At 53.4% G+C, this 57,213-nt stretch carries 53 protein-coding genes, 8 tRNA genes and 1 pseudogene (1 of these 62 only partly in view); 20 read left to right on the forward strand and 42 right to left on the reverse strand.

Going from position 1 to position 57,213, the window contains the following annotated elements; genetic code table 11:
* Positions 1-266: 266 nt before the first annotated feature.
* Positions 267-719 (forward strand): annotated as a pseudogene (locus F3J37_RS08495) (integrase core domain-containing protein); the annotation flags it as partial.
* Between the two features lie 229 nt (positions 720-948).
* Here the strand turns inward: F3J37_RS08495 and F3J37_RS08500 are convergent.
* Together F3J37_RS08500 and F3J37_RS08505 are read right to left on the reverse strand one after the other, a co-directional pair.
* Positions 949-1,644 carry a winged helix-turn-helix domain-containing protein gene (locus tag F3J37_RS08500; protein ID WP_240154085.1) on the reverse strand — a complete coding sequence of 232 codons (696 nt, stop codon included), beginning with the start codon at positions 1,642-1,644 and terminating at the stop codon, positions 949-951.
* A 27-nt stretch (positions 1,645-1,671) separates the two neighbouring features.
* Positions 1,672-2,544, reverse strand: coding sequence for a phosphorothioated DNA-binding restriction endonuclease (locus F3J37_RS08505; protein WP_166932989.1), 873 nt, complete (start codon positions 2,542-2,544; stop codon positions 1,672-1,674).
* 399 nt (positions 2,545-2,943) lie between these two features.
* Between F3J37_RS08505 and F3J37_RS08510 the strand changes: the two genes are divergently transcribed.
* Positions 2,944-3,570, forward strand: a complete 627-nt coding sequence (locus F3J37_RS08510) for a response regulator (RefSeq protein ID WP_166932991.1) — start codon at positions 2,944-2,946, stop codon at positions 3,568-3,570.
* A gap of 13 nt (positions 3,571-3,583) precedes the next feature.
* On the opposite strand, the gene F3J37_RS08515 is transcribed toward F3J37_RS08510, so the two are convergent.
* Positions 3,584-7,192, reverse strand: a complete 3,609-nt coding sequence (locus F3J37_RS08515) for an ATP-binding protein (protein ID WP_166932993.1) — start codon at positions 7,190-7,192, stop codon at positions 3,584-3,586.
* A 7-nt stretch (positions 7,193-7,199) separates the two neighbouring features.
* Positions 7,200-7,823: a response regulator gene (locus F3J37_RS08520; RefSeq protein WP_034828290.1), complete on the reverse strand. Its 624-nt coding sequence runs from the start codon at positions 7,821-7,823 to the stop codon at positions 7,200-7,202.
* Positions 7,824-8,560: 737 nt separating this feature from the next.
* Here F3J37_RS08520 and F3J37_RS08525 point away from each other — a divergent pair.
* Positions 8,561-11,260: a cation-transporting P-type ATPase gene (locus F3J37_RS08525; protein ID WP_166932995.1), complete on the forward strand. Its 2,700-nt coding sequence runs from the start codon at positions 8,561-8,563 to the stop codon at positions 11,258-11,260.
* A gap of 1 nt (position 11,261) precedes the next feature.
* On the opposite strand, the gene F3J37_RS08530 is transcribed toward F3J37_RS08525, so the two are convergent.
* Both F3J37_RS08530 and F3J37_RS08535 read right to left on the reverse strand, forming a co-directional pair.
* The gene (locus F3J37_RS08530) at positions 11,262-12,263 is read right to left on the reverse strand and encodes an AI-2E family transporter (RefSeq protein WP_034828294.1); all 1,002 of its coding nucleotides are present in this window, start codon (positions 12,261-12,263) and stop codon (positions 11,262-11,264) included.
* A gap of 63 nt (positions 12,264-12,326) precedes the next feature.
* Positions 12,327-13,430, reverse strand: coding sequence for an AI-2E family transporter (locus F3J37_RS08535; RefSeq protein ID WP_166932997.1), 1,104 nt, complete (start codon positions 13,428-13,430; stop codon positions 12,327-12,329).
* A 182-nt stretch (positions 13,431-13,612) separates the two neighbouring features.
* On the opposite strand from F3J37_RS08535, the gene F3J37_RS08540 reads away from it, so the two are divergent.
* The gene (locus F3J37_RS08540; RefSeq protein WP_058960815.1) at positions 13,613-13,852 is read left to right on the forward strand and encodes a DUF1272 domain-containing protein; all 240 of its coding nucleotides are present in this window, start codon (positions 13,613-13,615) and stop codon (positions 13,850-13,852) included.
* Here the strand turns inward: F3J37_RS08540 and F3J37_RS08545 are convergent.
* A complete protein-coding gene (locus tag F3J37_RS08545) occupies positions 13,825-14,316 on the reverse strand; it encodes a 2-thiouracil desulfurase family protein (protein WP_166932999.1) in 492 nt (163 codons plus the stop codon). The genes F3J37_RS08540 and F3J37_RS08545 overlap by 28 nt on opposite strands.
* Before the next feature lie 214 nt (positions 14,317-14,530).
* On the opposite strand from F3J37_RS08545, the gene F3J37_RS08550 reads away from it, so the two are divergent.
* The 3 genes from F3J37_RS08550 (at position 14,531) to F3J37_RS08560 (ending at position 16,531) form a co-directional block, all read left to right on the forward strand.
* Positions 14,531-15,019: a hypothetical protein gene (locus F3J37_RS08550; RefSeq protein WP_166933001.1), complete on the forward strand. Its 489-nt coding sequence runs from the start codon at positions 14,531-14,533 to the stop codon at positions 15,017-15,019.
* A gap of 102 nt (positions 15,020-15,121) precedes the next feature.
* Entirely contained in the window at positions 15,122-15,595 is a 474-nt protein-coding gene (locus tag F3J37_RS08555; RefSeq protein ID WP_034828301.1) for an RcnB family protein, read from the forward strand.
* A 108-nt stretch (positions 15,596-15,703) separates the two neighbouring features.
* Positions 15,704-16,531 (forward strand): Cof-type HAD-IIB family hydrolase, encoded by an 828-nt coding sequence (locus F3J37_RS08560; RefSeq protein ID WP_097117446.1) that lies wholly within the window; start codon positions 15,704-15,706, stop codon positions 16,529-16,531.
* Between the two features lie 159 nt (positions 16,532-16,690).
* On the opposite strand, the gene F3J37_RS08565 is transcribed toward F3J37_RS08560, so the two are convergent.
* Positions 16,691-17,836 carry an iron-containing alcohol dehydrogenase gene (locus F3J37_RS08565; RefSeq protein ID WP_166933003.1) on the reverse strand — a complete coding sequence of 382 codons (1,146 nt, stop codon included), beginning with the start codon at positions 17,834-17,836 and terminating at the stop codon, positions 16,691-16,693.
* 292 nt (positions 17,837-18,128) lie between these two features.
* On the opposite strand from F3J37_RS08565, the gene gntT reads away from it, so the two are divergent.
* Positions 18,129-19,445 (forward strand): gluconate transporter, encoded by a 1,317-nt coding sequence (gntT, locus tag F3J37_RS08570; protein WP_166933005.1) that lies wholly within the window; start codon positions 18,129-18,131, stop codon positions 19,443-19,445.
* 47 nt (positions 19,446-19,492) lie between these two features.
* On the opposite strand, the gene F3J37_RS08575 is transcribed toward gntT, so the two are convergent.
* Positions 19,493-20,575 (reverse strand): malate/lactate/ureidoglycolate dehydrogenase, encoded by a 1,083-nt coding sequence (locus F3J37_RS08575; RefSeq protein ID WP_058960811.1) that lies wholly within the window; start codon positions 20,573-20,575, stop codon positions 19,493-19,495.
* Positions 20,576-20,683: 108 nt separating this feature from the next.
* Positions 20,684-20,929, reverse strand: a complete 246-nt coding sequence (locus F3J37_RS08580) for a hypothetical protein (protein ID WP_008103719.1) — start codon at positions 20,927-20,929, stop codon at positions 20,684-20,686.
* Between the two features lie 259 nt (positions 20,930-21,188).
* Here F3J37_RS08580 and F3J37_RS28625 point away from each other — a divergent pair, with 259 nt between their 5' ends.
* The 4 genes from F3J37_RS28625 to F3J37_RS08595 all read left to right on the forward strand — a co-directional run bounded on the left by F3J37_RS28625 (position 21,189) and on the right by F3J37_RS08595 (position 23,595).
* The gene (locus F3J37_RS28625) at positions 21,189-21,272 is read left to right on the forward strand and encodes a small membrane protein YohP (protein WP_017346848.1); all 84 of its coding nucleotides are present in this window, start codon (positions 21,189-21,191) and stop codon (positions 21,270-21,272) included.
* Between the two features lie 601 nt (positions 21,273-21,873).
* On the forward strand, positions 21,874-22,446 hold the full coding sequence (gene pagP, locus F3J37_RS08585; protein ID WP_034829022.1) for a lipid IV(A) palmitoyltransferase PagP: 573 nt from the start codon (positions 21,874-21,876) through the stop codon (positions 22,444-22,446).
* A 150-nt stretch (positions 22,447-22,596) separates the two neighbouring features.
* Entirely contained in the window at positions 22,597-22,806 is a 210-nt protein-coding gene (cspE, locus tag F3J37_RS08590) for a transcription antiterminator/RNA stability regulator CspE (protein WP_034829024.1), read from the forward strand.
* A 357-nt stretch (positions 22,807-23,163) separates the two neighbouring features.
* Positions 23,164-23,595, forward strand: coding sequence for a GNAT family N-acetyltransferase (locus F3J37_RS08595; RefSeq protein ID WP_034829026.1), 432 nt, complete (start codon positions 23,164-23,166; stop codon positions 23,593-23,595).
* On the opposite strand, the gene F3J37_RS08600 is transcribed toward F3J37_RS08595, so the two are convergent.
* Positions 23,573-24,928, reverse strand: coding sequence for an aminotransferase-like domain-containing protein (locus tag F3J37_RS08600; RefSeq protein ID WP_058960809.1), 1,356 nt, complete (start codon positions 24,926-24,928; stop codon positions 23,573-23,575). The genes F3J37_RS08595 and F3J37_RS08600 overlap by 23 nt on opposite strands.
* Before the next feature lie 135 nt (positions 24,929-25,063).
* Between F3J37_RS08600 and F3J37_RS08605 the strand changes: the two genes are divergently transcribed.
* From F3J37_RS08605 to tatE, 6 genes are all read left to right on the forward strand, one after another.
* Complete coding sequence (locus F3J37_RS08605; protein ID WP_045816520.1) at positions 25,064-26,023, forward strand: ABC transporter substrate-binding protein; 960 nt, start codon at positions 25,064-25,066, stop codon at positions 26,021-26,023.
* A 2-nt stretch (positions 26,024-26,025) separates the two neighbouring features.
* Positions 26,026-26,820, forward strand: coding sequence for a deaminated glutathione amidase (locus F3J37_RS08610; protein ID WP_034829032.1), 795 nt, complete (start codon positions 26,026-26,028; stop codon positions 26,818-26,820).
* Positions 26,821-26,841: 21 nt separating this feature from the next.
* Positions 26,842-27,729 carry an ABC transporter substrate-binding protein gene (locus tag F3J37_RS08615; protein WP_097117441.1) on the forward strand — a complete coding sequence of 296 codons (888 nt, stop codon included), beginning with the start codon at positions 26,842-26,844 and terminating at the stop codon, positions 27,727-27,729.
* On the forward strand, positions 27,726-28,676 hold the full coding sequence (locus F3J37_RS08620) for an amino acid ABC transporter permease (protein ID WP_166933007.1): 951 nt from the start codon (positions 27,726-27,728) through the stop codon (positions 28,674-28,676). Before F3J37_RS08615 ends, F3J37_RS08620 begins: the two co-directional genes overlap by 4 nt.
* Positions 28,673-29,443: an amino acid ABC transporter ATP-binding protein gene (locus F3J37_RS08625; RefSeq protein ID WP_166933009.1), complete on the forward strand. Its 771-nt coding sequence runs from the start codon at positions 28,673-28,675 to the stop codon at positions 29,441-29,443. The genes F3J37_RS08620 and F3J37_RS08625 overlap by 4 nt, the downstream gene beginning before the upstream one ends.
* A 106-nt stretch (positions 29,444-29,549) precedes the next feature.
* Entirely contained in the window at positions 29,550-29,753 is a 204-nt protein-coding gene (tatE, locus tag F3J37_RS08630; RefSeq protein WP_034829040.1) for a twin-arginine translocase subunit TatE, read from the forward strand.
* Between the two features lie 132 nt (positions 29,754-29,885).
* On the opposite strand, the gene lipA is transcribed toward tatE, so the two are convergent.
* The 13 genes from lipA to leuS all read right to left on the reverse strand — a co-directional run bounded on the left by lipA (position 29,886) and on the right by leuS (position 43,420).
* Entirely contained in the window at positions 29,886-30,851 is a 966-nt protein-coding gene (lipA, locus tag F3J37_RS08635; RefSeq protein ID WP_034829042.1) for a lipoyl synthase, read from the reverse strand.
* A gap of 176 nt (positions 30,852-31,027) precedes the next feature.
* A complete protein-coding gene (lipB, locus tag F3J37_RS08640) occupies positions 31,028-31,678 on the reverse strand; it encodes a lipoyl(octanoyl) transferase LipB (RefSeq protein WP_160867877.1) in 651 nt (216 codons plus the stop codon).
* A 69-nt stretch (positions 31,679-31,747) separates the two neighbouring features.
* Positions 31,748-32,011, reverse strand: coding sequence for a DUF493 family protein YbeD (gene ybeD, locus F3J37_RS08645; RefSeq protein WP_034829045.1), 264 nt, complete (start codon positions 32,009-32,011; stop codon positions 31,748-31,750).
* Positions 32,012-32,170: 159 nt separating this feature from the next.
* On the reverse strand, positions 32,171-33,382 hold the full coding sequence (dacA, locus tag F3J37_RS08650) for a D-alanyl-D-alanine carboxypeptidase DacA (RefSeq protein ID WP_034829047.1): 1,212 nt from the start codon (positions 33,380-33,382) through the stop codon (positions 32,171-32,173).
* Positions 33,383-33,504: 122 nt separating this feature from the next.
* Positions 33,505-34,605, reverse strand: a complete 1,101-nt coding sequence (gene rlpA, locus F3J37_RS08655) for an endolytic peptidoglycan transglycosylase RlpA (RefSeq protein WP_166933011.1) — start codon at positions 34,603-34,605, stop codon at positions 33,505-33,507.
* A gap of 10 nt (positions 34,606-34,615) precedes the next feature.
* Positions 34,616-35,728: a peptidoglycan glycosyltransferase MrdB gene (gene mrdB / locus F3J37_RS08660; RefSeq protein ID WP_160868002.1), complete on the reverse strand. Its 1,113-nt coding sequence runs from the start codon at positions 35,726-35,728 to the stop codon at positions 34,616-34,618.
* Between the two features lie 8 nt (positions 35,729-35,736).
* Complete coding sequence (gene mrdA, locus F3J37_RS08665) at positions 35,737-37,641, reverse strand: peptidoglycan DD-transpeptidase MrdA (RefSeq protein ID WP_160867876.1); 1,905 nt, start codon at positions 37,639-37,641, stop codon at positions 35,737-35,739.
* A gap of 34 nt (positions 37,642-37,675) precedes the next feature.
* Positions 37,676-38,146, reverse strand: a complete 471-nt coding sequence (gene rlmH / locus F3J37_RS08670; protein WP_038648318.1) for a 23S rRNA (pseudouridine(1915)-N(3))-methyltransferase RlmH — start codon at positions 38,144-38,146, stop codon at positions 37,676-37,678.
* Positions 38,147-38,149: 3 nt separating this feature from the next.
* Positions 38,150-38,467: a ribosome silencing factor gene (gene rsfS, locus F3J37_RS08675; RefSeq protein ID WP_038648315.1), complete on the reverse strand. Its 318-nt coding sequence runs from the start codon at positions 38,465-38,467 to the stop codon at positions 38,150-38,152.
* Positions 38,468-38,558: 91 nt separating this feature from the next.
* The gene (nadD, locus tag F3J37_RS08680; protein ID WP_097117437.1) at positions 38,559-39,203 is read right to left on the reverse strand and encodes a nicotinate-nucleotide adenylyltransferase; all 645 of its coding nucleotides are present in this window, start codon (positions 39,201-39,203) and stop codon (positions 38,559-38,561) included.
* On the reverse strand, positions 39,196-40,227 hold the full coding sequence (gene holA, locus F3J37_RS08685; RefSeq protein ID WP_038648309.1) for a DNA polymerase III subunit delta: 1,032 nt from the start codon (positions 40,225-40,227) through the stop codon (positions 39,196-39,198). Before holA ends, nadD begins: the two co-directional genes overlap by 8 nt.
* Positions 40,224-40,823, reverse strand: coding sequence for an LPS assembly lipoprotein LptE (gene lptE, locus F3J37_RS08690; RefSeq protein ID WP_058960800.1), 600 nt, complete (start codon positions 40,821-40,823; stop codon positions 40,224-40,226). The genes holA and lptE overlap by 4 nt, the downstream gene beginning before the upstream one ends.
* 14 nt (positions 40,824-40,837) lie before the next feature.
* The gene (gene leuS, locus F3J37_RS08695; protein ID WP_160867874.1) at positions 40,838-43,420 is read right to left on the reverse strand and encodes a leucine--tRNA ligase; all 2,583 of its coding nucleotides are present in this window, start codon (positions 43,418-43,420) and stop codon (positions 40,838-40,840) included.
* Between the two features lie 343 nt (positions 43,421-43,763).
* Here leuS and F3J37_RS08700 point away from each other — a divergent pair, with 343 nt between their 5' ends.
* Complete coding sequence (locus F3J37_RS08700) at positions 43,764-44,246, forward strand: zinc ribbon-containing protein (protein ID WP_058960798.1); 483 nt, start codon at positions 43,764-43,766, stop codon at positions 44,244-44,246.
* A gap of 74 nt (positions 44,247-44,320) precedes the next feature.
* On the opposite strand, the gene F3J37_RS08705 is transcribed toward F3J37_RS08700, so the two are convergent.
* The 9 genes from F3J37_RS08705 to miaB all read right to left on the reverse strand — a co-directional run bounded on the left by F3J37_RS08705 (position 44,321) and on the right by miaB (position 53,629).
* On the reverse strand, positions 44,321-45,046 hold the full coding sequence (locus F3J37_RS08705) for an amino acid ABC transporter ATP-binding protein (RefSeq protein ID WP_034829065.1): 726 nt from the start codon (positions 45,044-45,046) through the stop codon (positions 44,321-44,323).
* The gene (gene gltK, locus F3J37_RS08710) at positions 45,047-45,724 is read right to left on the reverse strand and encodes a glutamate/aspartate ABC transporter permease GltK (protein WP_058960797.1); all 678 of its coding nucleotides are present in this window, start codon (positions 45,722-45,724) and stop codon (positions 45,047-45,049) included. It lies immediately after the preceding gene.
* Positions 45,724-46,464, reverse strand: coding sequence for an amino acid ABC transporter permease (locus F3J37_RS08715; RefSeq protein ID WP_034829069.1), 741 nt, complete (start codon positions 46,462-46,464; stop codon positions 45,724-45,726). Before F3J37_RS08715 ends, gltK begins: the two co-directional genes overlap by 1 nt.
* Positions 46,465-46,625: 161 nt before the next feature.
* Positions 46,626-47,519: a glutamate/aspartate ABC transporter substrate-binding protein gene (locus tag F3J37_RS08720; protein WP_058960796.1), complete on the reverse strand. Its 894-nt coding sequence runs from the start codon at positions 47,517-47,519 to the stop codon at positions 46,626-46,628.
* 439 nt (positions 47,520-47,958) lie between these two features.
* Positions 47,959-49,485 carry an apolipoprotein N-acyltransferase gene (gene lnt / locus F3J37_RS08725; RefSeq protein ID WP_166933013.1) on the reverse strand — a complete coding sequence of 509 codons (1,527 nt, stop codon included), beginning with the start codon at positions 49,483-49,485 and terminating at the stop codon, positions 47,959-47,961.
* Positions 49,486-49,489: 4 nt separating this feature from the next.
* Positions 49,490-50,371 (reverse strand): CNNM family magnesium/cobalt transport protein CorC, encoded by an 882-nt coding sequence (gene corC, locus F3J37_RS08730; protein ID WP_034829075.1) that lies wholly within the window; start codon positions 50,369-50,371, stop codon positions 49,490-49,492.
* An 84-nt stretch (positions 50,372-50,455) separates the two neighbouring features.
* Positions 50,456-50,929 carry an rRNA maturation RNase YbeY gene (ybeY, locus tag F3J37_RS08735; RefSeq protein WP_034829084.1) on the reverse strand — a complete coding sequence of 158 codons (474 nt, stop codon included), beginning with the start codon at positions 50,927-50,929 and terminating at the stop codon, positions 50,456-50,458.
* Complete coding sequence (locus tag F3J37_RS08740; RefSeq protein ID WP_058960793.1) at positions 50,926-51,999, reverse strand: PhoH family protein; 1,074 nt, start codon at positions 51,997-51,999, stop codon at positions 50,926-50,928. Before F3J37_RS08740 ends, ybeY begins: the two co-directional genes overlap by 4 nt.
* A 205-nt stretch (positions 52,000-52,204) precedes the next feature.
* Entirely contained in the window at positions 52,205-53,629 is a 1,425-nt protein-coding gene (gene miaB / locus F3J37_RS08745; RefSeq protein WP_058960792.1) for a tRNA (N6-isopentenyl adenosine(37)-C2)-methylthiotransferase MiaB, read from the reverse strand.
* Between the two features lie 169 nt (positions 53,630-53,798).
* Here miaB and ubiF point away from each other — a divergent pair, with 169 nt between their 5' ends.
* Complete coding sequence (gene ubiF, locus F3J37_RS08750) at positions 53,799-54,971, forward strand: 3-demethoxyubiquinol 3-hydroxylase (RefSeq protein WP_166933015.1); 1,173 nt, start codon at positions 53,799-53,801, stop codon at positions 54,969-54,971.
* An 86-nt stretch (positions 54,972-55,057) separates the two neighbouring features.
* Here the strand turns inward: ubiF and F3J37_RS08755 are convergent.
* The 9 genes from F3J37_RS08755 to asnB form a co-directional block, all read right to left on the reverse strand.
* Positions 55,058-55,132: transfer RNA gene (locus F3J37_RS08755), tRNA-Gln, on the reverse strand.
* A gap of 27 nt (positions 55,133-55,159) precedes the next feature.
* Positions 55,160-55,234 (reverse strand) — tRNA-Gln (locus F3J37_RS08760).
* 29 nt (positions 55,235-55,263) lie between these two features.
* Positions 55,264-55,338: transfer RNA gene (locus F3J37_RS08765), tRNA-Gln, on the reverse strand.
* 6 nt (positions 55,339-55,344) lie between these two features.
* Positions 55,345-55,421 (reverse strand) — tRNA-Met (locus F3J37_RS08770).
* Positions 55,422-55,449: 28 nt separating this feature from the next.
* Positions 55,450-55,524: transfer RNA gene (locus F3J37_RS08775), tRNA-Gln, on the reverse strand.
* 34 nt (positions 55,525-55,558) lie between these two features.
* A tRNA-Gln gene (locus F3J37_RS08780) sits at positions 55,559-55,633 on the reverse strand.
* A gap of 21 nt (positions 55,634-55,654) precedes the next feature.
* Positions 55,655-55,739 (reverse strand) — tRNA-Leu (locus F3J37_RS08785).
* A gap of 7 nt (positions 55,740-55,746) precedes the next feature.
* A tRNA-Met gene (locus F3J37_RS08790) sits at positions 55,747-55,823 on the reverse strand.
* 215 nt (positions 55,824-56,038) lie between these two features.
* On the reverse strand, positions 56,039-57,213 hold the 3' portion of the coding sequence (asnB, locus tag F3J37_RS08795) for an asparagine synthase B (protein ID WP_166933017.1). It continues 493 nt past the right edge of the window; only the last 1,175 of its 1,668 coding nucleotides appear in the window; its start codon lies off the right edge, out of view; its stop codon occupies positions 56,039-56,041.

Genomic DNA, 57,213 nt, shown 5'->3' on the forward strand with positions numbered 1-57,213 from the left:
CAGAATGGATGGAAGACTATAATAACTGGCATCCCCATAAAGGGCTGAAAATGCAGTCACCAAGGGAATACAGAAGTTCGCTACTAGCTATAAATTAACCGTGTCCGTTTTAGCGGGGGCAACTCCACAGACGAGTTTCTGGTGGGTGATTGTTGCCGGTTAGACAGTTTACTGACAGAACCGTATCGGCCCAGCATCTGCGGCTGTCTCGCCGCGCTCAGCTATCCCGTTTTAGATTCTGATTCTGCTGGATTTTGCGGCTTCATGATGATTTTAACCGTGAAGCACTGGCGATAGAAATCGATCTGAATATTCCGGCTCAGAGAATGACACGGGTATTGGACAGTATGGTGGTAAACCGTGGATATCCGCTAAAGATGAGGATGGATAACGGGCCGGAACTGGTATCGCTGGCCTTGGCTCAATGGACAGAAGAACACGGGATGACACTGGATTTTATCAAGCCAGGTAAGCCAATACAGAATGCCTCTATCTAACGGTTTAGCCGGACGTACCGGTCAGAAATTTTGGTTTACCTGTTCAGGACCCTGAATGAAGCGCGGTAAATTACAGCGCGCTGGCTGACGGAATATAACAGCGAGCGGCCTAATGAATCCCTGAATAATCTGATGCCGGAAGAGTGCCGGCTGATAGCTGAAAAAAAACGGAGATCTAAAAAATTGCGTGGAACTAAAACGGGTGTGTTAAGATTTAATTGAACTCATTTCCTTATGTTTGTGTTTAATATAAAAACTCTAAGGGATTCTAACTTTCTTACAAGAGAGTCTCAATGTTTTTGTTGAATTATAACCTGTTCTGAGTATGTAATTAAATTCTCAATTCTCAATTCTCAATTCTCAATTCTCAATTCTCAATTCTCAATTCTCAATTCTCAATTCTCAATTCTCAATTCTCAATTCTCAATTCTCAATTCTCAATTCTCAATTCTCAATTCTCAATTTTCCCTGAAGTTAATATTCGTTTTTTAATATTTACACGGTCCTTTAAAGCCTTCAGTTCTTCAATAGTGAGTGATGGTTTCTGTCTATGGATCATTGCATGACAATTAGGGCAGACAGGACGAAGGTCCTTTATTGGATCCAATTTGTAACGCTCTCCTATCTCAGAAAGAGGAGTAATATGATGGACGTGTATGTAGTCCTTACCGATTTCACCATACACGTCCTTAAAGTCCATATTACACACGCTACATTGACAGCCGTAATAGTCTATACATTTATCTCTAGCTGTTTTACTTCGTTCGTATTTGTTAACCTTGATCTGTTTTACTGCACCTTCATAAAAGGTTTCTGAAACATCATCTGGATAAATAATATCTACTGTAATAGAAAGCGATTCAGCTTTTCTGATGCCCTCTGGAGTGAGCTTCCAAATGCCACGGCCTGATTCGTTTACATTGTAGATGTATTTGTAGTCAACAAGTTTTCTTTTCGCCCATTGGACCATGTTTTTCCATTGAGAACGGTTACTATCATCAGGTATCAACTCGTTCATTTCTTCATTTGAGAGGCCAAGCGCCTTCCCCAGAGGCTCATAACATGATGAAGGATTTACTTCACCACCTTGGTTATAGATATTTAAAAGCAAGGGTATTTCGATCTCTTTATAACTTGGGAAAGCCATATTCACCACCATCAAATTGTATTTGAATTACTTCCTAAATATTTCTCTTGTATGCCACGCAATGAAACTAGCTTGTGGATGATTTTCTTTCTGCATGGGGAGATTGATTTGATTTCCTGAGAAGTCCCAAAAAAGTCTGGATACAATGCTATTGCCATTTACCGCAGAAGATATTTGAATCCGCATATCTTCATCCACGCCAATAGAACCTTTATCAAATGCTTTATGATGGATTGCGCAGAGCGCTATACCATTTGCGATCTCACATGGACCTCCATGCTGCTTCCACTTAATATGAGCAGCTTCAAGCGCAATTGAGGCACTATCATGTCGCATATTGAAACCACAGATCGCGCACTGGTAGTTATAAGCACGTAATACTTGCTGCCGAAACAAAGGATCTCGCTGTTTACGAATTTCCAAGAGATTAAATCCTAGCTCGTCGGCCAGTTCTTCCTGAATGCTTTCAGTAAAATGTGCTTTGAGGATTTGCTCAGCTAAAGAGTTGATTAAGGTCTTACTCTTTATCAAAAGAGTGTAATGCTGCTGGTCAAAACCACCCGCAACATGATGTTCAACCAATTCTCCCGCAGGTGGTTGTCTGCTTGTACCTGATGTGGAACAAAGTTCCGCATTTCTGAGTTCCCAAAATCCATCACCCTGCAAGCGCCAAAATGGCATATCAGGTCGGTATTGGGCGCGCTGAGGTCCAAATCGTTCCAAGAGGCTATGCAGGTTGTCCCTTATTTCTGAACCGTAATCAAATAGGCGCTCATGGCCATTTTGATACCCCGCTAATACATACAACAGCAGCAACGGCTTATGCGGAGCACGTTGGTCGCCTTTACGCCAGATTGTGATGTTAGTGATTGCCTGTTGCAGAGTTTTGATGGAAGCCATTGATTTCACTATCAGACAAATAATTTTGATAATGCTCGCAAAATACTTGTTGATCAAGATTGATGGAAGATATCTATGACGTAATTGCAAGTCTCTGACTTGTTAAATGTTGTCATCCATTCCTGCACCTGTTGTAAGACGAAGATGAAACGGGCTGAAAGCCTGGAGCTGCCACGCCATCCGACAGAGATAAAATCCATACCCTGTTCCCTTCAAACACGCATTTATTTTAGCGATCCCCACATCCACCGATATAACCGTTAAGGGATCGTTTTCGGAGAGTGGTGGCTGGCGAGACAAGGAAGAGTCAATTTGGCGCTGATGCCTGACGGTTAATGACGCAAGTCAATTCACCCAGCCGCTCTACTTTATCGGTCAATGCGCGGGACGGGGTGAAAAATGGAAAAGGTACTGATTGTTGACGATCATCCAATCACGCGATTAGCGCTCAAGATACTGATTGAAGAAGATAATCGGGTAGTCGTAGGTGAAGTGGGCGATGGCATTCGGGCTATAAAGTTTGTGAAAAAACTGCAGCCGGATTTAGTGATTATTGATATCGATATCCCGGTGCTCAACGGTATCGATGTCATCAAGCGTGTGCGCCAGAGCGGGCACAAGAGAGGCATTCTGGTGCTCTCCGGCAAAGACAGCGAGCACTATATCCGCCGCTGCGCCACGGCGGGTGCCAACGGATTTATGAGCAAATGCAAAGAGTTAACCGAGCTGAGAGATGCGATTCGCGCTATCAGCAAAGGATATGCCTTTTTCCCGATGAATTGTGCGCGTCAGGGCTTGCATCTTGAGGATGAAAACAGCGACCAGCGCAAAATTGACGAACTGTCGCCCAAAGAGCTGAATGTATTGCGTCAGCTGGCGCGCGGCGAGAAAGTGGTGGATATCGCGCGAGGCATGAACATCAGCGATAAGACCGTCAGCACCTATAAAAGCCGGCTGATGATGAAGCTGGAGTTAAAGAATCTGGTGGATGTGCTCGATTTTGCCCAGCGGCACAATCTGGATTGAGACGCTCGGCAGTTCATGCGCTGAACTCGTCTTTGAGAAAGGTTTCGATTGCCTGATTCAACACTTGCACGCAGCCCAGCGTTTCATCGAGCATCTGGCCGAGATGGCGTTCATCGACTGGGGCGCTACAGGCTTGCTCTAATTCGCGGCACTGATCGGCAATCGATATGGCGCCGATGATCTGCACTGAACCTGCCAGACGGTGCAGGCTGCGCTCCAGCGCGGGCCAGTCGCGATTGTCGAAACAGGCGCAGGCCACCTGCATATCCTGCAGATTCTCATCGCGGGTGGCGCTGAGCAGGCGCTGCAGCATCTCGTTGTCCTGATGAGCCAGTTCGCGCAGGGCGTTAAGATCGAGCAGATGATTCAGCGCGACATGGCCGGGATAGTGCACAACAGCAGGGCGCGGCACCCTTTGCAGCAGTGCTTCCAGCTGCGGCAGGCGCAACGGTTTGAACAGGCAGTCATCCATGCCCGCTTCCAGGCAGCGCGATCGCTCTTCTGGCTGCGCGTTGGCGGTCAGTCCCATAATGGTGAGCGGTTCACGCTGTTTTTTACGCAGTTCGCGCGTCAGGGTGAAGCCATCCATTACCGGCATGCTGCAATCGGTGATCACCAAATCAATCTGGTTTTCCTGCCACAGCCACAGCGCCTGTTCGCCATCCTCGGCTTCGATCACTTTGTGTCCCAGTCGGGTGAGCTGGCGTTTCAGCAGCAGGCGGTTGGCAGGATGATCATCCACCGTCAGGATGGTTAACGGCAGGCCACAGGCATCTTGCTGGCGTATCGGTTCCACCGGCGCGCTCACCGCTTCACGACAATCCACCGGGATACGCACGCAGATGCGCGTGCCGCGTCCCGGTTGGCTGTGCAGCGTCAGGCTGCCCGCCATCATCGCCACCATTTGTTCACAAATCGCTAATCCGAGTCCGGTGCCGCTCTGTTTTTTGCCCGATGCGGATTGTTCGTAAGGATTGAATATCAGCTGCTGATCCTCTTCGCTGATGCCGATGCCGGTATCCTGCACCGTGAGTTCCAGCGTGGCGCGATCGCCTTCGCCGGGTTTGCTGCGCACCTGCACTTCGACCGTGCCGCGCTCGGTGAATTTGATGGCGTTGCTGATCAGGTTGGAAAGGATTTGCCGCAGACGCATCGGATCCAGCAGCAGTTCGTCCGGATGTAGCACATCAATCTGATAGTGCAGCAGCAATCCTTTCTGGCGCGCCAGCCCTTCAAACACGCGCACCACCGGTTCGGCCAGGGTATCGAAGCGCACCCATTCCGGCGACAGCTCCAGCTTGCCCGATTCGATTTTCGCCATGTCGAGGATATCGCCAATCAGCCCCATCAGCGATTGCGCGGATTCATAGGCGACGCGCACCGACTCTTTATCGCACGGTTGTTGCAGGCGATTGGCGACCGCCAGCTCCAGCAAGCCAATAATCGCGCTGATCGGCGTGCGGATTTCGTGGCTCATGGTGGCGAGGAAGGTGCTTTTGGTGCGGTTAGCCTGTTCGGCGCGCTCGCTGGCCTGCAGCAGATCGCGGGTCAGTTGTTCATGTTCCGTCACATCCTGCCAGCTGCAAATCATCCCGGCGAGGTTGCCGTGATTATCGCGAAACGCCACCGCGCGGTGGATGACATCACGCAGTTCGTGGCCGTTATCGATCTGGCCGCGCTGTGGTGTCATCTCCATTGACGTTTGTTCCGCCAGTAAGGCCATTTGCGCCTGGCAAATAGCGTGCAACGGATGCGCGCTGTCACTGAGCGGCAATTGGCTGATATTGGAGTGTGCATCGTTGAAGAACTGGCTCCAGGCCGGATTTTTGTTGGTCATCTCGCCTTTGTGGTCAATGACGTAAATCGGCACCGGCGTGCCGTTGAACAGGATTTTCTGGAAGGTGGCTTGTTCCTGCAGTCGCGCCTGCGCCTCTTTACGCTGACGCACCGCGCGATGCAGATGGTAGTTCCAGAACAGTGAGGTGATCACCAGCACCGCGAAGATCCCCGCCAGCCCGTAAAACTCGTGTCGATAGGCCATCCAGGTGTCGAGTTTGACATCGGGCGTGCCCTGCCATTTCATCGCCAGCAGCGAGATATCGCGCGGCGGGATGGTCGCCAGCACCTTGTTCAGGATGCTTAGCAGTTCCGGATTATCGCGCCCCACGGCAAAGGCAATCCGCGCGGGATTTTCCCCGAGGCGTGAGACAATCTGCAGGCGATTGCTGAAGTAGCGATCGATCATGTAGCGCGCGGCAATCAGGTTATTCACCGCGCTATCCACCCGACCTTCATTCACCATCTGTAGTGCAATACTGGCGTTCTCAACGGTGACCAACTTGATGTGGGGGAAATTTTCCTTCAGCCAGCCGATGAGCTCATGCTGGGGCGTAATCGCCAGCGTGTCGGTGTCATTGAGTGATTTGGGCGCACCCAGCGTGTTTTTGCTCACCAGCACATACGGCGGCAGCACGTAAGGGCGGGAGAAGAGGGCGCGCGCTTCACGCTGCGGGCTGTGGGCCAGCGAGCCAACCAGCTCAACTTCATGGCGGCTGAGCCGGTCGAACATTGCGTTGACGGAAGAGGCTTCGATCATGGTGAAGTCGATACCGGTGCGCAGGTGGATCAGGCGCAGTAAATCCGCGGTCATGCCGTTAAATTTGTTGTGCCGATCTTTCAACGTGAAAGGCGCATCGAGCGGGTTCATCACCACGCGCAGCGTCTGATGCTGAGCCAGCCAGCGCCGCTCACGGTCGGTGAGTTGCAGAGGCGGCGCCGCCATCATCGGCGGCATGCTTTGCACCCATTGATGGAAGATGGCTTTGTGCTGCTGCAAGGGAATGGCATTCAGCACCGCATTGACGCCCCGAAACAGTGGCGCATTGCGGATGGGCAACACAAAGCGCGGTCCGGCATCGGTGGGCTCAAAAATGCGTATCACGGAAAGCGTTGAGGCGTAGTTGCGTTCAATCAGGTAGTTGGCGGTGTTGAGATTGCCAATAAAGTAGTCGTTTTCGCCAAAGGCTAATGACGCCAGCGCGCTGAGCGCAGAAGGATAGCGAGTGATTTTTGCTTCCGGATAGCGCGCCTCGATCCAGGCATCGCTCAGGTAGCCGCGCGGCATGGCGATTTGCATCGGCGAATTATCATCACTCATTTCAGACATGATGTTATCGCGTGACACCATCGCAGGGTAATCAGAGGCAAACGCAGTACTCAATAATAGCTCTGCCGCAGTAGGTTCCGGGCTGCCCGCGCTGTCCACCAGCATATCGACCTTGCCTTGCTGCAGGGCGTCAAGCGCCGCACTGCGACTGCTGTAATAGTGCGTGTTGATGTGCAAACCCAGATAATGCAGAACTAAAGCGGTGTAGTCTGCGGAGATCCCTTCCAGCGTGTTGGCATCGATCACCATATCGAACGGCGGATTTTCAGGCGCGTAAATCGCAACGCTGACTTCGCGCTTTTCGCCCAGCCAGCGCCAGTCGTTGTCGGGGAGATCAAAGGTCAGCAGGACATTTTGTTCACGGCTGACCAACTGCATGATGCGGGGATCTTCAGCCCTGACTGGCTGGCTCATCAGGCAGAGCATCAGGCCAATCAGGAGGAGTAATTTAACCATCACTCTGTCAGGCGATATTATTGCGTTTGGCAAACTCGTAAAGGCCGACCATATTTTGAATGTCGAGCTTTTCCATTAATCGGCGTTTGTAAGTACTTACCGTTTTATCACTGATTTTCATCCGCTGTGCCATTTCCACCACTTTCATTCCTTTGGATAAATACACCAGCACCTGCAATTCTTTACTGGAGAGGCCGGCAATTTTATTTTTGTCTTCCTGAATATCATCCGGTAAACCCTGACGTCGGCGATTTAAAGGAAAGAAGCCATATCCGGCATTAATCGCGCGAATGGCATCGTGCAATTCGGTCATGTTATTGCGCTTGCTAATAAAACCATCGGCACCCGCAGTGGCGCTGCGCTTGATGTAGTGGTCAACGTCCTTGCCGGTCAGCACCAGAATGCCGCCGTTAAAGCCGTTGTGGCGCAGCCTCTGTACCAGATCGATGCCGTTGTAAGAAGGCATATCGATATCCACGATGATCAAATCCGGCGACAGTTTCTTGGTGAGCGCTAATGCTTCAAATCCGTCATCCGTTTCGCCCACCACATTCATGTTGTCCGTTTCAAGCAGCAGTCTTAATGCCATCCGAACCACCGGATGGTCATCAACGATAAGAACTTCCTTCATATGGCTGTCCTGTTTATTGCGGTGAATGGAATATTCATAAGGATTGGTTTTATTGGTTAGCAGATTTTAAGAGTAAAGTTTAAATGGCGCAAATAATTATTTTGTAAGGTTTTCCTGATGCAATAAATATCATGACCTGACGTGTTATTTATATAATTACTATGGTTTTTAATCAGCTTTCTAATTATGCGATGAGTCGTTTAAATTCAGTGATGTCACTGGGCGTTGAGGTGATAAGTTCGACGTAAAACAGTAAAAAGTTTTCACTGTGGGTAAATGTTAAGGTGTGCAGGTAGTGGTCTTATCGGGGCGAGACGAGAAATCAGAGTCTCGCGTCGGAAAGACGAAGTGTGACCTTGTTTAGATTGGGTTTAATTTTACCTGAAGGTAAAGTTATTTATGTGATCCTAAGAGTAACGTCATAAAATGTCACTGAACTAATAGTCATGCCAGTAAGTAACCTTGCATAAATAAACAAGTGAAATTTTTATAACGCGCTGTTTTAATTGATTAAATTTATGTTTTTGTTGTGATTTTTTATCGGTAAATAAAGCATTATCACCTCTGATTTCCAGAGTGTGATTAATTCAACACTGAATGATTATTGGCGATGTTAATTAACGGTCTAATTAACTAAAACATGACCCCGGTCATCTCGGTAAAGATTAATAATATTAAACTGGGCTTTTGTTTTACTCTCCTTTTTTCATTTTATTGTCAACCGCACGGGGTGAAATATGACCGTTGTTCCTTTCCGTCCAGATCGATCGGATTCATCTGATCGGCCCTTATATCAGCTCGACAGTGCCAGCGCTTTTATCCGCTTAAACAGTTCGCCCAGTGGCTTGCAGACCGAAGAGGCGAGGGCGCGTCTGGCGGCTAACGGGCGCAACGTGCTGCCACAGAAAGCCGAAAAATCACTGCTGATGCGCTTTCTGGCGCACTTTAAAGATGTGCTGATCTACATCCTGCTGGCGGCAGCGCTGATTACCGCGGTGATGGGCCACTGGGTGGATACCTTTGTCATTCTCGGCGTTGCTGTCATCAATGCACTGATTGGATTTATCCAGGAAAGTAACGCCGAGAAGTCATTGAAAAGCATTCAGAACATGCTGTCGAACGAAGCGATGGTATTGCGCGATGGACGGCAGATGACGGTACCGACCGAAGAGCTGGTGGTCGGTGACGTGGTGTTACTGCGTCCTGGCGACAAGATCCCTGCCGATCTGCGTTTGTTCGACGTGCACAATTTGCGGGTAGAAGAAGCCATCCTCACTGGGGAATCCACGGTGGTGTCCAAATTAAGCGATGCGCTGGAAGGCGAAAAGTCGCTCGGCGATCGGCTGAATCTGGTTTATTCCGGCACCACGGTGAGTTCTGGCACTGCCGCAGGTGTGGTGATCGCCACTGGCGGTGATACCGAGTTGGGGCACATCAACGCGATGATCTCCTCCATCGAAGAAGCAAAAACGCCGTTGCTGGTGCAGATTGAAAAACTCGGTAAGGCGATTTTCTATATCATTTTGCTGATGATGGCCGCGCTGTTCGTGTTCGGTTATCTGCTGCGCGACATCCCGCTGGCGGAACTGCTGCTGGCGGTGATCAGTCTGGCGGTGGCGGCGGTGCCAGAGGGGTTACCGGCGATTATATCGATCATTCTCTCACTTGGCGTGCAGTCGATGGCGCGCAATCACGCCATTATTCGCAAGCTGCCAACGGTCGAAACCCTCGGTGCCATGTCAGTGATCTGCTCCGATAAAACCGGCACGCTCACCATGAACGAAATGACGGTGAAAGCGCTTGTGCTGGCGAACAGTCACTGGCGCATCAGTGGCAACAGCTATGAGCCGAAAGGGGAGTTCCATCTGGAAAGCGGCCAGCGTGATGAGGCGCTGCTCAACGGCTTTTTACAGACGGTAGATATCTGCAACGAGAGCCAACTGAGGCAGGATAATCAGGGGCACTGGGGGATTGTCGGTGGCCCCACCGAGGGCGCGCTCAAGGTGCTGGCGGCGAAAGCAGGCATCAATTCGGCAAGTGTGCAGGTGCTGAGCAAGCTGCCGTTTGACTCGGCCTACAAATACATGGCCGTGAGTTGCCTGATTGATGGCAAAGCGTGCCTGTTACTGACGGGCGCACCGGATGTGCTGCTTGCGCTGTGCCAGCAGCAGCAGGGCGCGCAGGGTGCCGAAGCGCTGGATCGCGATTACTGGAACGCCGCAATCACCACTTATGCCAGCGAAGGGCTGCGCACCGTGGCCGCCGCCTGGCGCTGGCTACCGGAAGGCCGACAGCAGATCGATCACGCCGAACTGCGCGAGGGCATGATGATGCTGGGTCTGGCGTGCATGATGGATCCGCCGCGTCCGGAAGCGATTACCGCCATACGCGACTGCCAGCAGGCCGGGATTCGCGTCAAAATGATCACCGGCGATCACCCGGAAACGGCGATGGCCATCGGTCAGATGTTAGGCATCGGCAACAGTGACAGCGCCGTCACCGGTTATCAGCTGGAGCACATGGATGATGCGGAACTGGGCAAAGCGGCTCGTGAGTACGACATTTTCGCACGCACCAGCCCGGAACATAAGCTGCGTCTGGTGAAAGCGCTGGCAGAGAGTGGGGAGATTGTCGGGATGACCGGCGATGGGGTGAATGATGCCCCTGCGCTGAAACAGGCCAATGTCGGCATCGCCATGGGCATCAAAGGCACCGAGGTGACCAAAGAGTCGGCGGATATGATTCTGGCGGATGATAACTTTGCGACTATCGCGGCGGCGGTGAAAGAGGGGCGTCGCGTTTACGATAACCTGAAGAAAACTATCCTGTTTGTGATGCCGACCAACCTCGCGCAGGGGCTGTTGATCATCATCGCCATTCTGATGGGCAATCTATTACCGCTGACGCCGGTGCAGATTCTCTGGATGAACATGGCGACCTCGGCGACCCTGTCATTTGGGCTGGCATTTGAAGCCGCCGAGCGCAATATCATGCGTCGGCCGCCACGTAACGTGCGCAGCCATGTGATGGATGGTTACGCCATCTGGCGAGTGATTTTCGTCGGGCTGCTGATCTCGATTAGCGCCTTTGTGCTGGAAGCCTGGCTGCAGCCGCGCGGTTACTCGCCGGAGTTTATCCGTACGGTGCTGCTGCAGATGCTGGTGACTGCTCAGTGGGCGTACATGCTCAACTGCCGCAACAGCAATGGCTTCTCACTGGATGCTGGCTTGCTGAAAAATCGCGGTATCTGGCTGGTAACGCTGGTGCTGGTGGCGCTGCAGGCGATGATTATCTATCTGCCGCTGATGAATACGCTGTTTGGCACCGAGCCGCTGCCGATTAAATATTGGTTTATTTCGCTGGCAGTCAGCGCCGGGATATTTGTGCTGGTGGAAATTGAGAAGCATCTGACGCGCGGCTGGCGCGTCGCCCGATAACTCACTCTGGCTGGCGCAGTGCCAGCCAGACTTTTTTCAGCAAGAAGGTGAGAGGAATCGCCAGTATCGCACCGGTCATGCCGAGTAGCGCTTGCCAGAACAGGAAGGCCAGCAGCTGCACGGTCAGGGTGAGATTGAGGCGCTTGCCGAGCATCAGCGGTTCCAGCACCGAACTGAGCAGCAGGTTCAGCACCACAAAGAATCCCACCATCATCAGGCTGGTTTGAGTATCGAACAGGATAAAGGTTTGGATCACCGGCGGAATGGCCGCGAGAAAGGAACCGAGCACCGGAATGTAGTTGAAGATAAACATCAGCACGCCCCACAAAAAGGCGAACTTCAATCCCAGCAGATGCGCCATGCCCCAGACAATCACGCCGCCCAGCAGGCCGGTCAACGTTTTCACCCGCGCATAAACAATCACACTCTGAATCCCTTCTTCCAAAGCGATAAACAGCGCAGTGTGCTGTTTACTGGCGCGCAGGGTGCGTTTCAGCAGCGGCAGCTCAATCAGCATAAACAGCAGCATCAGGAACACCATCAGCCACCACGAAAGCAGGCCGGGGATTAACGACAGTTGATAGGTGACAAAGCGCACCACCGCACCGGCATCGACAAAATTCAGCATCTCATCGGCGGTGAGGGCAATGCCCATCTGGCTCAGAGAGAGCGTCAGGTATTGCAGCTTGGCTGCTACCAGATTGGGTGCCTGACGGCTGAGTTTGATCAGGTCGGGCGCGGAGGCGCTAAGTGACATGATGGTGATGACGATCAGCAGCAGCAAAATCACAATCACCAGCAGAGAAGAGAGCGTACGTGGGATGCCGCGTCGCGCCAGGCGGCTAATCAGCGGATCGAGCATCACGGCAAGAAATATCGCCAGCAGCACCTGGTTGATCAGCGGCGCACCAAGGCGCAGCCCAAACAGCACAAGGGTCAGACATGCGAGCAAAATAAGCGCCTGCGCTAGCGGCGCGAAAGATTTTAACCAACCCTGGTACATCGATGCAGTTCTCCGGTAAACGGGCGGTTGCCGTGTGCAGCAACCGCCTGACAGGGAAAGGCCTTACTCGCGCGATTTCCCCTCTTCAATCACTTCTTCGTCGATTACCTCGACATTGTCGCGGTTGTCGCGCCCGGAGAGCAGGTTCCAGCAGGCGATAAACAGCGCGGCAATCAACGGGCCGATCACAAAGCCATTGATACCGTAAACTTCCATGCCGCCCAGCGTCGAGATCAGGATCAAGTAGTCAGGCATTTTGGTGTCTTTTCCGACCAGCAGCGGACGTAAAATGTTGTCTACCAGACCGACGATCACCACAAAGAAGCCGACCAGGAACAGACCTTTCCATATCGCGCTGGTGGCGAAGAAGAAGATTGCCGCAGGCACCCAAACGATGGCGGAACCGACCGCCGGGATCAGCGACAGGAACGCCATCAACGCACCCCACAGCAAGCTGCCGTCAATGCCGGTGAACCAGAAGGCAAGACCGCCCAACACGCCCTGAACCACCGCGACCACCACCGTGCCTTTGACGGTAGCGCGTGAGACGGCGGCAAATTTCACCATCAGGTGATGCTTCACGTAGGTAGAGAGCGGCAGTGCTTCCAGTATCAGATTCACCAGCCATGGGCCATCCTTCAACAGGAAGAACAGCAGATACAGCATCACGCCGAAGCCAACCGTAAAGGTGAACGTTCCTTTACCGATCATGAACACGCTGCCTGCCATGTATTGGCCGCCTTTGAGGGCAAATTCAGACAGTTTCTGCTGAATCTGGCCGGCATTGTTGAGGTTGTGTTCCGCGAGATAACTCTGCGCCCAGTTCGGTAAGTGCTGCATTAATTCGGCAAACACCGTCGGGAACTGTGACGAGCTGTTCTGCAGTTTGGTGTACACAGTATTGACTTCAACTACCATCGACGAGGTGATAATCGCTAATGGCGTGAACACGATCAGGCAGATGATTGCCAGAGTGGCAAAGGCAGCGAGCCCGTTACGATCGCCCATTTTGCGGCGCAGCAATGACTTCAGCGGATGGAAGATCACCGCCAGAATGGCTGCCCAAAAAATGGCAGAGAAGTATGGTGTCAGCACATCAAAAAAGGCGTAGGTGACTATCGCCAAAATAACAACAAAGAAGCCGAAGTTAAGTCCTTTAATACGCATTCAATTGTCTCGTGAGTAAACGTGGCGATTGAACTATAGAACGTGATTAGCGGAATGTAATGCTTTTAGGCCACGCGTGTGGACATCGGATGTCCCGATTTGTCCTGCTGATGTCTGCAAGCGGGCTGGTGCAAGGATTGAATCGCGGTGATGATGGTGAAAAATCTGACTGGAGATGAACCATGCTGGAACTGCGTCCCAACTGCGAATGCTGTGATAAAGACTTACCGCCGGACTCACCCGATGCGCGCATCTGCTCGTTCGAATGTACCTTTTGTGTCGAGTGCGTGGAAACCACGCTGAATCATCGTTGCCCGAACTGTGAGGGTGAGCTGGTGCGCCGTCCGGTGCGTCCGGCGGCGGCGTTAGCACGCCATCCGGCTTCGACCACGCGTCATTTGTCGGCTTCCGCGACACGCTGAATGAGTTCGTCAAGCTGCGCTTCGTTGAAGACTTCGATGCCATGCTGGCGCAGCAGGGCGGCGGCCACCCCATTGCCTGCAATTTTTTCGCCGCTGAAGTGGCCATCATAAATCTGCCGACTGCCACAGGTTGGGCTGCCATCGGTGAGCAGGGCAAAACGACACTGCGCCTCCTGCGCGGCGCGCAACGCCAGCCAGGCGGCCAGCACATAGTGCTGAGTGACATCATCGCCGTTTGATTCGATAATTTTCGCCTCACCCTTGAGAACCTGTTCAGCATTACCGCCACGAATTTCAGCGGGCAATCGCGGGGTGTTCAGGCCTGCCGCTAACTCGGGGCAGTGGATCACCAGACGATGTTCGGCGCGCCACCGCGCCAGTGTGCGAGAGATGAGCAACTTATCGCTGCCATTATAACGAACCGTCAATCCCATCAGGCAGGCACTGACTAATATTCTTTCCATGACTCCATCCTTCGGAAATAAATCGAAGCGGTAACGTAATATTCTAACGCTGATATCGAAGTTGAAATAAAAATCCATTAAGCGAGGTAAAGCCTGCGCTATATTTAGCGCGATATTAATCACGATTGTGAATTAATCGAGGTGCTGCAGGATTCTAACGTATTAATGCCGGGTAAATTGATGAATAACGCTGAAGTCTGATTAATGAAAGGGTTTGCCGACGCAGGTTGAAGGGAATGGTATTGATTTAGCAGTGTTTTATCGCCTGGTGGTTGTGTGGTTATCGTTGGGGGCAGGTTCGTTTCTATCACCACGACGGTGCGAAATTTATCAAACCGCTATTCTGGTCAGAGCACAGACCTTATTTGTGCATCAGATCCCTCGCACAGCAGATTATTTTTCTGCGCCATTTTATTTTTACGGTTTTTTCCGAAAAGCAGGGGTTTTTAAAAGAATTTTGCATTTTAAAATGGTATTGTTTATCCGCAATGCTAGTGATGTGGCGTTGTGTGCTTCAGTTTTACCCTCAACTTTAGGGTTTACCCGCTTTATGCAATTTATGGAAATAGCATTCTCCACCCGATCCTCGCGATCGGGTTTCTTTCCTCTCCGCTGTAGTATGAATCCGCTGACTTTAAGACCAGATAATGTCAGAAAAGACACAACCGTTAAGAAATCGATAATTTGTAGTAATTTAATGTAAGTCTGCGGTTTTTAAGAGTTTTGGAAATCCTCTTTTGCTTTTGATTGGTGAATAGTGTCTCTCGACGGCGCAGTAACTGCCGTTATCATTGGAGGCAACATCATGAAAAAAACAACATTAAGTCTTATTGCGTCACTTATTGCATGCAGCACACTGTTTTCTTCCGTCTCCTGGGCAGATGGCCCGGGCGACCAGCGCTGGCAGCAGCACGGCGGCGACCAGCATCAGGATCATGGGCGTGGCCCTGACCATGGCGGCGATCGCGGCCCCGATCATGGCTACAACCATGGCCCGGACCGTGGCCCGGATCACCATGACCGTTATGCCGACCATCGTGGCCCAGATGGACACCATGACGGCGATCACTTCGCCTGGAACGGCCATGACTTCCGTCGCGGTCACCCGATGCCGCCAGAATTCCGTGGCCCGCACTATCGTGTAGATGACTGGCGTGAACGCCGTTTGCCAGAGCCGCCGCGCGGTGAGTACTGGTCTTACATTGACGGCAATTACGTCCTGATTGCTGCCGCCACTGGCGTGATCACCTCGCTGCTGCTGAACGGCGCATTTAACTAATCTCCCCCACGGATGGCTACGGCCATCCGTGTTTCTCTCTGCTTTCTGCCCTCACCAGGTTATTCTCTATGCGACCCTTTTTTCCCTACAACGCGCTAAGGAGTCATGATGACCGTGGTAAAAATGGTGGCAGTAGACAAGGACGGCACCTTTCTCGACGATAAAAAGCAGTACAACCGGGCTCGTTTTCAGGCTTGTTATGAAGAGATGAAACGGCGCGGCATCAAATTTGTGGTCGCCAGTGGCAATCAGTATTACCAACTCAAATCCTTCTTCCCCGATATCTCCAGCGAAATTGCCTTCGTCGCCGAAAACGGTGCATGGATCATCGATCGCGATGAAGAGCTGTTCTGCGGCGCATTCAGCCGTGACGATATCGATGCGGTACTCGACACCCTGCACAACGGGCACTACCCGGAACTGCGTTATATCCTCTGCGGACGTGAAAGTGCTTACTACTTCGAAGGTCTCGACGAGAGCTGGCTGGTGAAGATGCGCCACTACTGCCATCGTCTGAAGCCGATTCGCAGCCTCGATGAGGTCGCGGATGACAAACTCTTCAAGTTCGCCCTCAATCTTTCCGATGATTATGTTGAACCATTAATGGCCGATATCGAACGCCTGCATCAGGGTTCGGCCGCAGCGACCTCCAGCGGCCACGGATCTGTGGATCTGATTGTGCCTGGCAATCACAAAGGGCATGGGCTCGATCTGCTCGGCAAACGCTGGGGCATCGATCGCAGCGAGATTTTGGTGTTTGGCGATGGCGGTAACGATCTGGAGATGTTGCAGCAATCGGGCTTTAGCTTCGCCATGGCGAATGCACCGCAAAAAGTGAAAGATGCCGCACGCTATGAAGCGCCCAGCAACAATGAAGAGGGTGTGCTGCAGGTGATTGAACAGATGCTGGCGGGCAAACCGCCGTTTAGCCTCTGAGCGTCATCTGACACTTAATTCATTGTTTGCTTTGCCGATGCGCGGGGCGTATGCAGGTGCGGCGAGATGAAGCGGCACGACATTGCGCTGTAAAGTGGCGGGAAAGTCATGTTGTGCGGGTGTGCTTTGGCGCGCCCGCACCGTCTAAATCAACCGATGTTATGCAACGTGCCAGGCCGCAGTAATCATCTCGGTGAGGGTGGGGGCATCGTAACTGACCCAGCCGTTTTTACTGTTGGCGCGCGCGACAATCCAGTCAACGTCGGTGGCGCTCAAGGTCGGCCCATCCTGCCAGAACGGCACAATCGCATGCGCCTGCAACCAGGCTTTGAGCGCCAGCGCGGGCGGCGCCGGATCGTCCGGTAACAATGCTTGCCCCAGCTGTGTCATCAAACGCTTCTGTTCGGCGTGTTCGGTTTCCGCCAGCACATCGAGGAATGGGAACAGCAAACGTCCACACACTTCTCCGTGATGGAAAGGTTTGATGGCGCCCAGTTCACCGGCAATCCCATGAATCACGCCCAATCCCGCACTGCTCAGGCAGACACCGCCCAGCCAGGAAGCCATCATCATCGCTTCTCGCGCTTCATCACCATGTGCATCGTCACGATTCAGGTTTGGCCACGCCTGAAAGAACAGCCGCAGCCCATTCAGCGCCGTTTGTTGGGTAAACAGATTGCCTTTGCGCGACAGATACGCTTCAAACAGGTGGGTAAAGGCATCAATGGCGCAGGTGGCCAGTACGCTATCCGGTGTGCCCTTGAGCAAATCGGCATCCAGAATCGCCACCTGTGGCACAAACACCGGATGGCGCAACGAGGCTTTCACCTGAATATGCTGCTGATCGGTCACCACGGCGTTTTGCGTCGCCTCACTGCCCGTTCCCGCAGTGGTGGGAATGGCGATCAGCGGCAGAGTGATCGCCTGAACCGGCGTATCACCCACTTTCTCCAGGTAGCGTGCGGTGTTGAGCGGATGCTGCATCATGGCGCTGAAAGCTTTAGCCGCATCCAGCACGCTGCCGCCGCCGATCGCTACCACGCGATCCACATGGCCGCGCCAGCGATTCACCCAGGCATCAATTTCATCGGGCGAGGCTTCATGGCTGACAATTTCATAGCCCAGAATCTGGTCATTGAGTGCCGCGCCCAGTCTTTGCCAGGCGGGACCGTTGAGGAAAGAGCGGCCACAAAACAGCAACGTCGGTTGGGGATGGGCAGCTAGCAGCGGCAATAATCGGTCAATACTGCCACGTCCAAACAGGGTTTGTTGATTACTGTACAACTCGATCAGATTCTCACTCACCTGCAGATCCTTTTTTTGAAGGGCATAAAGACCTTAGTGTAACCAAAAGCGGTGACGCCCCCGCTGCAAACATTCTGATAACTGCCTGGCAAAAAGTTGATCACCTTCGCAAAACAGAAATTCCCCCCGCACGGCTGATGCTTTGTGCGCAATGTTACCCTTAACATGATACCCGTAACATTGTGCGACAGACCGCGTGCCTCTCAGCGATGTCACCGAATCGACTGTCCTTTGGGATCAACAAAACAAACCGCTGCCGACATGCTGTCGTGCGCAAAAGTGGAGAAAAATTATGCCATTACTCTATGTGGCGATTGGCGTAGCCTTACTGCTGCTGTTAATGATTCGCTTCAAGCTGAACGGATTTATTGCGCTGATCCTGGTCGCGCTGGCGGTGGGCATGATGCAGGGTATGCCCGTCAACAAAGTGATTGGATCGATCAAAACCGGCGTGGGCGGCACACTTGGTAGTCTGGCGCTGATCATGGGCTTTGGCGCGATGTTGGGAAAACTGCTGGCTGACTGCGGCGGTGCCCAGCGTATTGCCACCACGCTGATTGCTAAATTTGGTCAAAAACACATTCAGTGGGCGCTGGTCTTAACCGGCTTCACGGTGGGCTTCGCGCTGTTCTATGAAGTGGGCTTTGTGTTGATGCTGCCGCTGGTGTTCAGCATCGCGGCGTCGGCGCGTGTGCCGCTGTTGTACGTCGGCGTGCCGATGGCTGCGGCATTGTCGGTGACGCACGGTTTCCTGCCTCCGCATCCAGGTCCAACGGCGATTGCGACGCTGTTCAACGCCGATATGGGTAAAACGCTGCTGTATGGCACTCTGCTGGGTATTCCGACCGTGATTCTGGCGGGCCCGGTGTATGCGCGCTTCCTGAAAGGCATCGACAAACCGATTCCTGAAGGTTTGTGGAACCCGAAAACCTTTACCGAAGCGGAAATGCCCGGCTTTGGCGTCAGCGTCTGGACGGCGTTAGTGCCGGTAGTGCTGATGGCCTTGCGTGCCGTGGCGGAGATGGTGTTGCCGAAAGGGCATCTGTTGTTGCCGTATGCGGAGTTCTTTGGTGACCCGATTATGGCAACGCTGATTGCGGTACTGATCGCCATCTTCACCTTTGGTCTGAACCGTGGACGTAGCATGGATGAAGTGATGGGCACCATCACCGACTCGATCAAAATCATCGCCATGATGCTGTTGATCATTGGTGGCGGCGGGGCGTTCAAGCAGGTGCTGGTGGACAGCGGCGTTGATAAATACATCGCGGGTATGATGCACGAGACCAATGTATCACCGATCTTTATGGCGTGGTCCATCGCGGCGGTGTTGCGTATCGCATTGGGTTCAGCCACCGTGGCGGCGATTACCGCCGGCGGGATCGTTGCACCACTGATTGCCACCAGCGGTGCCAGCCCGGAGCTGATGGTGATTGCCGTGGGTTCCGGCAGCGTGATCTTCTCTCACGTCAACGATCCGGGCTTCTGGCTGTTCAAGGAATACTTCAACCTGACCATCGGTGAAACCATCCGCTCCTGGTCCGCGCTGGAAACCATTATTTCGGTGTGTGGTTTGGTCGGCTGTTTGCTGCTGGCTAACGTGATCTGAAGGAAATCAGCTGAGGCGATGTGCCTCAGCTTTCTTATTACTGGGGTCTACTGCGCCAGCGCGCGGAAGGCCGCCAGCTCTTCATCGGACATGCCCGCTTGTAATGCCGCTGCACAAATCTGTTCCCAACTGTTGCTGTCGAGCGGAATCCCCTCGCGATCGCGTTCGATACGATTCTGTTCTTCCCATTCACCTGGCACCTGAATCGGTGCATCGCCGCTTTGTGGCGAGCGTTTTACCCATTCGAGGAACGATTCTGCTTCTTCCTGCATCGCCGGGGCATCAAACGCTTCGGGATTAACGATGATGGTGGTCATGCAGTTGAAAATGGCGTCATGGCTGCTGACCAGCGTGGCATCGTGCGTGGTGCGACCACCGGAAAGCGCACCGCCCAGAATTTCGCACATCGTGGCCAGCGCGTAACCTTTGTGCAGACCGAAGGGCATCAGCGAGCCATAAGGTGCCTGATGCATCACGCCGGGTTCGGTGGTGGGTTGCCCCTGATGATCGATCAGATAACCGGGCGCGACCTGTTGCCCTTTGTTCCATGCCACGCGTGTTTTGCCGTAGGCAATCCCGCTGGTAGCGAAATCGAGCAGCAGCGGTTTGGCATTTTGGCGTGGGAAGATGGCACAGAAGGGGTTGGTGCCAAAACGACGGTCGCTACCGTTAAAGGGCGCAACCATCGGATCACCCATCACGTTGACGAAATGGAAAGAGACGAATCCTGCCGCTGCGCACTGTTCCGCCCAATGACCGATACGACCAATATGGTGGGAATGGTGTAAGCCGACTGCAGCGATACCCAGCTTCGCTGCACGCTCAATACCCAACTGCATCGCCTGATGTGCCGCCACCTGACCAAAGCCGTTATGTCCGTGCAGGGTGAGCACCGCACCGGCATCCTTTTCAATGGTGGTGTGCTGGTTCAGTTGCAGGAATCCCTGCTTCAGTGAGCTCATATAGCTCGGGATCATTCCTACACCGTGTGAATCGTGACCGGCCAGATTGGCGGCCACCAGATGGTCAGCCACTAAACGTGACTCTTCGGCGCTGCTGCCGGCATGTAACCAAATGGCCTGAACAAATTGATGTAACTGGGAAGGGGGAAGTCGGTAAAGGGCACTCACGCGGTCAATCTCCTTGTCATGTTCGATAATGCATCCTGCGCTTAAAGCTATCATTACCGCAAGTGAGTGTTATCAAAAGCAAAGGGCCACAATCTGTGGCCCAAAAACTCAATGCGGCTGTTCAAAGCCCGCTTTCACCATCTGATCGCGCAACGCGCGGGTAATTTCACGGTTCCCACCCGTGACCGGATAAATGACATTGTTGACGACATCGTCAAGGTAATGCTCTTCAAACTCTTGCATGGTGAGTTGGGTGCCACCCTCATCATTAATAGCAATGCTGCCACTGATGTGGTTGCCGTAATCCTTTGCCTTCAGGCTGTAACGCCCCATGCTGGTATTAATCGTGCTCATAAGATCTCCTTGTTACGTAGGCAGTGATAACAATTGAGGCCTGCTAGAGGCGCTGTAAGTTTAGACAGCACGAGCCGGCGGTGCGCAGCGGGAGAGAGAGATAAAATCGCGACATGCGACCCGTCTCGCAGAAATAAAACTGAACGGAAGGCAACGCTCATCACCATGCGTGACAGTGCTCGCACTGCACAGCGAACGCAGAATGATCATCTATACTGGATAACAGGCGCGTTATTTTTCATCACTGAAGGAGCGAACAATGAAAATAATTCTGTGGATTATTGCCATCATTTTTATCGTGGGATTACTGACGATTACGGGTGTATTCAAACTGATTTTTTAGCATGAACAGGCACCTGAGGTGCCTGAATTCTTTATTCTGCCCGGGACGCGGCAAATTCGCTCAATGTCAGCATTGCCGGAATCAAGTCCCGCCAGTCAATCGGTTTATCACAACCCGCGCAACACGCACCATGGTGTGGGTTATTTCTATCCTCTTCCACTTTCGGCAATGTGAAATAAAATTTAGCGCAGCCGCAGCGTCGACAGCGAATCGTCATTTCAATGTTCCTCCCTCTCCATCCTGGAAAGATGAGATTTATCTTATTCGCCCTCAGAGTTCAATTCATAAATTTAATTAATTTATTTCTGATGTAAATGATTGTCGTTAAGTTACTGAAAATTAAGTTGTCTCTCTGGGTGATTATCACGCAGAGAGTGCATTTAATGTGCATTTTTCCTGACGTCCGGGATATTTCTTTCTATAGAAAAACCACAACCTAATCTAAATCATCGGAAAATAATGGTGTAACACAGACTATCCCTGGAGTTTTTAGCCGCCTTTTTAGATATCGTTTTAAGTTGTTACGCTAATAATCGCCCACTCACCGAATGCGCCTTTTTACTGGGGGCGAATTTAAGAGATGACTTAATAGGATTTTTTTGTGAATCGGCACATTTTATCCGCACTTTTGGGCGGAATTTTGACGTTACCCATGACGTTTTCGGCATCAGCAGTCACAACATCGCAAGCCATTGAGGCGGGATGGAACACATTTAGCACCAATGTTGAGCAAACCTGGTCGCAGCCACAGCATCATGACTTTTACCTGCCCGCTATCACCTGGCATAACCGCTGGACCTATGATGACGAGCATATCGAAAAGTATAACGAGCGGCCGTGGGGTGCAGGTGGCGGTGTCTCTCGTTGGGATGAGAAAGGCAACTGGCATGGGCTCTATGCCATGGTGTTCAAAGACTCGTTCAACAAATGGGAGCCTATCGCTGGCTATGGCTGGGAAGCGACCTGGCGGCCATTGAACGACCAGAATTTCCACATCGGTGCAGGCTACACCGCGGGCGTCACCGCGAGAGATAACTGGCGCTATATCCCGGTTCCACTGGTTTTGCCATTAGCATCAATAGGATATGGGCCAGCCACTTTCCAAATGACTTATATTCCAGGGACTTATAATAACGGCAACGTCTATTTTGCCTGGCTGAGATTCCAGTTTTAGCGTGTGAAAAGCGTCAAAAAGTGTGAAGGGGATGCAAAAAATCAATATTTATCACTTTTTCATCAATTCTCACTGGACAAATGTCACCGCAATTGCTGTACTAGATGCCGACACAGTTTAGTGTCCATTTTTCATGTAAAGGTAATATAGATGTCCAAGATCAAAGGTAACGTTAAGTGGTTTAATGAGTCGAAAGGCTTCGGTTTCATTACTCCAGAAGATGGCAGCAAAGATGTATTCGTACACTTCTCTGCAATCATGAGCAATGGTTTCAAAACTCTGGCTGAAGGTCAGCGTGTAGAGTTCGAAATCACTGACGGCGCTAAAGGCCCATCTGCTGCTAACGTTATCGCTCTGTAAGTTAACAGTTAGAATTTTGAAAACCCGCCTAATGGCGGGTTTTTTTTGTCCTTTTTACATGTGCCACCAGGTCAGGGAATAGCCCAACACGGCCGCCATGGCGACGAAAAGCGCCATCACTTCATTGTAGCTACGTGGAATCAGGTTTTTCATGTGCGCGCCCCAGAGGTGTATTTCACTCAGCATCGCAAAGCCAGGTTAAGCCAACCTTAAGCCGTGATGACAGTCTGATGACAGGGCACATTCTGCGGCGTATTTCACAGAACCTGGCAGTAACATTCTCATAACAATCCTTACTTGCAGCTTTTTACGCAACAACGCTATATAACTGCATGCAAGGACTCATGAGGAGGCAGGATGAATATACGTCAGGCACTGGCAAAAGACAGTTTTGCCCTGAGTGCGCTGTTAACCGAACTGGGTTACAGCGGCACAGAAAAGTTTATTGATACACGTCTGGCGCAGTTATGCAGCCATCCCGACGAAATTTTATTGGTGGCAGAACACGGTAATCAGGTTCTGGGATTTCTCTCTTTGCACTTTATCCCCCAACTGGCGCTGCCCGGTGATTTCGCCCGCATCAGCTATTTTTGCATTGCGGAAGGCGAGCGCAGTAAAGGCAGTGGCCAACAGCTGCTCAGTCATGCCGAACAGCTAGCGCGTGAACGGGGCTGCGATCGCATGGAAGTGCATTGTCACGCTTCCCGCCTTAAAGCCAACCAGTTCTACTCGCGTGAAGGCTATGTGGAATCTCCGCGTTATCACATCAAAGATCTGGGCTCGCTTTAAGTTCACGCCCGGTGGCGATGACCAGCGCGTCAGCAATGCTTTCAAGCTGATCGAACGGGAGCAGCGAAGCACTGACGCGAATAAAGGGCTCGCCGTTGAGGCAACAGCGTTCTCCCGGCAGTACAGCGATGCCGCGTGCTGCCAGGGTGATCATGGCGTACTGCTCTGATTCCACCGGGATCTGTACGCTCAACCCATCTCGCTCTTCCAGTACCACTCCGCGTTTTGCCAGTGCCGCCAGTAACTGCTGGCGACGCTGCGCGTAAACGGTCTTCGCCTGTTGAATGCTCTGCTGTGTGGCCTCATCGGTGAGCATCCATGCCACCGCATCCTGCAAGATACGGCTGGTCCAGCTGACGCCGAAGTTACGCCACGACTGTAAGCGTTTCACCATGTCTGCCGTCGCGGATAACGCCGCCAGGCGCAGATCCGGGCCGTAGGCTTTGGAGAATGAGTGCACGTGGATGACCCGTTCCGGGAAGTGAAAACCCAGGCTCCAGGCCGGCCAGCGCGACAGATCGCCAATGCCATCATCCTCGACAATCATCGTGGTACTGTTCGCCAGCACCCTTGCTAACTCGGCACTGCGTCGCTGTGTCACGCTGTAGCCGGTGGCCGAATGCGTGCGCGGCTGATAGATAAACATCGCCGGTGATTTTTGCAGATGTGTGGCCAGCGCCGTGGGTATCGGCCCCTGATCATCACAGGGCAGCGGCAAAATTTCTGCGCCGATATTTTCCAGCATATCCAGCAAACGGGTGGCCGTGGGATTTTCAATCACCACCCGATCGCCCGGCGACAACAGCGTCTGCACAATCAGGTTCATGGCATCAAAACCGCCATCAGTGGCTAACCAGGCTTCCGCCGGATAGGGCCAGCGTGGACTGATGGCCGCTTGCAATTGTGGGGAGATCGCTTCGCGCTGATAGCTGTTTAACTCAGGCGAGGCAATCCCCGCGAGGATCGCCCGTTTAAGATCGGGCAGCAACGCCGGATCGGGTGACGCCATCGCCAGCGCCGCCCTGATGTTCTCGCCGTAGTTACCAATCTTCTCAAAGCGGATGGGGCGTGGCAGTACGCTGTTGCCACACACCCACACGCCACTGCGTCCTTTACCCGCCAGCACTTTCTGCTTCTTCAGTTGCGCCCAGGCAGCAGAAACGGTTGCCGGACTGACGCCCAGCCGCTCCGCCAGTTCGCGCACCGCAGGCATTTGCATGCCAACAGCAATTTGGCCGTCCCGAATTAAGGATGAGGCGGTAAGCGTTATTCCCTTTACCGAAGCATCGTCTATTTGATGGCTGAGCCACTCGACATCTACCGTTTGCGTCATAAGAAAATCATTTGTTCAGTAACAAAGAATTGATTGTTCAGATTAGTATTCGCGTTTTAGACTCAAATTCAAGCACTATTTGCTGAATAAATAAACAGCGCCAGATCTCTGGCCGAAAACGGGGAAAGCACAATTATGGTAACCATCAGACTGGCGGTGCGTGACTGGGATTATTTCACCCCGCTGGCACTCGGCGACATCAAACCAGAAGGCTTCACGCTGGAGATTGACCGCGTGGGCACGCTGGTTGATAACCTCGCGACCAGCGACAAATACGACGCGGGTGAAGTGTCATTCAGCCGCTATGCTCAGGCATGCGCCAGAGGGGATAACGCACTGCTCGGCCTGCCGCACTTCCTGATGCGCGGCTTCCGCCAGCGCTGCATCATCACCACCGCTGACAGCCCGATTACCACGCCCGCTCAGTTGAAAGGCAAGAAAATCGGTGTGACCGGCTGGCAGGATTCTGGCAATACCTGGACGCGCACCGTGCTGCGTGAAGCTGGCGTAGAGATCGATGATGCGTACTGGTTTGCCGGCCGTCTGACTGAAGAGCATCCGATTGTGGATCGCCTCGCAGGCTTCGGCCGTCCGGGCCGCATCGAACCTGCACCAGGTGAGCGCCCGCTGATCGAACTGCTGAAGGCCGGTGAGCTGGATGCGGTGTTCACGCCCTTTATGCCAGAAGGTTTCTTCCTGAAAAATTCTGGCCTGCGTCAATTGCAAAACGACTTTGTGACCGCCGAGCGCGACTACTTTAATCGCGTCGGCTACGTGCCGGGTATCCATCTGCTGGCGATGAAACCGGCACTGGCGGAAATGCATCCCTGGCTGCCGCAGGCGTTAAGCGAAATCATCGATCGTTCGTACCAGATGTGGATGCAGAAACGCGAGAAATACGCCGACACCACACCGTGGCTGCTGGATGATTTGCGACGTACCGCGCAGGAATTACCGGCGGACTGGAATCAAAACGGATTCTCCGCTAACAAAAAGATGATCGCCGATTTTGCTAACGAGCTGTTCCAGCAAGGCTTAACCAAAACATTACTGACGCCGGAAGCAATTTTCCCGGCAGCAGTGCAAGGGGAGTGAAGATGAAAGTTGCAATGGGGCAGTTTGCTGTCAGCCGGGAATGGCAGGAAAACACCGATATCTGCATCGGTTTAATGAACAATGCACTGGCTGGAGGCGCGGATTTACTGGTCCTGCCTGAAGGCGTGCTGGCGCGTGATATTGCCGACCCTGATTTGGTACTGAAAGCCGCGCAGCCGCTGGATGGCCCTTTCATCACACAGTTGCTGGCGGTCAGTAAGGGCAACGATTTAACCACCATGATGAGCGTGCACGTGCCAACAGAGGGCAACAAGGCGCTCAACGTGCTAATTGCCATTCGCAACGGTGAACTCATCGCCGCCTACGAAAAGCTGCATCTTTATGATGCGTTTGCGATGCAGGAGTCACAGCGCGTGAATCCAGGCAACGAAATCCCACCGCTGGTGGAAGTGGCCGGGATGAAAGTGGGCCTGATGACCTGCTACGACGTGCGTTTCCCTGAGCTGGCGCGCCGTCTGGTGCTGGACGGTGCTGATGTGCTGGTATTGCCTGCCGCGTGGGTGAAAGGCCCGCTGAAAGAGATGCATTGGGAATTGCTGTGTACGGCACGCGCACTGGAAAACACCTGTTACATGGTGGCCGTGGGCGAATGTGGCCCGCGTAACATCGGCAACAGTCTGGTCATCGATCCTCTCGGCGTGGCGATAGCCAAAGCGCCAGAGTCGGCGGCACTGGTGTTCGCCGACCTCGATCCACAACGTATTGCCTACGCACGTAGCGTACTGCCGGTGCTGGAAAACCGCCGTTTTGCACGTCCTGAACTGAAACCACTTTGATAGATTTTGGGGAACTGGCTAATGAATAAACTTACAACAGCAATAACGTTGGCGCTGGGGCTGACAGTCAGCGCAGTGCAGGCAGCGGAAACTATCCCAACGCAGAAAGTTGATCAGGCGCTGCATGACCGCCTGCCAGCAGAGATTAAAAGCGCTGGAAAAATGATTTCGGTAAACAACGGATCGTTTCCTCCTTATGAGATCGTTAACGGTCCACATTCGATGGACGGCGCCTCAGCCGACCTGACGAATGCTTTGGCTCAATTGCTGGGTGTGAAAATTGAACATGCCACGGTCAGCGGTTTGTCGGGTGTTTTAGCTGGCATTAACTCGGGCCGTTATCAGATGGCGATTGGGCCGATTGGCGACTATCCCGATCGTCAGCAGAAAGTCGACTTCATCGATTTTGTGCAGGAGTTCGTGGTGTTCGGCGTTCAAAAGGGCAATCCAGCGAAAATTAACGGTCTGGAAGACACCTGCGGCAAGCGTATTGCTGTGATGGCAGCCGGTTCAGCTGAGCAGGTGATTCGTAAGCAGTCGGACGCTTGCGTTGCCGCGGGCAAACCTGCGGTGGTGGTGCAATCTTTCACCGATCAGCCTTCATCGATTCTGGCAGTACGATCTAAGCGTTCTGATGCATTCTTCTCTTCACAGGCACCGCTGACTTACTTTATCGAGCAAGCCAATGGCCAGCTGGAGCTTTCCGGTAAAGGACAGAAAAACGGCTTTGGCGACATTTTCCAGGGCACAGTGGTGCCAAAAGGTTCCGAACTGGGCAACGTAGTACTCGACGCCTATAAAGAGCTGTTCGCCAACGGCACCTACGCGGCGATCATGAAGAAGTGGAAACTCGACGGCAATATCTTGCAGCAGCCGGGTCGTAATCTGGCGCAGGGGACAGCAAAATGAATCCGGTCACCCACAATACGCGAGCCAGGGATAAGGCCAACGTGCAGCAGCGCGATGTCGCTTTCGCCCGCAGTGCGCCCACCTATGGACGCTGGATCTCATGGATTGTGGTACTGGTGGTCGCGGCCAACTTTCTCTGGCTGGTGGCGACCAATCCCAATTTTGAATGGAAAGTAGTGTTGCAGTGGTTCACCGAAGGTTCGGTGATGAAAGGGCTGCAGGTGACGCTCGGGCTGACGGTGGTCTCCATGATCCTCGGTACGCTGCTGGGGCTGCTGCTGGCGGTATGGCGTCTTTCGGAAAATAAACTGCTGAGCGGCATCTCGTCGCTTTACATCTGGTTTTTCCGGGGTACGCCGCTGTTGGTGCAACTGATCTTTTGGTACAACCTGTCGACGCTATTTCCGAACATTTCGATTACCGTACCCTGGACGGATATTACCTTCGCCAGTTGGAATACCAACGATCTGATTACGCCGCTGACCGCTGCGTTTGCCGGACTGGCACTGAATGAAGCGGCGTATATGGCCGAGATCATTCGCGCCGGGCTGTTGTCGGTGGATCAGGGACAGGTGGAAACCACTCAGGCGTTTGGCATGAGCCGCAGCCGTGCATTGCGCCGCATTATCATTCCGCAGGCGATGCGATCCATTATTCCTCCCACCGGCAATCAGCTGATCAGTATGATTAAAGCGACCTCGCTGGTCAGCGTAATAGCCATGGGCGATCTGCTTTACTCGGTGCAGGCCGTGTATAACCGCACCTTTGAAATTATCCCGATGCTGATGGTGGCCGTGATTTGGTATCTGCTGATCACATCGATCCTGAATATTGGGCAGTCAGCTATCGAACGCTACTACGCACGCGGCACCAAACGCACTGTGGTGAACAAGCGCCGGGCAGACACGGCTGTCGCAGCAACACATCAGCTGAAGGAGGATGTATGAGTGAGATTCAGCCGCTGGTCTCTGCGCGCAATGTCCAGAAGAGTTATGGCGATAACGAGGTATTGAAAGGGATCGATCTGGATGTGTTTCCAGGTGAAGTGGTGGTGATTCTCGGGCCATCGGGATCGGGCAAATCGACCTTCCTGCGCTGTATAAACCATCTGGAAGATATGAACGCCGGCTCCATCATGGTGGGTGAAGAGCAGATTGGCTACGAATTGAAGCGTGGGATTCTGCATCGCCTGTCGGCACGGCGGATTGCTCACCAGCGTCAGAAGATCGGCATGGTGTTTCAGCAATTCAACCTCTATCCACACATGACCGTGCTGCAGAACATTATTGAAGCGCCCATTGGTGTGCATAAGTTTCCCCGCCAGGAAGCGTTGCAGCATGCGTGCGAACTGCTGACAACGGTGGGATTGAGTGACAAAGCCGATGCGTGGCCACGCCATCTTTCCGGCGGCCAACAGCAGCGTGTGGCGATTGCTCGTGCGTTAGCCATCAAACCGGCGTTGATGCTATTTGATGAGCCGACTTCCGCGCTGGACCCCGAACTCGTGGGAGAGGTGCTGGCGACGATGCGCACGCTGGCCGATCGTGGTCTGACCATGATCGTGGTGACACATGAGATTGGCTTTGCACGTGAGGCGGCGGACCGGGTGGTGTTTATGGATGGCGGCGTGGTGGTGGAGCAGGGAACACCGGAGCAGGTGATCGGTAATCCACAGCACCCGCGTACGCAGGCCTTTTTGAGCCGCTTTATTTAATGTTGCGCGGGTGTTGATCGTAATCTGTTACAGATTCCAGTTGTGACAGCTGATAAACTGCGCGTTAATAGTTATGTCTGTTTTCGCTAAGGTTGAAAGGTAAAGTATGGAAGGTTTCAGCATTGCCAAACTGCTGATCATCGGTGCACTTATTGTACTGCTGTTTGGTACCAACAAGTTACGTTCACTGGGTGGTGATCTGGGTTCCGCCATTAAAGGCTTCAAGAAAGCCATGAAAGACGATGAATCCACCGCAACCAAAAGCACCGCTGAAGAAGCGCCGGCTGAACGCGTGAGCCACAAAGAGTAATCCGACTTCAAACGTCAATAAGTGTAAATGTTTATGACGTTGATAAAAAAACCAGACTGCTTCCAGTCTGGTTTTTGTTTTTTGGCACGGGTGAAAAAAGCCTGGCTGCGGGCGTCACACCCGCAGAACCGATTATTTCACTTCCAGCCCTTTGGCCTGCATATCCGCATGATAAGAAGAACGGACGAATGGGCCACAGGCCGCGTGGGTGAAGCCCATCGCCATGGCTTCCTCTTTCATCTCATCAAACTCTGCCGGGCTCACATAGCGCTGAACCGGCAGGTGATGGCGGCTTGGCTGTAAATACTGGCCGAGTGTGAGCATGGTGACACCATGACGACGCAGGTCACGCATCACTTCCACGATTTCCGCATTGGTTTCACCCAATCCGACCATCAGGCCAGACTTGGTTGGCACATCAGGATGCGCTTCTTTGAAACGCTCCAGCAGCTTCAGCGACCAGTCGTAGTTGGCGCCAGGGCGTACCTGACGGTAAACGCGTGGCACGTTTTCCATGTTGTGGTTGAACACATCTGGCGGCGTGGCGGTGAGGATTTCCAGCGCACGATCCATACGACCACGGAAGTCAGGCACCAGCGTTTCAATTTTGATGTTAGGGCTTTTTTCGCGAATGGCAGTGATGCAATCCGCAAAGTGCTGAGCCCCGCCGTCGCGAAGATCGTCGCGGTCAACCGAGGTGATCACCACGTAACGCAGCGCCATATCGGCAATAGTTTGTGCCAGTTTCAGCGGTTCGTTGGCGTCAGGCATATTTGGACGGCCGTGGGCGACGTCGCAGAATGGGCAACGACGCGTACAAATCGCACCGAGGATCATAAAGGTGGCGGTGCCGTGGTTAAAACATTCAGCGAGGTTAGGGCAGGAGGCCTCTTCACACACCGAGTGCAGACCATTTTTGCGCATGGCGGCTTTGATACCCTGAATGCGGCTGGAATCCGCAGGCAGTTTGATCTTCATCCACTCCGGCTTACGCAGAATCTCTTCACGCTCGACCATCACGGTTTTCACCGGAATCAGCGCCATTTTGTCGGCATCGCGATACTTGACGCCACGTTCCATCTGAATTGGTTTACTCATAAATCTGCAGGTTCCGGTCGGGATTGCGATTTGAAAGCTTCCTCACTCAAACTGAGAACCAGGCTTTCAACTTTATTTGAAAATATGGCAAAAATTATATCATTTCGTCTGCGCATAAGCAGCCGATATGCGAGCGCTAAAGTTACAATTTTGTAAATGAGCACAGACAGTCAAGGTCAGACCCTGGCCTCATTTTGCCATTCAAGCTGGGTGAAACCCGTTAAGCGGGCGAAATGTTGTACCAAACGGGGTTGTACGTCGGCGGTTGTGACGCCCGGCTGCTTTTCACTTAACTGCGTCATGCGCATGCCGGCATAACCGCAGGGATTGATGCGCAGGAAAGGTGCCAGATCCATCGCCACATTTAATGCCAGGCCGTGGAAGGAGCACCCTTTGCGAATGCGAAGGCCTAATGAGCACACTTTGTCATCGCCGATATAAACGCCGGGTGCGTCGGCACGTGCGCGCGCAGCGATACCATAATCCGCCAGGGTGGCGATCACGGTTTCCTCCAGCGCAGTGACCAGCTCTCTGACACCGATTTTGTGACGTTTAATATCAATTAACACGTACATCACCTGTTGCCCAGGCCCGTGATACGTCACCTGGCCGCCACGATCGCTCTGCACAACCGGAATATCGCCCGGCATCAGCAGATGTTCGGCTTTGCCTGCCTGGCCCTGGGTAAACACCGGATGATGTTCCACCAGCCAGATTTCATCGGCAGTGCTGCTGTCACGTTGATCGGTAAACTGATGCATCGCATCGGAGACAGGTTGCCAGTCGCGCTGGCCCAGTTGACGAACAAGAAGCGTGTTAGCTGACAAAGCGGAGATCCGGTAGAGAGTGAAGGGCTGAGTATAACGCTGGCAAAGCCGCCTTTGCCAGCGCGGGTATTACAGGACCATGCGCACGATATCAATGTTACCCAGTTCTTCGTACAGGGTTTCTACCTGTTCGATATGCGTTGCGGTGATGGTGATAGAAACCGAATGGTAGTTACCTTTGCTGCTCGGTTTCACTGCCGGGGTATAGTCGCCGGGGGCGTGGCGCTGCACCACTTCAACCACTTGATCAACCAGCTCCGGTTGCGCCAGACCCATTACTTTATAGGTGAAGGGGGTAGGGAATTCGAGCAGTTCATTCAGTTTGGTTTTCATGTTGGCTCCGGTGCTTAAAATTGAGAAGAGAAGCCCGAAGGCCGCCCCTACAACAGGTGATGCATAAAAATCGATAAGGGAGGCTTTCCAGCCTCCCCTATACGTTTGAAACGGGGGTTTCTAATTATATGGTATCAGACAGACGATTTTTCAAGCGTCTTAGCCAAACCAGTGATGGAACATCAGTTTGATGTAATCAATGATACGGCTGAAGAAGCCGCCTTCCTGCACTTCGTTCAGGACCACCAGCGGACGCTGTTCAATGGTTTTGCCATCCAGCTGGAAGTTGATGCTGCCCACCACCTGGTTTTTCTGCAGCGGTGCATGCAGTTCGGTATTGGTCAGTACATAGCTGGCTTTCAGGTCTTTCATACGGCCGCGTGGAATGGTCAGGTAGGCATCTTTTTCAACGCCTAACTGGACACGATCGCTGTTACCAAACCAAACCGGCTCAGAGGCGAACTCTTTGCCTGCTTTCAGAGGTGCGACGGTCTCAAAGAAACGGAAGCCCCAGGTCAGCAGCTTTTTACTTTCGGTTTCGCGACCTTTATAAGTGTGACCGCCCATGACGGCAGAGATCAGACGCATCTGGCCTTCAGTGGCAGAAGCCACCAGGTTGTAACCTGCCGCATCAGTGTGACCGGTTTTGATGCCGTCAACGTTCAGGCTGGTATCCCACAGTAAACCATTGCGGTTCATCTGTTTGATATTGTTGAAGGTGAACTCTTTTTCACGGTAGACCGAGTATTCGTCCGGCACATCACGAATCAATGCCTGGCCGATCAGCGCCATATCACGCGCCGAGCTGTACTGGCCTTCAGCATCCAGGCCGTGCACGGTCTGGAAGTGGGTGTTTTTCAGACCCAACGCGCCAACGTAATTATTCATCAGGCTAACAAACGCATCCTGGCTGCCGGCAACGTAATCGGCCATCGCTACACAGGCATCATTCCCTGACTGCAACACGATACCGCGCGTCAGTTGAGAAACCGGTACGCGATCGCCTGGCTTCAGGAACATCAGTGACGAGCCTTTGAACACCGGATTACCGGTGGCCCATGCGTCTTTACCGACGGTGACGATATCATCGTTATGGATTTTGCCTGCTTTGACCGCCTGACCAATCACATAGCTGGTCATCATTTTGGTCAGACTGGCGGGATCGCGGCGAGCATCGGCGTTCTTTTCGGCCAGGACTTTACCTGAGTTGGCATCGATCAGCACATAAGCTTCAGCATCGATTTCCGGGACGCCCGGGATCATCGTCTTAAGGTTAACATCGTCCGCAAAGGCGGCATGGCTGAGAGAAAGGGCGACCAGTGATCCCACTGTCAGGCGTTTCAGAAAACGAGAGGGTTTCAGCGTATTCATGTTAAGGACTACAACATCCGTGGGCTAAGAGTGAAAAAAGTGCCTTACTATAGCAAACGCCCGATCGAGCGACATCTTGCTTTGCAAATCAGTTTCAGCAGTAAAGGTAACTGCCCGTGACATTACGGACGGGCAGTTGTAATAAATGAGCTCATCTGTGCTTCAGTGGTCAGACGCTGTTGCAACGCAGCGGCTTCCGCCCGGCTACTGTAACCACCGAGTTGAATACGATAAACGTTGCCATTGGCTTCCACGTTTCCAGGCACGCCAAAACGTTTACCCAGGCTGGTCGCCAGTTGACGGGCGCGCGCCGCATCATTGACCGCACCGACCTGAACGACATAACCACCAGCGGCATGCGTACTATGAGGTGCAGCGCTGGCTGGAGCAGAAACCGGTGCCGCGACAGGCGCAGCGGATGTTGCCTGCACAGGCGTGGCGGCCGGTTCACTGCCTTCCAGTACACCGTTTGCTAGAGGCTGAGGCGCGCCGAGGAAACCGCTGCTCTGCACCGGGGCACCGAGGCCACCGTTACTCTGCAGGGTGCTGTTATCGACTGCGCGAACATCCTGTGGCGCAGGTGAAGGCGTGGTATTGGCGCTGCCACCCATCATCACCATGCCGCCGTTAAGATCCGGGCGCGCGGGCAGGGCGTAGCTCTGCTTCGCCACTGTGGTGCCAATGGTGCCGGGGCCGGAAACAGAACCATCCGGTGCGACTTTGATGTAATCCACGCGAACACGGGAATTATTCGAGATATTCAAACGGTCGCCTGCCGCGCGAGACAAGTCAATGATGCGGCCGGGGGTATACGGGCCACGGTCATTAACACGCACCACGATCTGGCGACCATTGGCGAGGTTAGTGACGCGCACATAGCTTGGCAGTGGCAGAGTAGGGTGTGCCGCAGTTAAGGCGTCTGGATCGTAAGCTTCGCCGATCGCTGTGCGATTACCTTGTGCTTCTGCACCGTACCAGGTGGCTAACCCAACTTCGCTGAAGTTCGAAGGATCCTTGATTACGCGATAATTTTTACCATTAACGCTGTAATCCTGGCTGGTAGAAGGATTGATCGGTTCATAGCGCGGTTCAACGCCTGGGATTTCCACCACCGGGCCATTATAGGCCGGCTGCGGTGGCGCAGTATTATTCTGCTGTTCCGGTGCGGAACAGGCAGCCAGTACCAATGATGCCAGTGCAACCCCAAGCCAATCCTTACGCATGTGCAGCCTCTTAAACGCTTTTAGATAACATTTTTCGATGAGTATGGATCGACATCACGATGCCAAATCCGGCCATTAATACAATCAACGCCGACCCGCCGTAGCTCACCAGCGGCAGCGGAACACCGACCACGGGTAAGATACCACTTACCATACCAATGTTAACGAAAACATAGACGAATAAAATCAACATCAAACCACCGGCCATCACGCGACCAAAGGTGGTTTGCGCGCGCGCCGCAATAATCAGGCCGCGCAAAATCAGCAGCAGATACAGTACCAGTAACACTAATACGCCGACCAGGCCGAGTTCCTCTGCCAGTACCGCAAAGATAAAGTCGGTGTGACGTTCAGGCAAAAACTCCAGCTGTGACTGGGTGCCATGCAGCCAGCCTTTGCCACGTAAACCACCGGATCCAATCGCAATCTTGGACTGAATAATGTGATAACCGGCACCGAGCGGGTCACTCTCTGGATCGAGCAGCATCATCACACGGTCGCGCTGATAGTCATGCATCAGGAAGAACCACAGTACCGGAATAAAGGCCGCCACCAGCAGCACCGCCACGGCAATCAGCTTCCAGCTCATCCCCGACAGGAACAGCACAAACAGGCCGGACGCGGCGATCAGAATCGAGGTGCCGAGGTCAGGCTGTGCCGCCACTAACAGCGTCGGCATGAAGATCAACACCAGCGCAATGCCGGTATTTTTCAGCGTCGGTGGGCAGACATCGCGGTTAATAAAGCGTGCCACCATCAGTGGCACCGCTATTTTGGCTATCTCGGAGGGCTGGAAACGCACAAAGCCGAGATCCAGCCAGCGCTGCGCCCCTTTACTGATATGGCCAAAGGCATCCACCGCCACCAGTAATATCACGCAGACAATGTAGAGATAGGGCGCCCAGCTTTCATATACGCGCGGCGGCACCTGCGCCATCACCAGCATGATGATGATACCCATGGCAATCTGACCGAGCTTACGCTCCATCATGCCGGGATCCTGACCGCTGGCGCTCCAGATGACGATGGCGCTGTAAGCCAGTAGCGCAAGGATGATCAGCATAAACAGGGGATCGATATGGATACGCGTCCAGATCGATCTTTTCTGCGGACTATCGTTCATGGACATCTTTATTCACCTTCGTAGCCAGGCGGCGTCGGTGCGGCTTCAGGCAGCACGGTATTGTTGTCACCTAACATTATGTGGTCGAGAATCTGACGCATCACCGTACCCACTGCCGGGCCAGCACCGCCGTTCTCCAGAATCATGGTCACGGCAACGCGCGGTTTATCGTAAGGCGCGAATGCCGTCATTAACTTATGGTCACGCAAGCGTTCAGCAATTTTGTGCGCGTTATAGGTTTCGTTCTCTTTCAGACCGAATACCTGCGCAGTACCGGATTTCGCAGCGATTTTGTAAGGTGCATCAGCAAAACTTTTGTGCGCCGTCCCGTTCGCGCGGTTGGCCACGCCGTACATGCCATCTTTGGCGATTTCCCAATATCCCGAGTGGATGTCGCCAATCGGCGCATCCGGCGGCTGGCGATACGGCACCATGGCCTGACCTTCACGGGTGGCGCGCAGTAAATGCGGCACTTTGATAATGCCGTCATTGATCAGAATCATCATGGCTTTGTTCATCTGCACCGGCGTTGCAGTCCAGTAACCCTGACCAATACCCACTGGAATGGTGTCACCCTGATACCACGGCTTCTTAAAGCGTTTCAGTTTCCACTCACGCGTTGGCATATTGCCGGGACTTTCCTGCGGCAAATCAATACCGGTGCGATGGCCATAGCCAAATTTGGTCATCCACTCTGACAGGCGATCAATGCCCATATCGTAGGCGACCTGATAGAAGAAGGTATCGGCAGACTCTTCCAGCGACTTGGTGACGTTAAGACGGCCGTGTCCCCATTTTTTCCAGTCGCGATAGCGTTTTTCCGAACCGGGTAACTGCCACCAGCCGGGGTCAAACAGGCTGGTATTGCGGTTAATCACCCCTGCACTCAGCGCAGAGACGGCAACATAAGGTTTCACCGTTGAAGCTGGCGGGTAGGATGCCTGTAACGCGCGATTGTACAGTGGACGGTTCTCATCGCTCAGCAGGGCTTTGTAATCCTTGCTGGAGATGCCATCGACAAACAGATTGGGGTCATAGCTGGGGGTGGACACCAGCGCCAGAATTTCACCGGTGCGTGGATCGCTGACCACCACGGCGGCACGACTGCCGGCCAACAGGGTTTCGATGTACTGCTGCAGTTTCAGGTCAACGGTCAGATAGATATCGCGACCGGCCTGCGGGGATTGCTCGTGCAACTGCCGGATCACCCGGCCGCGGTTGTTCACTTCAACCTCTTCGTAGCCGGTTTTGCCATGCAGCACATCTTCGTAATAGTTCTCGATGCCCAGCTTGCCGATATCATGCGTTGCCGCATAGTTAGGCCATTTACCTTCATCATCGAGGCGTTTAACGTCGCGGTCGTTAATTTTAGAGACGTAGCCCACTACATGCGTCAGCGTCTGACCGTAGGGATAATAGCGGCGCTGGTAACCTTTCACTTCCACACCGGGGAAGCGGTACTGATTGACGGCAAAGCGCGCCACCTGCACTTCGTTGAGTGCGGTTTTCACCGGAATGGAGGTGAAACGACGTGAGCGCTTACGCTCTTTTTCAAAGGCGTCGAGATCGTCGTCCGTCAGATCCAGCACCGGGCGCAGATCCTGCAGCGTCTGCTTCAGGTCATCGACTTTTTCGGGTACCAGTTCAGCCTGGTAAATGGTGCGGTTCAGCGCCAGCGGGACGCCGTTGCGATCAAAGATGATGCCGCGGCTGGGCGCAACGGGCACCAGCTTGATGCGGTTCTCATTGGAACGGGTGCTGTAATCGTCAAAACGCAGAATTTGCAGATGATAGAGGTTGACCACCAGCACGCTGGAGAGCAGGAAAATGCCAACAAAAGCCACCAAAGCCCGGCGGACAAAGAGTTTCTGTTCGGCAGTGTAATCGCGAAAGGCGTTGCTCTGTAATTTCATCCGCTGCGTTTATTGTCTGGAGGTTGTCAGGCGTTTATTCACGGTGATAAGGATGATTCGTGGTGATGCTCCAGGCACGATACAGGCTTTCGGCTACCAGCACACGCACCAGCGGGTGAGGCAACGTCAACGTGGACAGCGACCAGCTCTGCTCGGCAGCGGCTTTACAGGCCGGCGCCAGTCCTTCCGGGCCGCCAATCAACAAGCTGACATCGCGGCCATCTTGTTTCCAGCGCTCAAGCTGTTGCGCCAGCTGTGGGGTTTCCCACGGCTGCCCTGGAATATCCAGCGTGACGATGCGGTTGCCTTTGCCGACGGCCGCTAACATCGCTTCACCCTCTTTTTCCAGGATGCGCTTGATGTCCGCGTTCTTGCCGCGTTTCCCCGCAGGCACTTCGGTCAGTTCAAACGGCATATCCTTGGGGAAGCGGCGCAGATACTCCATGAAACCGGTCTGAACCCAGTCAGGCATTTTGGTGCCGACGGCCACAAGCTGCAGTTTCAAGGCTTAGCTCCAGAGCTTTTCCAGCTCATACAGCTGGCGGCTCTCTTCCTGCATCACGTGTACGATCACTTCGCCAAGATCAACGACGACCCAATCAGCGGCAGCTTTACCATCGACGCCTAGCGGCTTTAAACCCGCGGCACGGGATTCCTGAACCACGTGATCGGCGATCGAAACCACATGACGCGTCGACGTGCCGGTGCAGATGATCATGCAATCGGTGATGCTCGATTTGCCCTGAACATCAACAGCAATGATGTCCTGGCCTTTAATATCGTCAATCTTATCAATAACGAAATCTTGGAGTGCTTTACCTTGCAAAAGGTTCCCCTTAAAAACAGGTGATTACGAGAAGGCTGAATGCCCGGAAAACATAGCCTAAAATGAAGCGGCGCAGTATAGCACGCAACGATCAACCGCGATATAAGCCAGCGCGATCGATGTAGTCGATAACCGCATCGGGCAGCAGATCGGTGCAGGATTGCCCCAGGTGACGACGCTGGCGTATTTCCGTGGCGGAGATGTCAAACAGCGGCGTATCAGCCAGCCAGATATGGCCTGCCGGTGCTTGATGCAACTGTTCTGCGTGCTGTGCACGATGCGCATCCAGCCACTGCTGCATCTCAGGCGTTTCCATCTGCGTTGCATAGCCCGGTCGCTGGCACACCAACAGATGGCACAGAGAGAGGAGATCCTGCCAGCGATGCCATTTGGCTAACGTTAGCAGAGAATCTTGTCCGATGATAAACCCGAGGGGCTGTTCTGCACCGCGTTCCGCACGGAGTGCTTCAAGGGTTGCGACCGTCCATGACGGCGTATCCCGCTCCAGCTCGCGCGTATCAATATCAAACAGGGGGCGGGTCGCAATCGCGCAGCGCAGCATTTCCACGCGCTGCCGGGCACTGGCTTCAGGCTGTGGCCGATGCGGTGGCACGTTGTTGGGGAGTAGCGTGACCTTTTTCAGCCCTACCTGTTGCGCCAGCGCTTCCACCGGGCGCAGATGGCCAAAGTGGATAGGATCGAAGGTGCCGCCAAACAGCGCGTAAAGTTTAGACATCCGTAAAGCTTAGGGGAAAATCGCGGTGACACAGCAGCAGCGACAAGGTTTCAAGCTGCGGCCAAAGGTTTTGACCGTAATCCTGCTTCATGGTCAGCTCCAGTTCGGCGAGCAGATGGACGGCGCGTTGCAGACGACGTGCATCAAGGCGTTGCAGCGCATCGGTAAACAGTGCGCGACGGTTTTGCCAGATGCGCTGTTGATCCATTAGCGCACGCAAGCCCTGTTTACCCTGATTGCGCTGCAAATGCAGCAGCGTCAGTAAATCACGTTGCAGAGAACGCAGTAAAATCACCCCTTCAGCATCCTCTTTTTCCAGCTGATGCAGGATATGCAGGGCGCGCTTACTTTTGCCCGCCAGCAGGGCATCCACCCAGTGGAAAGGGGTAAAGTGCGCAGCGTCATTTACCGCGTCTTCCACGCGGGGCAGAGTGAGTTTGCCATCCGGCCACAGCAGTGACAGACGTTCCAGCGCCTGCGCCAGCGCCAGCAGATTACCTTCGTAGCAGTAGCACAGCAGTTGAATCGCCGCGTCATCAACACTCAACTTCATGGCTTTGGCACGGCTCGCGACCCAGCGCGGCAACTGCGCTTGTTCGGGCGTCTGGCAGGGAACCAGCACGGCATGAGCGCTGAGCGCTTTAAACCAGGCGCTGTTTTCCTGCGCTTTGGTCAGTTTTGCCATGCGCAGCACCAGCAGGATATCGCTGTGCAGCAGGCTGGCGAGTTTAACCAGTTGCTCGGCCATCGCTGCATTGGCACCGTTTTCTGGCAGTTGCAGCGTTAAGGTCTGGCGTTGCGTGAACAGGCTGAGTGCCTGACAGCTGGCAAAGATCGCATCCCAGTCGGTTTGCGCATCAAGAGTGACACTGAAGTGTTCTTCAAAGCCTTGAGAAGAGGAGGCCGCGCGAATGGCATCGGCACTTTCCTGAATCAGCAACGGTTCATTGCCGGTCAGAAAATAACAGGCGCGCAGCCCCTCACGAAGCTGCGCGCTCAGTTGTTCAGGATAAATCCTGATCATTGCAGACTGGTTGCTGACGAAGAGGGCACTTCTGGTGAATTCTCACCTGGTGCGATGATCTCCGGCTGTGGCAACGTGTCTTTGTTGCTTTCCTGCGCGGCATGAACCGTTAACAGTTTACGCACCAGTTGCTCGGCGGCACGCTGGCGCATCTCCTGCACAATCATGTCTTGCTCGGCATCCTTCGCCAGTGCGGCATTCGGGTTGTCGAAGAAAGAACGGTACACGGTGGTGCTGATCGGGTAGATGCCTTTGCCCGGGATCAGAACCTGCGCGGTCACTGTCATCACCAGTGAATACTCAGCAGTGGTGCCGCTGATAAACACTGACGCGGTATCACGCCCCAGCACTTCTGCACCTAAGCGCAAAGTCGGGTATTTGGCACTGGCCTGTTTGCTGTCATTAACAATGGTGACATCATTGATACGCAGTTGTTGGCGCACGGTGCGCGCCATTGGGCCATACGGGTCGCCACTCTGGACGATCAGCGTTTTCATCTCGTTAGGCACCATGGTGGTGCCACGCGGGTGAAAACCACAGCCTGCGGTGATCATCACCGCAAGCAGGACAAACAGCCTGATAATCAGTTGTCGCACAGTTCCTCCTGAACTTAACCTACGACCAGGTTAAGCAGTTTGCCAGGGACATAAATCACTTTACGAAGTGTGACGCCTTCCAGATATTTCGCCACAATGTGCTCCTGCGCAGCACGCGCCTGAACCTGCTCCTGCGTAGCATCCGGCGCAACGGTAATCTTGCCGCGCACTTTGCCATTCACCTGTACAACGACCAGCAGTGAATCTTCCACCATCGCGGATTCATCCGCAACCGGCCAGCTGGCTTCATCGACACTACCTTCTCCGCCCAGCGCCTGCCACAGAACATAGCTGGCGTGCGGCGTGAACGGATAGAGCAGACGAACGACCGCCACCAGCGCTTCCTGCATCAGTGCGCGATCTTGATCGCTCTCCTGCGGGGCACGAGTCAGCTTGTTCATCAACTCCATGATGGCAGCGATAGCGGTGTTGAATGTCTGGCGACGACCCACGTCATCGGCCACCTTGGCGATGGTTTTGTGCAGATCGCGACGCAGCGCTTTCTGATCGTCGTTCAGTGCATTGAGGTCCAGCGCCACGGTGGCACCTTTCGCTACGTGTTCGTAGGCCAGTTTCCACACGCGCTTCAGGAAGCGGTTCGCACCTTCTACACCCGATTCCTGCCATTCCAGCGTCATTTCTGCTGGTGAAGCAAACATCATGAACAGACGCACGGTATCGGCACCGTAACGTTCAACCATCAGCTGTGGATCGATGCCGTTGTTTTTCGACTTGGACATCTTGCTCATGCCGGCATAAACCACTTCGCGGCCTGCGTTGTCGACAGCCTTAACAATACGACCTTTTTCATCGCGCTCAACGCTAACATCAACCGGAGAAACCCAGTTACGCTCGCCGTTCGCGCCGGTGTAATAGAACGCATCGGCCAGAACCATACCCTGACACAGCAGACGTTTGGCTGGCTCATCAGAGTTCACCAGGCCCGCGTCACGCAGCAGCTTGTGGTAGAAGCGGAAATACATCAGGTGCATGATGGCGTGTTCGATACCACCGACATACTGATCTACCGGCAGCCAGTAGTTCGCAGCGGCAGGATCCAGCATGCCTTCGTTGTAATTGGCACAGGTGTAACGCGCGTAATACCAGGATGATTCCATAAAGGTGTCAAAGGTATCGGTTTCGCGCAGCGCTGGCTGGCCGTTAACTGTGGTTTTCGCCCACTCAGGATCGGCTTTGATCGGGCTGGTGATACCGTCCATCACCACATCTTCTGGCAGAATCACTGGCAGCTGATCTTCTGGCGTTGGCATCACGGTGCCGTCTTCCAGTGTCACCATTGGAATTGGCGCGCCCCAATAACGCTGACGGGACACACCCCAGTCACGCAGACGATAGTTGACTTTACGCACACCGACGCCTTTCGCCGCCAATGCATCAGCAATGGCGTTGAAGCCCGCCTGATGATCCAGACCGTTGAACTCACCCGAGTTGAACAGCGCGCCTTTATCGGTCATCGCCGCTTCGCTCAGATCAGGCGTTGAACCATCCAGATTCAGGATTACTGGTTTGATGTTCAGGTTGTACTTAGTCGCGAACTCCCAGTCACGCTGGTCATGGCCTGGAACAGCCATCACTGCGCCGGTGCCGTATTCCATCAGGACAAAGTTAGCGACCCAGACTGGGATCTCTTCGCCCGTCAGCGGATGGATAGCAAACAGGCCGGTGGCCATGCCTTTCTTCTCCATCGTCGCCATATCTGCTTCAGCCACTTTGGTGGTGCTGCATTCTGCGATGAAGTCAGACAGCGCAGGGTTGCTGGCCGCAGCCTGGCGCGCCAGTGGGTGGCCAGCTGCCACAGCAACGTAGGTGGCACCGAGGAAGGTGTCCGGACGTGTGGTGTAAACCGTTAATTTCTCTTCGCTGTACGCCACATCGAAGGTGATTTCCACGCCCTCAGAACGGCCAATCCAGTTACGCTGCATGGTCTTGACCGTTTCAGGCCAGTCTTCCAGCTTATCCAGATCGTTGAGCAGTTCTTCCGCGTAAGCGGTGATTTTCACGAACCACTGAGGAATCTCTTTGCGCTCAACTTTGGTGTCACAGCGCCAGCAGCAGCCGTCGATAACTTGTTCGTTAGCCAGTACGGTTTGGTCATGCGGGCACCAGTTCACCGCTGAGGTCTTTTTATAGACCATGCCTTTTTCATACAGCTTGGTGAAGAACCACTGTTCCCAGCGATAGTACTCTGGCTGGCAGGTCGCCAATTCGCGGCTCCAGTCATAGCCAAAGCCCAGCAGTTTGAGCTGGTTCTTCATGTATTCGATGTTGTCATAAGTCCATGGTGCGGGCGCGGTGTTGTTTTTTACCGCAGCGCCTTCGGCTGGCAGTCCAAACGCATCCCAGCCAATCGGCTGCAGGACATTTTTACCCAGCATACGCTGATAGCGCGCAATCACATCGCCGATGGTGTAGTTACGCACGTGGCCCATGTGTAGGCGGCCAGAAGGATAGGGCAGCATAGAAAGGCAGTAGTATTTCTCTTTGCCTTCCTGCTCGGTCACTTTAAAGGTTTCGTTTTCGTCCCAGTGCTGTTGGACGCGGGATTCTATCTCTTCCGGGCGGTATTGCTCTTGCATGGCTGCCTGTGGTCCTTTATGAAAATCGTTAACCCTGAATAGTTCACGTCACAGGTAGGCGGCAAAGGTGTGAATACGCTCGCGCTTAACGAAGTAAACGACGGCGTGAACACGTGCAGCCAACGCACCTGCGACTTGAAGTATGACGGGTTCGCATACATTTAGATCCGCATAGCATACCCATAAGGCTCTTCCTCAACAACATTTCACGCCCCGGCTGAGCGGATTTCTACTCAATGCGCCGCCGCTTTCACCCTTTTGCGATTTACTCCGCTTTCGTCACGGCAAATATGACAGAACAGCTAAACTTACTATCAGCTATTCCCGCGGAAAGGAGAACAAAATGAATAACGTGGCGCAGGAGTATCGTGCAACGATAGCGGCATTAACCCAGCGGCTGGAACAGGGCGAGCGTGATGTTGATGCCCTGGTCGCTGAGGCACGGCAGGAGTTATTAGCGAAAAAGACGCTGACCTCTTCTGAAGTGAATGAGGTGATGCGGGCGGTTAGGCGTGATTTACATGAGTTCGCGCTCAGTTATCAGGAATCTTCAGATGTGCTCGGTGACTCCGTATTCTTGCGCGTCATTCGCGAGAGCGTATGGAAAGAACTGGCGGATATCACGGACAAAAGCCAGTTAGAGTGGCGCGAGGTGTTTCAGGATCTACGGCATCACGGTGTTTATCAAAGCGGTGAAGTGGTGGGGTTGGGTAACCTGGTGTGTGAGAAGTGCGGTTTTACCCGGGCGATCTATACACCGGAGAGCTTAACGCGCTGCCCGGAGTGTGGGCACGATCATTTCCAGCGTCAGCCTTTTGAGCCTTGATTTGCGGAAAATCGCGCCGCTGCGTGATTAATGGGGAAACCCCAGCCCTACAGCGGCGCAATTGAGATCGCTAATTAATGCAGGATCTTCGCGAGGAAGTCTTTTGCGCGGTCGGACTGCGGGTTATTAAAGAAGTCATCTTTGTTAGTGTCTTCGACAATTTTCCCTTCATCCATAAAGATCACGCGATTAGCCACTTTGCGCGCAAAGCCCATCTCGTGCGTCACCACCATCATGGTCATGCCTTCGTTCGCCAACTCCACCATGACGTCCAGCACTTCGTTGATCATCTCTGGGTCGAGCGCAGATGTCGGTTCGTCAAACAGCATCGCGATGGGGTCCATACAGAGCGCGCGGGCAATCGCCACACGCTGTTGCTGTCCGCCCGAGAGCTGTCCAGGGAACTTCTCCGCATGCGCAGCCAGACCAACACGCGTCAGCAGCTTGAGACCCTTCTCACGCGCAGCGGCTTTATCACGCTTTAACACCTTGACCTGCGCCAGCACCAGGTTATCGACAATGCTGAGGTGCGGGAACAGTTCGAAGTGCTGGAACACCATACCGACTTTGCTGCGCAGTTGTGCCAGGTTGGTTTTCTTGTTGTTCACTTCGGTACCGTTAACCTGAATGCTGCCTTCCTGCACCGGTTCCAGACCGTTCACCGTTTTAATCAAGGTTGACTTACCTGAGCCGGACGGTCCACAGACCACCACCACTTCACCTTTTTTTACTTCGGTGGAGCAGTCGGTCAGCACCTGAAAGTGACCATACCACTTAGAAACATTTTTCAGGCTAATCATTTAAACCGTCCTCTTTCTTTTCAGATAGCTAACCAACAGCGAAGCGCTCAGGCTGATCACAAAATAGACCAGACCGGCAAACAGAACCATTTCAACCTGGGTACCGTCACGCTCGCCAATCGTCGAAGCGGTACGGAAGAAGTCAGCCAGGCTTAACACATACACCAGCGAGGTATCCTGGAACAGCACTATGCCCTGCGTCAGCAGCAGTGGCACCATGGCGCGGAACGCCTGCGGCAGGATGATCAATTTCATTGATTGCCAGTGCGTCATACCCAACGCGAGCGCAGCATTCGACTGTCCGCGTGAGATGCTCTGGATACCCGCTCGGATGATTTCCGAATAGTAGGCCGCTTCAAACAGTGCAAAAGCAATCATGGCGGAAATCAGGCGAATGTCAGTTTTGGGGGAAAGTCCCAATACCTGTTGCAGTAATGCAGGCACCACCAGATAGAACCACAGCAGCACCATCACCAGCGGGACGGAGCGGAACAGGTTGACGTACAGCTTAGCGAACCAGCGAATCGGCGCGAACGGCGACAGACGCATCACGGCCAGAATCGTGCCCCAGATAATGCCGAACACCACGGCGACGGCGGTAATCTTGAAGGTGATGATCAAGCCATTCCACAAATAGGGCAGGCTGGGAGGAATCGAACTCCAGTCAAACTCGTACATTATTTGCCTCCCAGATTGCCGGGCAGGCGAATTTTACGTTCTACCAAACTCATAATCAGCATGATCACCAGGTTAATACCCACGTAAGCCAGGGTAATGGCGGTGAAAGATTCATAGGCGTGCGCCGAGTAGTCGAGCAACTTACCGGCCTGCGCCGCCATATCCACCAGACCAATGGTCGAAGCGATGGCAGAGTTTTTCACCAGGTTCAGCATTTCCGAGGTCATCGGCGGCACAATCACGCGATAGGCATTAGGCAGCAGCACGTAGCGATAAGTTTGTGGCAGCGTCAGCCCCATCGCCAACCCTGCGTTTTTCTGACCGCGTGGCAATGATTGAATCGCGGCACGTACCTGTTCACAAACGCGCGCAGCAGTGAACAAGCCGAGGCAAATGGTTGAGGAAACGAAGAACTGAATATTGGGGTCCAGTTCTGCTTTAAACCACATCCCCAGTTTTTCGCCAACCAGTTCTGGCGCCACCAGATACCAGAAGAAGAACTGGACGATCAGTGGGATATTACGAAACAGTTCCACGTAGCAGGTACCAATGGTCGACAGCAGTCGATTGGGCACGGTACGCAGAATGCCGAAGAAGGAACCTACCAGGAAGGCGATAATCCAGGCGCAGCAGGAAACCGCAACGGTAACCTGAAATCCGGACCACAGCCAGCCGAGGTAAGTCGTATTGCCGAACGGGGCCTGTTGTAAAAAGATGCCCCAGTTCCAATCGATACCCATAACGAGCTCCGGTAAAAAAAGGGTAGCGAGGCTACCCATAAGATTGTTGAGCGGTGTCTTGCGTCCTGCTTCAGGGGAACGACCTGTTGCAGTCTGTCTGTCCGCACCGCGTGTTCAGCAATCGAGAGGGCAGCCTAACTGCCCTTGTTTTCATTGTTAATTCAAAGTGCTTTATCGTTTGGTGCTTTGAACAGCGCCTGCATGTCAGAAGACAGCTCGAAGTTCATGTTCAGATTCTTCGGTGGGATTGGCTGTTTGAACCAGGTATCGAACCACTTAGCGGCTTCACCCGAGGTCTGCGCTTTCGCGATGGTTTCATCCATCAGCTGTTTGAACTGCGGGTCTTCTTTACGCAGCATACAGCCGTAGGCTTCTTTCGACTGAGGTGTGCCAGTGATCTGCCAGTCGTCTGGTTTCTTCGCTTTAGCACGTTCACCCGCCAGCAGCGCGTCATCCATCATGAAGGCCACGGCACGACCGGTTTCCAGCGTACGGAAAGAATCGCCATGGTCTTTGGCGCTGATGATGCGCATATCCATTTTCTTCTCGTCGTTCAGCTTGTGCAGCAGAACTTCAGAAGTGGTACCAGAGGTCACGACAACGGTTTTGCCTTTCAGGTCCGCGAAATCTTTGATATCGCCACCCTTTTTCACCAGCAGACGCGTACCGATGATGAAGACGGTATCGGAGAAGGCGGCTTGCTGCTGACGTTCCAGGTTGTTGGTGGTAGAACCACATTCAAAATCGTAAGTGCCGTTTTGCAGCAGTGGAATACGGTTCTGAGAGGTGATCGGCAGCATTTTTACTTGCAGATCAGGCTTGTTCAGCTTGGCTTTGATCGCCGCTACGATGGCGTTTGAGTAGTCTTGTGAATAGCCAACCACTTTTTGCTGGTTGTCGTAGTAAGAAAAGGGAACTGATGACTCACGATGCCCAACGACGATCACGCCGCTATCATTAATTTTTTTCAGGGTGCCGGTGAGATCTTCCGCCTGGGCCGCTCCCGCTGCTGCTCCCAACAGCAGAAGAGATAATGCCACTTTGCGTGTCTGCATGTTCCTACTCCTTTGAATGGATGTTGCGCAGAACATAAACTGCGCAGATTGTGATGTTGTGTGTATTTCGTGCTGCTTTTTTAGTTATCCCTTAGCGCAACCGCGCGCAGGATAGTGATTAACATAGCGAATTGTTAACGCAATGAAACAAAAAAGTTTGTTTTTTGCGAGCCGCTCCGCACCATTAAGAGGCAATAAAAAGCCATTGCGCCGTTTCGGTGCGTGTCAGTGCCAAATAATAGTGCGTGAACATGGCATTACGCTGACAAAACGCTGATGTTGAGAAAATCACTGAAATAAATAGCAATGATCGTGCCAGCACGGTGAGATGCGTGAAAAAGCCAGCAGAGAATCTGGTAAAGCGTAGCCGATGGGAGCGGAAAACAGCGCAAAAAAAAGGCGAAGTGAGCACTTCGCCTGTCAGAATGTGATCGGAGTGTCAGTGGCGGCGACGAATAATCGCCAGAACGATGCCGATTAAAGTCAGAATCCATACCGGCCAGATGCCTGCTTTGGCATAAGGGGTCTCACCAGTGGTGGGTGTTACCCTGGCTTCCAGCACGTCACGCGTGAACTGCGGGATCTCTTTTTCAACCTCGCCGTTGGCATTCACCACCGCCGTGACACCGTTATTGGTGGATCGCAACAGCGGACGGCCCAATTCCAGTGCACGCATACGCGCCATCTGGAAATGCTGCCAGGGGCCAATGGAATGACCAAACCAGGCATCGTTAGAGACTGTCAGCAGGAAGTTGGTATCAGGACGGAAGTTGGCTCGTACCTGCTCGCCCAACACAATCTCGTAGCAGATGGCGCTGGTAAGATCATAACCCGCCACCTTCAACTGCGGCTGTACATAGGCACCACGGCTGAACGACGACATTGGCAGATCGAAGAACGGCGCCAGCGGACGCAGCAGATCTTCCAGCGGCACAAACTCCCCGAACGGCACTAAATGGTTTTTCTGATAACGATTGTGGCTCTGATAGCTGTAAGGCTGCTCGCCGCCCAGCACAATCACGGAGTTGTAATCGTGGTAGCGGTTATCCCCTTCAACGCGTGAATCGACAATCCCGGTAATTAACGAGCTGCCGCGCTCGCGCAGTTCGGCATCCAGCGCTTTGAGGAACGGCTGCTGATTGCTTTCAAGGTCAGTAATCGCCGATTCCGGCCAGATAATGATGGGCGCTTTGCCCATATAAGGCTGGCTGTAAGAGGTGTACACACGCAACGTATTCAGCAACTGCTGTGGGTCCCACTTCATCGACTGGGGAATGTTGCCTTGCACCATCGCCACGTCCACGCTGCGTTCCGGCAGCGGCTGATACCACTGCAACATGCGCAGTGGCCATGGCAGCAGCAGCAATACCGCGGCCGCCACCAGGCTCTTCACCGTACGATGATAAAGCGCATGCACCAGCAGACCGGCGATCACCATCAACAGGAAAGTGATGGTTTCAACGCCCGCCAGCGGCGCAAGGCCTTTGAGTGGACCGTCGATCTGGCTGTAGCCGAACTGCAGCCACGGGAATCCGGTCAGGATCCAGCCACGCAGAAATTCGCTGATTTGCCACAATGCCGGTGCCGCCAGCACCAGACGCCACAAGGTCGCACGTGGCCACAGGCGATTAAGCACCGCCGCAAACAGCATCGGATAAATCGCCAGGTAAGCGGCCAGCAATATCACCAGGAAGACGTTAACCGGGCCAGGCATACCACCAAAGGTGGCGATGCTGACGTAAACCCAGTTAATGCCACTGCCGAACAGACCAAAGCCCCAGACGAAGCCAATCGCGGCGGCTTGAGGGCTGCGGCGATCCAGTAGCAACAGTTGCAGTCCCGCCAGGGAAACTAATGCGGCAGGCCAAAAATCATAGGGAGAAAAGGAAAGGGTGCCAACGGCACCCGCAATCAAAGCCAGCAGCAGGCGAACCCGCTGCTGCGAGTAGAGAGAGGCTAAAGCCATAAAATTATTCGTCTTCCAGTTGCGGTTGTGGAGAGTCTTCCGGAATTTTCACATGCACCTGGATGATACGGCGGCTGTCGGCCATCGCGACTTTGAATTGGTAACCATCAATGTCGATGCTCTCACCGCGCGCGGGAAGGTGGCCGAATCCCTGCATCACCAGACCGCCAATGGTATCCACTTCATCATCACTGAAGCTGGTACCAAATACCTCGTTAAAATCCTCGATAGGCGCAAGCGCACGTACGGTATAGGTATGGCGGTTTAACTGACGGATATCACGATCTTCTTCATCGTCATATTCATCTTCAATTTCACCGACAATCAATTCGAGGATATCTTCAATCGTGACTAGCCCGGAAACGCCACCGAATTCGTCAATGACAATCGCCATATGATAGCGCTGGGAACGGAACTCTTTCAGCATGCGGTCAACACGCTTACTTTCAGGCACGACAACGGCGGTGCGCAGCACTTTCTCAATGCTGAAAGGTTCAGACGCGCTGCTCATAAACGGCAGCAGGTCTTTGGCCATCAAAATGCCTTCGACGTGGTCTTTATCTTCGCTGATCACCGGGAAGCGTGAGTGGGCGGAATCAATAATGACCGCAAGGCACTCTTCAAGGCTTTGGTTGCGTTTAAGGGTGATCATCTGGGAGCGCGGGATCATGATGTCACGCACGCGCTGCTCGGCAATATCCAGCACCCCTTCGAGCATGTCGCGGGTGTCCTGGTCGATCAGCTCTTTTTGCTCAGAATCGCGGATCAGTCCCAGTAGCTCATCACGGTTTTTGGGTTCACCGTGAAAAAGTTGGTTAATTAACAGGGAGAAAAATCCCTTTTTACTACTGGGTGCGTCGCTGTTTTGAGAATGGTCGTCGCTCATGGCGTTTTTATTTCGTTCTCTCTGGTGAGGGAAAGGAACTGCTGGCATCCGCGCCAGCAGCGCAATAACCTGAACCTAAGGGGATCAGGCGTCTTCTTTCTCCGAAATGTACGGGTCAGGATAACCAAGAGCAAGCATTATCTCGGTCTCCAGCGCCTCCATTTCTTCGGCTTCTTCATCTTCAATATGGTCATAGCCCAGCAGGTGTAGCGTGCCGTGGACAACCATATGCGCCCAGTGGGCTTCAACGGTTTTGCCTTGTTCTTCCGCTTCTTGCTCAACAACCTGACGACAAATAATCAGATCGCCCAGCAGTGGCAGCTCAATCCCTGGTGGCGCTTCAAACGGGAAAGAGAGCACGTTGGTCGGCTTATCCTTACCGCGATAAGTCAGATTAAGCTCATGACTCTCCGCTTCATCCACCAGACGGATGGTGACTTCACTTTCCGGCTGGAAAGGCGTCACGGCGGCTTCGAGCCAGCGCTGGAAAGCAGGTTCGGCTGGCAGGCCATTTTCATCGGCACAGGCCAACTGTAAATCTAAAATCACCGCGCTCATGAAGGCTCCTGCGGGCTGGATGGGGCGGCAAGTTGAGACGCTAGCGTTTCACGCTTGCGCTCTTCTGCCAGTTTGTCACGGCGCTTCTGATCGGCTTCTTCCCACGCTTCATAAGCATTCACGATGCGTGCGACAACCGGATGACGCACCACGTCTTCGCTGTGGAAAAAGTTAAAACTGATTTCATCGACTTCCGCCAAAACCTCAATGGCATGACGCAGGCCGGATTTGGTGCTGCGCGGCAGGTCAATCTGTGTGACGTCACCGGTGATCACCGCTTTGGAGTTGAAACCGATACGTGTCAGAAACATCTTCATCTGCTCGATGGTGGTGTTCTGGCTTTCATCGAGAATCACAAAGGCGTCATTGAGTGTGCGGCCGCGCATGTAAGCGAGCGGAGCCACTTCAATCACATTGCGCTCCATCAGCTTTTCCACGCGCTCAAAGCCGAGCATTTCAAACAAGGCATCGTAGAGCGGACGCAGGTAAGGATCGACTTTCTGGCTCAGGTCACCCGGCAGGAAGCCCAGTTTTTCGCCGGCCTCTACCGCAGGGCGCGTCAGCAAAATACGGCGGATTTCCTGACGTTCCAGGGCATCAACGGCAGCGGCCACCGCCAGATAGGTTTTACCGGTACCAGCTGGACCCACACCGAAGGTGATGTCATGGTCGAGGATATTAGCCACATACTGCGCCTGATTGGGCGTACGAGGTTTAATCACACCGCGCTTGGTTTTGATGTGAATCGCCTTACCAAACTCCGGCACGCTTTCGGCGGTTTGCTCCAGTACACGGCTCTCTTTGATCGCCAGATGCACCTGGTCCGGTTCAATATCCGGGATTTGGCCACGCACTGGCGCAGTACTCACGTACAGGTCACGCAGAATGTTGATGGCTGCGTCAACGCTGAGCGATCGGCCCACCAGTTTGAAATGGTTGTCCCGGCGGTTGATTTCGACACCGAGGCGTTTTTCCAGCTGCTTCACATTGTCATCAAACGGACCGCACAGGCTCATCAGTCGGCGGTTATCAGCCGGTTCAAGGGCGATTTCACGAGTTTCGATATTCAAATGAATCCTTTGGGTCACTCAGGGCCAGTTGAAGAAGGTGTATCCAATGCTCCATCACAGATTGAGCATCTATACGGAATTATTTATGGGGCAAGGCCCGGCTGCAAGTTACAGAAGCGATATTTGGGCGTTGCAGGTGGAATGCAAGGGGCACGGGATGAAACAGGCGGCAGCACCTTGTGCACTGCCGCGCAAAGTTGGAGTATCAAGGCTGGTAAAGACCGACACCGATGTCATTTTCACGGCGCGTGCGGGCTATCACCGCATCGGGGCTGAGGCTGACACGCAATGCCATTTCATCTTCAGTGCGGATCAGTTTGCCACGCAGCGAGTTGGCATGGACATCGACAATTTCCACGTCAACAAACTTACCGATCATCTCAACAGGCGCTTCGAAGTTCACCACGCGGTTGTTGTCGGTGCGTCCGGTCAGTTCCATGACATTTTTACGTGAGATGCCTTCTACCAGCACACGCTGTGTGGTGCCGAGCATGCGGCGGCTCCACGCCATCGCCTGCTGATTGAGGCGATCCTGCAGAATATACAGGCGCTGCTTTTTCTCTTCTTCCGACACATCGTCAGGCAAATCAGCGGCAGGCGTACCCGGACGGGCCGAGTAGATAAAGCTGAAGCTGACATCGAAATTCACGTCGCCCACGAGTTTCATGGTCTGCTCAAAATCCTGTTGCGTTTCGCCAGGGAAACCAATGATGAAATCTGAACTCATCTGAATATCAGGACGTGCTTTCTGCAGTTTGCGGACGATGGCTTTATATTCCAGCGCGGTGTGCGCACGCTTCATCAGCGTCAGGATACGATCGGCACCGCTCTGAACGGGCAAGTGCAGGAAGCTCGCCAGCTCTGGCGTGTCACGGTAGACATCAATAATGTCATCAGTGAATTCAATCGGATGGCTGGTGGTAAAGCGGATGCGGTCGATGCCATCAATGGCCGCCACCAGACGCAACAGTTCCGCGAAGCTGCAGAGCTGGTCATCAAAGGTCGTGCCGCGATAGGCGTTGACGTTTTGGCCCAGTAAATTCACTTCTCGCACGCCCTGCGCAGCCAGTTGCGCGATTTCCAACAGAATATCGTCACATGGACGGCTCACTTCCTCGCCTCGGGTGTAAGGCACCACGCAGAAAGTACAGTATTTGTTACAGCCTTCCATAATGGAGACAAAGGCCGTCGGGCCTTCTGCACGCGGTTCTGGCAGACGGTCAAATTTCTCGATTTCCGGGAAGCTGATGTCAATCACCGGGCTTTTCGTCCCGCGCACCTGATTCAGCATCTCTGGCAAGCGATGCAGTGTCTGTGGACCAAATACAATATCCACGCAATTGGCGCGTTCACGCAGGCGTTCACCTTCCTGCGAAGCGACACAGCCGCCGACGCCAATAATCACGTCAGGATTTATCGCTTTCAATTTCTTCCAGCGTCCTAACAGCGCGAAAACCTTCTCCTGCGCCTTCTCACGGATCGAGCAGGTGTTGAGCAGCAGGACATCCGCCTCTTCAGCGTCCTCGGTCAGGGTGTAACCGTGCGTGCTGTTCAGCAGATCGGCCATCTTTGATGAATCGTACTCATTCATCTGACAGCCCCAGGTTTTAATATGCAGTTTTTTGGTCATCGAACTAGCCATTGATTCAGAGCAGGGAAGTGCAGGGCGCGTATTGTAATGCTTTGCTGCTGTTGTGACCAGCACAGCAGGGTCTGAGATTGTGCAGCCAATTTCCGGTACACTTTATCTATCAACGTGATGACGTGAGCTATCACGACAAGCAGAAGGATTAGAGTCAATGCAGGATTCACATTTTGATGTGGTGGTGGTGGGCGGCGGTATGGTTGGTGCCGCGCTGGCTTGTGGACTGGCACAGCAGCAATTTCGTGTGGCGGTGATTGAACGTGCCGAACCCGCTGCGTTTGATGCAGAAAGCCCGCCCGATGTCCGCATTTCCGCGATTGGAGCCTCGTCGGTAGCACTGCTGCGTCAGTTGAATGTGTGGGAACGCGTGCTGGCGATGCGCTGTGCGCCTTATCGCAAGCTCGAAACCTGGGAGTGGCAAAGTGCACATGTGACCTTTGATGCTGCCTCGCTGGGCTTGCCAGAACTGGGATATATGGTGGAAAACAGCGTGCTGCAACGTGCGCTGTGGGAAAAGATGCAGGAAGAGGGGATCACGCTGATTTGTCCCGCCAGCCTGCAGCAGCTTCAATCGCATCGTGGCGGCTGGCAGGTCCAGCTGGATAATGGCACCACGCTGGATACGCGGCTGGTGGTTGGCGCGGATGGCGCCAACTCGCGCGTGCGCCAGCTGGCGGGAATTGGCGTGCGTGGCTGGCAATACGCGCAGTCCTGCATGCTGATTAGCGTCGAATGTGAGCATGATGCGGGGGATTCGACCTGGCAGCAATTTACGCCAGAGGGGCCACGTGCTTTTCTGCCGCTGTTTGATCGCCACGCTTCTCTGGTGTGGTATGACGCACCGGCGCGTATTCGCCAGCTACAGGCGTTGCCATTGTCACAGCTTGAAAAAGAGATTCACGCCCATTTCCCGGCACGCGTTGGGCGGGTTCAGGTCAAGAAAGCAGCCTCATTCCCGTTGGTTCGTCGCCACGCTACGCGCTATGTTTTGCCGGGATTGGCGCTGGTGGGTGATGCAGCACACACCATCAATCCCCTTGCCGGACAGGGCGTAAACCTCGGGTATCGCGATGTTGATGCGTTGATCAATACGTTGGTGGAGGCGCGCAGCCAGGCTCAGTTATGGTCATCGGATGCGGTGTTACAGCGTTATCATCGTCAACGCTATAACGATAATTTGCTAATGCAGGGTGGGATGGATCTGTTCTATTTTGCCTTTAGCAACACGCTGGCCCCATTGCGTTTTGTGCGTAATCTGGGATTGATTGCAGCGGAGAATGCTGGAGCGCTGAAACGTAAGGCGCTGAAGTACGCGTTGGGCTTATAGATGGCAGAGCGTCGCAGGGCGCTCCTGGCATTTTCCCGGATGCAGAAAACAATAAAGCCCGCAAAAGCGGGCTTTATTGTGCAATTTGGCTGGGGTGCAGGGATTCGAACCCCGGAATGCTGGTATCAGAAACCAGAGCCTTACCGCTTGGCGACACCCCAATAATGCGTTTTCAAATTGTCTTTAATTGGCTGGGGTGCAGGGATTCGAACCCCGGAATGCTGGTATCAGAAACCAGAGCCTTACCGCTTGGCGACACCCCAATTAATGGCGTTACAAATTATCTTTAATATGGCTGGGGTGCAGGGATTCGAACCCCGGAATGCTGGTATCAGAAACCAGAGCCTTACCGCTTGGCGACACCCCAAAAATTTGGTGGCTACGACGGGATTTGAACCTGTGACCCCATCATTATGAGTGATGTGCTCTAACCAGCTGAGCTACGTAGCCTGAGTTTACTGCTTACTGCATCCGATAATGGCTGGGATACCTGGATTCGAACCAGGGAATGCCGGTATCAAAAACCGGTGCCTTACCGCTTGGCGATATCCCATTTGTCGACTCGCATCCACGAGTAAATATCGGATTGGCTGGGGTACCTGGATTCGAACCAGGGAATGCCGGTATCAAAAACCGGTGCCTTACCGCTTGGCGATACCCCATCCGGCTGCCGAAGACTGAAATGGTGCGGGAGGCGAGACTTGAACTCGCACACCTTGCGGCGCCAGAACCTAAATCTGGTGCGTCTACCAATTTCGCCACTCCCGCGAAAAGATGGTGGCTACGACGGGATTTGAACCTGTGACCCCATCATTATGAGTGATGTGCTCTAACCAGCTGAGCTACGTAGCCATCTTTTTTCGCTAACCTTCATCGGCGTTGCGGGGCGCATTATGCGTATTGAGCTTTGTAGCGTCAACAAGTTTTTTGCCGTTTTTTGCCTTAAAACGCCTGTTTGACTGGCTTGTAACCAGGGTGGCGATTTATTCAGCAGTTTTCTATCGTCACATCGACGATGAAAACAAAAAGGGGCCTTTACAGACCCCTTATCCTACTCATTCACAAGCTTATTTGTAGGCGGACTGATGCACGCCGACAGCACGACCAGATGGGTCATCCATGTTTTTGAAAGCTTCATCCCACTCAATCGCTTTGGCAGATGAACAGGCGACGGATGGACCGCCCGGAACACACTCTGCTGCACTGGCAATCGGGAACAGCTCTTCAAAGATTTCGCGGTACAAATACGCTTCTTTCGAGTTCGGCGTGTTGTACGGGAAACGGAAGTGCGCGGTAGACAACTGCTGATCGGTGATCTGCTTCGCGGCCACTTCTTTCAGGCTATCGATCCAGCTGTAGCCTACGCCATCAGAGAACTGCTCTTTCTGACGCCATGCCACGCTCTCCGGCAGGTAAGAAGAGAAGCATTCACGCAGAATGTGTTTCTCCATTTTGCCGTTGCTGCCGCACATTTTGTCTTCCGGGTTGATGCGCATCGCCACATCAAGGAATTTCTTATCGAGGAACGGTACGCGCGCTTCAACGCCCCATGCCGACATCGCTTTGTTGGCACGCGCACAGTCAAACATGTGCAGCGCCAGCAGTTTACGCACGTTCTCTTCGTGGAATTCCTGAGCGTTCGGTGCTTTGTGGAAATACAGGTAACCACCAAACACTTCGTCCGCACCTTCGCCAGACAGCACCATTTTAATGCCCATCGCCTTGATTTTACGCGACATCAAATACATCGGCGTAGAGGCGCGAATGGTGGTCACGTCATAGGTTTCGATGTGGTAAATCACATCGCGAATCGCATCCAGACCTTCCTGCACGGTGAAGTGAATCTCGTGGTGCACGGTGCCCAGATGTTCCGCCACTGATTTGGCCGCTTTCAGATCAGGTGAGCCTTCCAGACCTACCGCAAAAGAGTGCAGCTGTGGCCACCAGGCATCACTTTTATCTTCATCTTCCACACGTTTTGCCGCAAAGCGCTTCGTCACGGCAGAAATGATAGAGGAGTCGAGGCCGCCAGACAGCAGCACGCCATAAGGCACGTCAGACATCAGGTGGCTTTTCACTGACTCTTCCAGTGCATGCTTCAGGCCCGCAGCGTCAGTGGTGTTCTCGGCAACGGCAGAAAAATCCATCCAGTCACGCTGCCAGTAACGACGGATTTCGCCATCGCTGCTGCACAGGAAGCTTCCCGGCGGGAATTCTTTGATGGTGCGGCAAACCGGCACCA

It is taken from the genome of Candidatus Pantoea communis (assembly GCF_011752685.1).
GTDB classification, from domain to species: domain Bacteria; phylum Pseudomonadota; class Gammaproteobacteria; order Enterobacterales; family Enterobacteriaceae; genus Pantoea; species Pantoea communis.

Excerpts from the sequence above, each read along its gene's own strand:
- F3J37_RS08500 (WP_240154085.1), bottom strand. The coding sequence starts at position 1,644 with ATGGCTTTCCCAAGTTATAAAGAGATCGAAATACCCTTGCTTTTAAAT.
- F3J37_RS08505 (WP_166932989.1), bottom strand. The coding sequence starts at position 2,544 with ATGGCTTCCATCAAAACTCTGCAACAGGCAATCACTAACATCACAATC.
- F3J37_RS08510 (WP_166932991.1), top strand. The coding sequence starts at position 2,944 with ATGGAAAAGGTACTGATTGTTGACGATCATCCAATCACGCGATTAGCG.
- F3J37_RS08515 (WP_166932993.1), bottom strand. The coding sequence starts at position 7,192 with ATGGTTAAATTACTCCTCCTGATTGGCCTGATGCTCTGCCTGATGAGC.
- F3J37_RS08520 (WP_034828290.1), bottom strand. The coding sequence starts at position 7,823 with ATGAAGGAAGTTCTTATCGTTGATGACCATCCGGTGGTTCGGATGGCA.
- F3J37_RS08525 (WP_166932995.1), top strand. The coding sequence starts at position 8,561 with ATGACCGTTGTTCCTTTCCGTCCAGATCGATCGGATTCATCTGATCGG.
- F3J37_RS08530 (WP_034828294.1), bottom strand. The coding sequence starts at position 12,263 with ATGTACCAGGGTTGGTTAAAATCTTTCGCGCCGCTAGCGCAGGCGCTT.
- F3J37_RS08535 (WP_166932997.1), bottom strand. The coding sequence starts at position 13,430 with ATGCGTATTAAAGGACTTAACTTCGGCTTCTTTGTTGTTATTTTGGCG.
- F3J37_RS08540 (WP_058960815.1), top strand. The coding sequence starts at position 13,613 with ATGCTGGAACTGCGTCCCAACTGCGAATGCTGTGATAAAGACTTACCG.
- F3J37_RS08545 (WP_166932999.1), bottom strand. The coding sequence starts at position 14,316 with ATGGAAAGAATATTAGTCAGTGCCTGCCTGATGGGATTGACGGTTCGT.
- F3J37_RS08555 (WP_034828301.1), top strand. The coding sequence starts at position 15,122 with ATGAAAAAAACAACATTAAGTCTTATTGCGTCACTTATTGCATGCAGC.
- F3J37_RS08560 (WP_097117446.1), top strand. The coding sequence starts at position 15,704 with ATGACCGTGGTAAAAATGGTGGCAGTAGACAAGGACGGCACCTTTCTC.
- gntT (WP_166933005.1), top strand. The coding sequence starts at position 18,129 with ATGCCATTACTCTATGTGGCGATTGGCGTAGCCTTACTGCTGCTGTTA.
- F3J37_RS08580 (WP_008103719.1), bottom strand. The coding sequence starts at position 20,929 with ATGAGCACGATTAATACCAGCATGGGGCGTTACAGCCTGAAGGCAAAG.
- F3J37_RS28625 (WP_017346848.1), top strand. The coding sequence starts at position 21,189 with ATGAAAATAATTCTGTGGATTATTGCCATCATTTTTATCGTGGGATTA.
- cspE (WP_034829024.1), top strand. The coding sequence starts at position 22,597 with ATGTCCAAGATCAAAGGTAACGTTAAGTGGTTTAATGAGTCGAAAGGC.
- F3J37_RS08595 (WP_034829026.1), top strand. The coding sequence starts at position 23,164 with ATGAATATACGTCAGGCACTGGCAAAAGACAGTTTTGCCCTGAGTGCG.
- F3J37_RS08600 (WP_058960809.1), bottom strand. The coding sequence starts at position 24,928 with ATGACGCAAACGGTAGATGTCGAGTGGCTCAGCCATCAAATAGACGAT.
- F3J37_RS08605 (WP_045816520.1), top strand. The coding sequence starts at position 25,064 with ATGGTAACCATCAGACTGGCGGTGCGTGACTGGGATTATTTCACCCCG.
- F3J37_RS08610 (WP_034829032.1), top strand. The coding sequence starts at position 26,026 with ATGAAAGTTGCAATGGGGCAGTTTGCTGTCAGCCGGGAATGGCAGGAA.
- F3J37_RS08615 (WP_097117441.1), top strand. The coding sequence starts at position 26,842 with ATGAATAAACTTACAACAGCAATAACGTTGGCGCTGGGGCTGACAGTC.
- F3J37_RS08620 (WP_166933007.1), top strand. The coding sequence starts at position 27,726 with ATGAATCCGGTCACCCACAATACGCGAGCCAGGGATAAGGCCAACGTG.
- F3J37_RS08625 (WP_166933009.1), top strand. The coding sequence starts at position 28,673 with ATGAGTGAGATTCAGCCGCTGGTCTCTGCGCGCAATGTCCAGAAGAGT.
- tatE (WP_034829040.1), top strand. The coding sequence starts at position 29,550 with ATGGAAGGTTTCAGCATTGCCAAACTGCTGATCATCGGTGCACTTATT.
- lipA (WP_034829042.1), bottom strand. The coding sequence starts at position 30,851 with ATGAGTAAACCAATTCAGATGGAACGTGGCGTCAAGTATCGCGATGCC.
- ybeD (WP_034829045.1), bottom strand. The coding sequence starts at position 32,011 with ATGAAAACCAAACTGAATGAACTGCTCGAATTCCCTACCCCCTTCACC.
- dacA (WP_034829047.1), bottom strand. The coding sequence starts at position 33,382 with ATGAATACGCTGAAACCCTCTCGTTTTCTGAAACGCCTGACAGTGGGA.
- rlpA (WP_166933011.1), bottom strand. The coding sequence starts at position 34,605 with ATGCGTAAGGATTGGCTTGGGGTTGCACTGGCATCATTGGTACTGGCT.
- mrdB (WP_160868002.1), bottom strand. The coding sequence starts at position 35,728 with ATGAACGATAGTCCGCAGAAAAGATCGATCTGGACGCGTATCCATATC.
- mrdA (WP_160867876.1), bottom strand. The coding sequence starts at position 37,641 with ATGAAATTACAGAGCAACGCCTTTCGCGATTACACTGCCGAACAGAAA.
- nadD (WP_097117437.1), bottom strand. The coding sequence starts at position 39,203 with ATGTCTAAACTTTACGCGCTGTTTGGCGGCACCTTCGATCCTATCCAC.
- holA (WP_038648309.1), bottom strand. The coding sequence starts at position 40,227 with ATGATCAGGATTTATCCTGAACAACTGAGCGCGCAGCTTCGTGAGGGG.
- leuS (WP_160867874.1), bottom strand. The coding sequence starts at position 43,420 with ATGCAAGAGCAATACCGCCCGGAAGAGATAGAATCCCGCGTCCAACAG.
- F3J37_RS08700 (WP_058960798.1), top strand. The coding sequence starts at position 43,764 with ATGAATAACGTGGCGCAGGAGTATCGTGCAACGATAGCGGCATTAACC.
- F3J37_RS08705 (WP_034829065.1), bottom strand. The coding sequence starts at position 45,046 with ATGATTAGCCTGAAAAATGTTTCTAAGTGGTATGGTCACTTTCAGGTG.
- gltK (WP_058960797.1), bottom strand. The coding sequence starts at position 45,724 with ATGTACGAGTTTGACTGGAGTTCGATTCCTCCCAGCCTGCCCTATTTG.
- F3J37_RS08715 (WP_034829069.1), bottom strand. The coding sequence starts at position 46,464 with ATGGGTATCGATTGGAACTGGGGCATCTTTTTACAACAGGCCCCGTTC.
- F3J37_RS08720 (WP_058960796.1), bottom strand. The coding sequence starts at position 47,519 with ATGCAGACACGCAAAGTGGCATTATCTCTTCTGCTGTTGGGAGCAGCA.
- lnt (WP_166933013.1), bottom strand. The coding sequence starts at position 49,485 with ATGGCTTTAGCCTCTCTCTACTCGCAGCAGCGGGTTCGCCTGCTGCTG.
- corC (WP_034829075.1), bottom strand. The coding sequence starts at position 50,371 with ATGAGCGACGACCATTCTCAAAACAGCGACGCACCCAGTAGTAAAAAG.
- ybeY (WP_034829084.1), bottom strand. The coding sequence starts at position 50,929 with ATGAGCGCGGTGATTTTAGATTTACAGTTGGCCTGTGCCGATGAAAAT.
- miaB (WP_058960792.1), bottom strand. The coding sequence starts at position 53,629 with ATGACCAAAAAACTGCATATTAAAACCTGGGGCTGTCAGATGAATGAG.
- ubiF (WP_166933015.1), top strand. The coding sequence starts at position 53,799 with ATGCAGGATTCACATTTTGATGTGGTGGTGGTGGGCGGCGGTATGGTT.